The organism is Polaribacter marinaquae (assembly GCF_038019025.1).
GTDB classification, from domain to species: Bacteria; Bacteroidota; Bacteroidia; order Flavobacteriales; family Flavobacteriaceae; genus Polaribacter; species Polaribacter marinaquae.
On sequence record NZ_CP150496.1, the window covers coordinates 3,110,014 to 3,165,535 of the forward strand.

Sequence of the window (55,522 nt, forward strand, 5' to 3'; positions counted from 1 at the left end):
TTTCTGGAGCAGCTGGTGCTGTAGCCGTTATTTTTGTAAATATGATACAAGAAGGGCACGCCAAAGGATTGCTTTTTGACACACCTGTAGAAAATATGGGGTATTTCTACCTGTTAGCAGCAGTGGTTTTAATGGGAGTTATACAGGTAATTGCCGGTTTGTTTAAACTAGGTAAGTTTGTAAGGCTAATTCCGCACCCTGTAATGATGGGATTTGTAAACGGTTTGGCTATTGTTATTTTTATGGCACAGTTGGGTATGTTTACAGAAAACAAGAAAGATGTTTATGGACAAAATATGCGTAAAACAACAGCCAAAGAATTGGTATATAAAGTAGAGAATAATCAAGTAAAAGATCTTGCTTCTGGCACAGTGTTGTTTACAATAGAAGGTAGTACCATTAAAAACGCAAATACCAACCAAGACGCATTTTTAGTTTCAGAAGGTCAGGTTTTTGATATCAACACAAAAAAGGTAATCTATAATGCAGATAAAGAAGGTTTTTACACTGTAAAAGATAGTGGTGTGGTAAAAACAACCATGCAAGGTAAAACACTGTATGTTATGATTGGTTTGGTGTTGTTAACCATGTTTATTGTTTGGGGCTTGCCTAAATTAACAACAAAAATACCGGCAGCTTTAACAGCTATTTTAATCGTAACATTGGTGTCTATATTTAGTGGTTTAGGTTCTATAAATGTAGGAGACTTTATTAGAGATGGAGGAGGAGCTGGCTTAAACGGAATAGCAGAACTTTCTAAAAACTTAAATGTATTAGAATTATGGAGTAACCTGCCTTTTAATTTAGACACTTTAAAATTCATTGCGCCGTATGCCTTTTTAGCTGCTTCTGTTGGTTTGATAGAAACGCTAATGACAATGAACTTGGTAGACGAGTTAACAGAATCTAGAGGTAATGGTAATAAAGAATGTGTAGCGCAAGGTGCTGGTAACATCTTAAGTGGTATGTTTGGTGGTACAGGTGGTTGTGGTATGATTGGGCAAACTGTAATTAATATCAACGCAGGTGGTAGAGGCCGTTTGTCTGGTGTTATGATGGCATTAACTTTATTAACCTTTATTTTATTTGCAGATAAATATATAGAACAAGTACCAATTGCAGCTTTGGTTGGGGTTATGTTTATGATGGTTATAGAAACCTTTGCCTGGTCTAGTTTTAGAATTTTAAAGAAAATACCAATATCGGATGCCGCAGTATTAATTATTGTATCTGCAGTAACCGTGTTTTTTGATTTAGCCATTGCAGTATTTGTGGGGGTTATTATTTCTGCTTTATCTTTTGCATGGACAAGTGCTAAGAAAATTAGAGCAAGAAAACGTTTTAAAGCAGATGGTACAAAGATTTACGAAATTTGGGGGCCTTTGTTCTTTGGAAGCATTACTGCTTTTAATGATAAGTTTGATATTAAAACAGATCCAGAACATATAGAAATAGATTTTGTAGAGTCTAGAGTTTCAGACCACTCTGCCATCGAGGCAATATTTGCTTTGGTAGAAAAATACCAGGCAGCGGGTAAAAAAGTTACGTTAAAGCATTTAAGTGAAGATTGTAAAGTGCTTTTATACAAAGCATCTCCTATTTTTGACGGAGTTATCGAAGAAGGTATCGACGATCCTCGTTATCACTTAGCTGCAAACCCAGAGAAGTTCCCGAAACCTCTTGGTGAGTATAAGTTTTAAGAGGGGCATTTCTATAAAAAGTGGATACCTTTAATTGCTTTTTTACCTGAATACGAAGAAACGAATTCTTTATCATTTAAAGATTTCTTAAATAATGCTGCAATAAGATATTTTTTTATTGCAGCTTTTAAATTGTTTCCCTTCTCATTTCCTAAATGAATGTCGTTTTTATAGATAGCAAATAATGTTTGCTTTTCTTTTTTCATGTTGAATTATACTATTTTTTGTTAATAATTTATCCAATTGATAATTTTGCAGCATCTTTCCATAAATAAAGAGGCATTGGCTCTTTTAATTCCCAATTAATATTCATTGGTTTTGAACCATAATGGTCTTTTATTTCTCCTTCTCCAATAAATACGTAACCGGTACTTTTACCAAATTCATTTTTTGCTTTTTCTCGAACAAAAAGAAGAATTCTTTTTTCTTGTTCTTTATGCTTGATATATGATAGACCTTTTCCCAAATCTGGTCTAGCAGAATTTTGAGTTTGCCAATGAAATAATAATTCATTTACAGCATAATCATCATACATTGTTGTTGGTGAAAAGTTTTCTTCGGATTTTATAAGATTGATAAATAATATTTCAGTATTTAAGTCTTTATTTAATGCTGTTCCTTCTCTATTAGATGATTTTTTGTTAAAACTACTAAGTTGAAATGCTGATAAAATTTGGTCTCTTGTATAACGACTATGCAATTTCAATGGTTGGTGATACGGTAGTTGAATTGGTAATTCTTTAAAGTCGATGTTTTCGATTAATAATTCGAGAACTTCTTTAATTTCTTCAATTAAAATTTTATTTAAACCAATTGTTTTAATACTTTCTTCTAATGAATCAAAACCACCTTCTTTTTGCCAAACATCATAATGTAACATCAAAAGCATGATTTTTTCGTTTTGATTGAATTCTGAAATATTTATATTAAAATTTTGTTTGGCAATTTTTAAAATGAATGTAAAATAGCTTAACGAATTTGTTGAAAGCCATTTATTCGATATGGTAGAGACTATTTCTTTCTCATTTTTCGGATCAAAATCATTAATTTTTCCGGCTAAATGACATAATCGTTTCCAGCTACCTCTTTTGTATATTGATTGTAATGGTATATTATAAAACTTACTAAAGTTACCGATTGTTAAAGGTAGATTAGTGTCATTTTGAAATTGCTGTATTCTTTGAATTAACTTATTCTTATTTAATGAGGTTGCAGCTGAAATATTTTTAAGTATTGTTTCTTTTGTTTTTTTCTCTAAAATGATAGAGCAACCTAAAGGTAGATGAGGAAAATCGTCCTCAATTTCTTTTAAAACAGTTGTATTTGTTTTACCTATTAAAGCTCTAAACTTACTTTCAAAGTTGTATTCAGGTTTTGAGTTTCCAACAAAATCTAAAACTGTCAAGCAATCTTTCTCTTCATGAAGTCTTAATCCTCTTCCTAATTGTTGTAAAAAGACTGTTAAGCTTTCCGTTGGTCTTAAAAATAAAACCGTATCGATTTCTGGAATATCGATTCCTTCGTTAAACATGTCGACAACAAATAGATAATTGATTTCTTTTTTTTCTAATTTCTGACGAATATAAACTCTGTCTTTACTGTTTTCGCTAGTTAAATAGTCAGCTTTTAATCCAGCTAAAGTAAATTTTTCAGCCATGAATTTTGCATGTTCCATTGTAGCACAATAACCTAAAGACCTAACCTCATTTATGTCTTTTGTGTATTTGTCTAATGCATCTATGATTTCCCTAGCTCTTCTGTCATTCCCTGTATACAAATCTGTTAATTCACTTGGTGCATATTTTCCTCTTGACCAACTTACGTTTGTTAAATCAACACTATCGGTAATTCCAAAATATTGAAAAGGACAAAGCAATTTTCGATTCATTGCTTCAGGTAATCTAATTTCTGCAGCAATCTTATTCTCAAAATCTTCTAAAATGTCTCCACCATCCATTCGTTCTGGAGTAGCAGTTAAGCCAAGTAAAACCTTTGGTTTAAAATGATTTATTATTTCTCTATAACTATTAGCTGTTTGATGATGACATTCATCTATTATGATGTAATCATAATAATCAGGAGTTAAATTGTATTCTTTAAATTTGTTTTTAACAGATTGTACCGAAGCAAATACAAATTCAAAATTATCAGGAACCATTCCGTCAACCCATAATTCACCAATATTGTTATTTCTTAAAACACCCTGAAAAGTAGACAATGATTTTTGTATGATTTCTTTTCTATGTGCAAGGAATAGAAGTTTTGCAGATTTGTTATTTTGTTTAAAACGTTTGTAATCAAACGCAGAAATAACTGTTTTTCCAGTTCCAGTTGCTGCAACTACAAGGTTTCTAAATCTTTTGTGAACCGTTCTTTCTACTTCTAGTTTTTCTAATACTTCTTTTTGATAAGGAAAAGGTTTAATATCAAACAAAGCTGTTGCGTTTTCATAAGGTTTACTAAATTTACTTTGTTTTAAGGCATTTTGAAGTTTCTCCTTGTGTTTAGAATCATCAAATAATTCAAAATCATCACTATTCCAATAAGAATCAAATGTCTTATTGAATTTATCAATTATGTGACTTACTTCTTTGGTTGTAACTTTTAAATTCCATTCTAAACCATCTGTTAAAGCTGACCTCGAAAAGTTAGAAGAGCCAATATATGCTGTATGAAATCCAGTATTTCTATAAAAAAGATATGCTTTTGCATGTAACCTTTCATTACTTGTATTGTACGATATTTTAACTTCAGTATTTGGTAGTTTTGAAAGTAGTTGAATAGCTTTATAATCAGTTGCACCAATATAAGTAGTTGTAATAACTTTTAGTTTTCCACCACGTTCAGTAAATTCTCTTAACTCTTTTTCAAGAATAATGATACCTTTAAATTTTATAAAAGAGACAAGAAGATATATTTCGTTAGACGAAAGAATCTCCTTTTTAAGCTCACTTTCTAGTGATAGACCACCGTTTCCACCTGTAAATAATTCACTTTGTGTTAATCTTGTATAAGGAGTGATTTCTTTTAATCTTAAATCTAAATTTGAAAAGTGCGCATCAGTTTTTGAAAATACTGCCTTTAAAATTTCACCTTCGACACTAACTAAATCATCATTGAATTCTTGTTTATTTAATTCATCTTTAAGTAATTTAATTATTTTGTTAGCAATTTCAATTTGTAATTCGGCTTTGCCTTTTATAAGTTGAAATGCATGTTTTAAAGTTTTAGCTAGATGTTTAGATAAAACACTTGAGGCTTCCTCTTTGTCAATTGAAGTTTTCTTTAGAAAGAATTTATCTTTATCAATTTTATTTAAATTTTCAGATACTAATTGGGTTATTAATTCTTCGTAAATTCCTTGATTCATAGTGATAAATATTCTTGTAAAATTGGCAAATCTGCTTCAGCCCAATCTAAATTAATCAATTTTTTTTTATTAACTAAAACAGAGTTAGCATGTTCTTTAAGTATTAATTCACCTGAAACATATTCAGCAGTAAAAGGAATCAATTTAATTTTAAAATCAGGATATTCATGAGTCACAGGAGTTAACTGATTTTTGATTTCAATTTTGATATTTAATTCCTCAAAAATTTCTCTTTTTATACATTCAACTTCTGTTTCTCCTTCTTCAATTTTTCCTCCTGGAAATTCCCACTTAAGTGGAAGTTTCATTGTTTCACTTCTTTGAACTGCTAAAACTTCATTGTCATATAAAATGATAGCACAGGTAACTTTGATAGTTTTATTCATTATTAAACCATATAAGAAAAATTATAAGCACTAATTTATAAAAAATAAAGGAGTAATCGATACCCCTCAGGTACTAATCACAACACAACACAGCAGCAAATACTGCAAAGCTGCTGAGCAATTGCAACATTGCACAGGAGTAAGTTTGTAAAAGTTCTAGAATATATTTGAAAATATACTAGTATATTTTTGAATTTATACTAGTATAAATTTTAAGAAGTTGTAGTGTTTTTATTAGTGTTGGTTGTAAACGCTTGTTTTGCAGGTAAGTATGCGCCTTGTACAATATACAATATTTAAACTTAAAAAAAGGTTTTATGTTGCATATTTATTCAAAGAGATACTAAGGGTTTTTAACAATTACACAAAACCAGCATCTGTTAAAGGCAAACTTCTTACACGTTGCCCTGTAGCTTTAAAAATAGCATTGCAAATAGCAGGTGCCATTACAGGTACACCAGGTTCACCTACGCCTGTTGGTGGTTCGTGCATTTTATCCATTATGTGTATGTGTATATTTGGGGAGTCTTGCATGCGTGCCATTTGGTAATCGAAAAAATTATGCTGCTTAACAGCACCATTTTCTGTAGAGATTTTACCGTACATGGCTAAAGACATTCCAAAAATGGCTGCACCTTCTAATTGGTTTTTAATATTATCTTTATTCAAAGCCAAACCACAATCTATCGTGGTAAATACATTTTCTATTTTTACTTTTTTATCAATAACAGAAACTTCTACAATGGTGGCTACATAGCTATAAAAACTATAATGTATGGCAACACCCATACCGTGGTTTTTAGGAAGCTTTTTACCCCAATTGGCCATTTTAGCGGTTTGTTTTAACACTGCAACCATTCTGTTAGTACGATATTGCAATGCTGTTTTTTCTAAACTTATGGTTTCTTTGCTTAGTAAATCTAAATGCATTTGCACAGGATCTATATTCCCTGCAAAGGCCAATTCGTCTACAAAAGAGTTGTTACCAAAACCACTGTGAATATGAACTACAGAACGCAGCCAGCCAATTCTAAGGTTGGCTTCTGCCTTTACGTTTTCTAATCTAAAATTTGGAATTTGATATGGATTTTTTGTAAAACCTTGGCCAAGTTCAAAACCAGAGGCATAATCAGACAAAGGTTTGAAAGAAGAAACAATAGAAGGAAACCCAACTCTTTGCAACCAACCGGTTACTTTACCGTTTAACAAACTTCCTTTTAAATATTGTGTACTTGTTGCATGGTAAAAACTATGTTGTATATCGTCTTCTCGCGTCCAAACTACTTGTACAGGCGCGTTTATTTTTTTTGAAATAGTTACGGCTTCAACTACAAAATCCGACTTTGATTTTCTACCAAAACCACCACCTAAAAATGTAACGTTAATGGTGATGTTTTCAATCGGAATTTCAAAAAAGTGCGCTAATTCACTTCTAGCAGTTTGTGGATCTTGCACAGGTGCCCAAACCTCTATTTTATCTTTTTGAAACCAAGCAGTAGCATTGGGCACCTCCATAGGCGCGTGTACTAAAAAAGGCACATGGTAGGTAGCTTCTACTACTTGATCTGCATGTTTAAAAGCAGTGTGTACGTTTCCGTTACCACCAGGAACTAATTTACCTCTTTTGTGTACGCGTTCTGTAAGTGTTTGTTTAAATTCTTCTGTATTAAAAGCAGCATTGTCACCATAATTCCATTCGATATCTAAAGCTAGTTTACCTTGAAAAGCTGCCCAAGTATTGTTGGCAACAACGGCAACCCCACCAAACATACCAAAGAATTTTCCGGTAGGTGGCGTACGTCTTTCTAATGCTATAATTTGTGAAACACCCGCAACTTTTTCTGCCTTATTTTTTTTAAAACTCTTTACAGAGCCAAATGCTACCGGACATCTGGCAACGGCTGCAAATTGCATGTTTGGTATTCTTACATCGATACCATAAGTAGCGGTTCCGGTTGTAAAATCTTTTAAATCTACACTTTTTAAGGTTTTACCAATATATTTAAAGTCTGCTACTTTTTTTAATTGAATTGTAGTTTCTTCTGGCACTTCTAATTGAGATGCCAATGCCACCAAATCACCATAAAATAACTTGTCGTTAGTTAAGGTGTTTATAATAAAATGATTTTCTGCTTTGCAATCTTTTTCAGCAATGTTCCATTTTGTGGCTGCCGCAGAAATCAACATCATTTTAGCTGCTGCACCCATTTTACGCATGGGTTCTAACCTTGTTCTTACACTTCTAGAACCGTCTGTGTTTTGGTTTCCGTATTTTTCATGCCCTGTTGCTTGTTTTACTTTTACGTATTGCCAATCTGCTTCTAATTCATCTGCAATTGCAGAAGCTAAAGAGGTTCTTATGCCTTGTCCCATTTCAGATCTAGAAGCAATTAAAGTAATTGTACCAGCGATATCTATTTGTACAAATAGATTAGGCTCAAAAAAATCTGGATTTATTGTGGGTTTAAATTTCTTTTCTATCGTGGTTGATGTGCATCCTAAAATTATTCCACCAGAAGCCAAACCAAATAGTTTTACAAAATTTCTTCTGTCTATTTTTTGTATGTTACTCATCTGTTTTGTTTTTTAGAGCTACTGCTTCATGAATTGCTTTTCTAATACGAGTAAAAGTACCACACCTGCAAATATTATTACTCATGGCTTTGTCTATATCTTGGTCTGTTGGGTTGGCCACAGTGTCTAGTAGTGCAGTGGCTGCAATTAATTGCCCAGACTGACAATAACCACATTGTGGTACATTAATTTCTGACCAAGTTTGTCTTAAGATTTCTAAATTTTTAGAACTCCCTTCGATTGTAAACACTTGCTTGTCTAGAGCGTAAGAAACCGGTACACTGCAAGATTTGGTTAATTTACCATCTAATAATACAGAACAAGCACCGCATTGGCTAACACCGCAACCAAACTTAGTACCTGTTAAGCCAACAATGTCTCGAATTGCCCAAAGAAGCGGCATGTCTTCTTGTGCATTTATGGTATATGTTTTTCCGTTGATAGATAAATTTGTATTCACTTATAGACGTTTTAAAGTCTACAAGTTACAAATAAAAAAGAGTTTGTTGCTTATTTTAAGTGATGGGTTTTTATGTAATGTAAAGCAAGAGTTTATGGGCTAATTAAAAGCAAAACCATTGTTTGTCTATTACAAAAATAGATTTGTAATCGCTGTTTAAAGCTTTTACAAATCTATTGATGTTGTTTATTTTAATAGGGTAGTATCTTTTAAAGCGTATAAATATAGCTTTGTAAAAAGTTTAATACAATTTATAAACTGGCAGTAATAAATGTGCAGGCTCGTAATGTGGCGTTTGTTTATAGACAAAATCTAATTGAGCTCTTGGGTTTTTCGCAAAATTGGCATCATTTTTAATCTTTTCTGCTAAAGCGATTTTTAATTCAGGGTTTTCTGAAAGGTATTGTTCGGCAATATCCTCAAAAACATATGCAGAATAGCCTTCTTTTTTCTGTAAAATAGTATCAAAGAAATTCCAATTAAAAAATGAATCTGTAGCTTCTGCTTCTAAGGTTTCTATAAGATATCTAAGTCCGTTTTGATTTGTAGGAATCAACAAATCACCTGCCTTAAAAGCAACTTCTTTTGTTGATTTTACAGTTTCTGTGCCATAATGTAAATAGTGGCCTTCGTATGCAGCACTTCTAGTTTTAAAATCTTTAATATGAGAAACCTCTACAGTAATTGTAGTGTCGTTTTTAAAGCGAGTATATGCAATGGCATTATTATCTAATCGATCTACAACTTTATGCCAACCTTGTTTTAAAATATAAGCATCCGGAATCTCTATTTCTTTTGTAATTTTAAAATTGTTGTAGTAGTTGGTTTCTTTTTCAAATGGTTTTGTAGTATCGTAAAACAACCTTTTGCCAGTTGTAACTTTACTGTCTATATAACTAGCTTCATATCCTTTAAAATTAAGTGTTGTGGGTTTGGTATTATCAACGGCAAATGCAATTGGGTACTTTTTCTTAGCAAGAATTTCTTCGAGTGCCTTTGCTCTTAATTCTTTAATTTTTTCTGAATTTTTATCTGTAAAATCAAAAGCAGAAAGCATTAGTTCATAAGTTTGTTCTACTCTAATTTTATAAGGTTTTAACATGTGTGTTTCTACCATTAACCCCAAAGTGTTAAACAGAGTAGTGTACCCTGTAGAATATCTTGGCGAATCGAAAAATTGCGAAAAACCTGCCTCTGGCGTATTGCCCCAAACATTTACATACGGTGTAATAATAATGTTTTTATCTTCTAAAGATTGTTCTATTTCTGGCCTCATGGTCGTTTCTAAAAAACTACCTAATTTGCCACCCAATTTATTGTGCTGTGTAAATAAATGAGTAATTGCATATTGATAGTCTGCACCGTTGCTAACATGATTGTCTATAAAAACATCTGGCTGTACTGCATGAAAAATTTCTGCAAAAGCTGCCGCATTTTTAGTGTCTTGTTTAATAAAGTCTCTATTTAAATCGAAGTTTCTTGCATTGCCTCTAAAACCATATTCTAACGGACCGTTTTGATTGGCTCTTGTATGCGAATTTCTATTTAAAGAACCACCAACATTATACACAGGTATCACTGCAATTAAAGTGTTTTTGTATTTTTCTTGTAAAGAATCATTTTGAACGATGTCTCTTAAAAGCATCATCGATGCATCAATTCCGTCTGATTCTCCCGGATGAATTCCGTTATTTATCAGAATTCTATTTTTAGAAGAATTGGTAATTTCATCAATATTATAAACACCTTCTCTATTGTAAGTAATTAGATGTAAAGGCTCGCCAGCATCCGTTTGTCCGAAGGTAAATACAGAGATTTCTGAATAAGCTTCTGCTAAATTTTCATAATACGTAATAATATCTTTGTATTCTGGTGTTTCTTTACCTTTGGATTTTTCGAATTGAGTTGTAAAATCGATGGTATCTTTTGCATCTTTATTACAAGAAATTATAAAAAGAGTTAAGACAAATAGTAGTAGTTTTTTCATGGTAGTTTATTGTTTTACTCTAACAGGTTTCGGAACTAATTTGGTGTAATCACCATTATTTCTAATTACATCTCTTACAATAGAAGAAGAAATATAAGAAGTGCTAGCCGCAGTTAATAAAAACACTGTTTCTATAGCTGCTAAATCTCTATTGGTGTGTGCAATGGCTTTTTCGAATTCGAAATCTGCCGGATTTCTTAAACCTCTTAATATAAAATCAACATCATTTTGCTCGCAAAAATCGACTGTTAAACCTTTGTAGGTCACTACTTTTATTTTTGGATTGTCTTTAAAACATTCTTCAATAAAGTTTTTGCGTTCTTCTAACGAAAACATATATTTTTTATCTGCATTTACACCAATGGCAATAATCAATTCATCAAAAAGGGTAACACCTCTTTCGATAATATCGAAATGGCCTAGTGTTATTGGGTCAAAAGATCCCGGAAAAATTGCTCTTTTCATGTTTAATATTTTAAATTAGCTACAGTATAACTGCGGCATTTCTTAGTTTTTTAAAGCAGTAGTTATGGCATTTTCAAATAATGCAGCTAAAGTAATGCCTGCAGCTTGTGCTTGTTGTGGTAATATGCTTTCTTCTGTTAATCCTGGTACAGTATTCATTTCTAAAAAGTAAGGTTCGTCGTTTACAAAAATGTATTCAGATCTAGAAAAACCACGCATGTTTAAAATGGTATATACTTTTTTGGCAACTGCTATTACTTTTGCTTCTTGTATAGAAGAAATTCTTGCCGGCGTAATCTCTTGCGATTTGCCTTGGTACTTTGCTTCGTAATCGAAAAAATCGTTTTCAGAAACAATCTCTGTAATTGGTAACACTTTAACTTTACCTTGGTATTGAATAACACCAACAGAAACTTCTGTACCATCTAAAAAAGACTCGATTAAAATTTCTGAATCTTCTTTAAAAGCAGTTTCTATGGCAGGTAAAATGGCCTCTTTTGTATGCGCTTTAGAAATACCGTAGCTAGAACCGGCGTTGTTTGGTTTGATAAAACAAGGCAAACCTACTTTTTTTACAATAGCATCGATATCTATAAAATCGCCTTTATTGATGTAAATAGATGTTGCTGTTTGAATACCATAAGCTTTTACCGCACTTAACGTATCTCTTTTATTAAAAGTTAAAGCCATTTGATAAAATGGGGCAGAGGTGTGCTTTATATTGATAAGGTTGAAATACGCTAACAGTTGTCCGTTTTCTCCGGGAGCACCATGTATGGCATTAAAAACACAATCAAAAGTAACTTTAGCATTTTTATAAATAAAAGAAAAATCGTTTTTATCTATTGGGTATTCTTTCTCATTATGATCTAATACAACCCATTTTTCTTTTAAAATAAGGACTCTATAGACATTGTACTTGTCTTTGTTTAGATGGTTATAAACTACATTTCCGCTTTTTAAAGAAATGTGAACTTCAGATGAATAACCACCCATTACTATGGCAATATTTTGCTTCATTTTATAAAAAATAATAAAACAAATTTATCAAAATATAAATAGAAATAGCAACGTTTAGTTTTTATATCTTTGCGTGATTAAAAAAATGATTATGAGTTTAATTCAGTTTTTAAAAAGTAAAACTTTTTTTGTACAAATAGCTATTGTAGTTATCGGTTTATTGGTGTTTGTTTTTGCACTAAAATTTTGGTTAGGTGTTACCACCAATCATAACCAAAAAATACAGGTTCCAGATTTACAAAAACTTTCTTTAGATGAGGTAGAAAGAAAGTTAACCGAATTAGATTTAACTTATAAAATTATAGATAGTGCTAGCTTTAATCCAGATTATCCAAAAAAATCTGTAATCGAACAAACACCTTTAGCAGGTGATTTTGTAAAAGAAAAACGTAAAATCTATTTAACCTTAAATCCGTCTAAATACAGAGATGTTACTATTCAGAATTTAAACGGTAGAACCAAAAGACAAGCATCTTCTCAATTAAGAGCAATGGGCTTAATTGTTGGTACAAACTATACGTATGTAAATGATATTGGTAAAGATGTTGTTAGAGGTTTGCGCTACAAAGGAAAAGTTTTAAATGAAGGCGATAAACTGCCTTTAAACTCTATTGTAGATTTAGTGCTAGGAGACGGTAACGGTAATTAATTTACTTTTTATTGTTGTATTGCGAGTAGTAAGTAATTAATTAGAAATAAAGAAAATCGGTTTGCAAGAAAATCAAAATCAAGATTTAGAAAAGGAAGAGTTGTACGAGCACCATAGGTTTACTGCTAGTGAAGGGCAAGTGCCTTTAAGAGTAGATAAGTTTTTAATGAATTTTATTGAAAATGCTACACGTAACAAAGTACAACAAGCGGCAAAAGCAGGTAATGTTTTGGTAAATGATGTTGCTGTAAAATCGAATCATAAAGTAAAACCACACGATGTAGTTCGTGTTGTGTTGGCGTATCCGCCAGCAGAAAATCTTTTGGTAGCAGAAGATATTCCTATCGATATTGTGTATGAAGATGATGCTGTTATTGTAGTAAATAAACCCGCAGGTATGGTTGTGCATCCTGGGCATGGTAATTATTCTGGTACTTTGGTAAACGGTCTAATTCATCATATAGAAAATTTACCAACCAACTCTAACGAAAGACCAGGTTTGGTGCATCGAATAGATAAAGATACTAGTGGTTTGTTGGTTGTTGCAAAGACAGAATTTGCAATGGCGCATTTATCTAAACAATTTTATGACAGAACAACAGAACGTTTATATTATGCCTTAGTTTGGGGTAATATAGATGAAGATGAAGGAAGAATTGAAGGCAATATTGGTAGAAGTTTAAAAAACCGATTGCAAATGGCTGTTTTTCCTGATGGGGAATTTGGTAAACACGCTGTTACTCATTTTAAAGTTTTAGAAAGACTTACCTACGTAACCTTAGTACAATGTAAATTAGAAACAGGTAGAACGCACCAAATTAGAGCACATTTTAAGCATATTGGGCATACACTTTTTAACGACGAACGTTACGGTGGTAATGCTATTTTAAAAGGAACCACTTTTACAAAATACAAACAATTTGTAAATAACTGTTTTCAAGTATTACCAAGACAAGCATTGCACGCAAAAACCTTAGGTTTTACACACCCAACTACGGGCGAGTTTATGCAGTTTAATTCTGAAATACCTTCGGATATTACAGAGTGTTTAGAAAAATGGAGGACTTATTCTGAAAACTCGAAAGACGTAGATTCAGACGATTTGTTATAGTCGATATTATGAAATAAAAAAAACTGTTATCTATGTTAGATAACAGTTTTTTTGCTTTTTAAAGGTATTGATTAACAACAACCAGAGTTAGGACTGCAACTTGTTGCACCGCTATTTAATTCTGAAAATTGCAATTTTGGTTTCGAAGGTGTTATCCCGCAAGCATCTGGGGCTAAACAAGCGGTAACTTTAGATGTTAACAAAAAGTTTGTTCCGTCAAAATCCAATCCGTATTTACCAATAGTTTCTTTACCTTGATATTCAACTTCGATTTCTAAATCATCAAACTGAAACTTTTTTTCTGATAACTCAATAATATTTATCAATTTCTCTGGATGCAATCTATGGTCGTAATCATTCTCTTCCCACAATTGAAAATTGATAACTGTTTCATTTCTAACCTTGCCACCACAATCAATAAAATCTTTGGTGATTTTACCAACTTCTGTAACGTGAAAATGACTTGCTACCAACTCTCCGTTAGGTAGTATAAAACCTATGGTTTCTAAACCTTTTAAGTGATTTTTAATTTCTGATAATTTCATAAGGTTACTTTTTTATGTTAGAAAATATATAGAACATTTCTGTTGCTATTTGTAAACTTCTTTCTTGGTATTTTTCTGCTTGTTGTTGTGTATTGTCAAACATTTTTGGGTCATCGTAAGTAATTGGTATTCTTTTTTCTGCACCAGCAATAAAAGGACAACCACCATCTGCTTGAGAACACGTCATGATTGCTGCAAAACCAGAAGCAGGATTAAATTTTGCATCGTATTTTTTAGAAAAACCAATTATAGGATTTGTGTTGTCGTTAAACTTTATTGCATATACAGGGTTTTTACTTTCAGACAATTCTAAAATTTCGAAACCTGTATTTTTTAAAGTTTCTGCAACCATAGGAAACATTGCTGTAGCCTCTGTACCACCAGAATAAGTGGTAACATTTTTAAAATTAAAATAGTTGGCAAGTGTTTGTGCCCATATTTGCGTTAAATGGCTTCTTCTAGAATTGTGTGTACATATAAAGTTAATATTCGCATCTTTATTAGCAGTAACTTTACTTTGTACAAAATCTATAAGCGGTTGTAAAACATTTTTTCTATCCGTAGAAATGGTTTCTACATTTAAGTTTAAAATAGTATTTTCTATTTTATCGTACACTTTTTTTTCCATTAGACTTAAGATTAACAACAGTTGTTGGTTGGCGTTTTATTTAAAAATTGATTTAATATAGATGTAATTCTATTCCAGTTATCTTCGTTTATGCAATAGCAAACACTTGTACCTTCTATAGTACCTTTTATAATACCTACTTTTTTCAATTCTTTTAAATGTTGTGAAATTGTAGGTTGTGCGAGTCCTATTTCTTTTACCAAGTCTCCGCAAACACAAGTATTTAGTTTTATAATATGTTCTAGAATGGCAATTCTTGCCGGATGCCCTAATACTTTGGCAATGGCAGCAATTTCATTTTGTTGTTCTGTAAATATTTCTGACTTCGTTAATCCCATTCGTATTTGTTTATTGCAATATTACGATTAATGTTTTAAATAAAAAACAACTACTTCATTTTTTTACAAAAAATAGTGTAGTTGCTTTTTGATATATTAGTCTCTAATTGTTTTTTATGAATTAGGATCTTGCATTTTCTTCACTTGTTTTAACAACACTTTTTTGGGTGTTATAGGTATTGCTTTTAGCATTAGTTTCTGCGCTAAACTTACGCCAGATATTACATCTAAATCTCCATTAAGCATTGCATTATAACCATCTTTAGCAACAGAATTTGCATCTGCAGTATTTTTAAATAGAGAAGTTTTGTCCATACCAGAAGTTTTACCAAAATAGGTTTCTGTAGCACCTGGCATTAATGTGGTAACGGTTACGTTTGTTTCTGATAATTCTTCTGCAATAGCATTGCTAAAAGAAGTTACATAAGCCTTTGTTGCAAAATACACAGCTTGCATAGGACCTGCCATTAAACTAGCAGTAGAAGATACATTTAATATTTTACCGCTATTTTTTTCTACAAAAGTTGGTAAAAACAATCTTGTTAATGCCGTAAGTGCAACAACGTTTAATTGAATCATGTTTAGGTCTTCTTCTAACTTTCTTTCATGAAATTTACCAATTCCACCAAAACCCGCATTGTTAATTAAATAGTCGATTTCTATTTTGCTATACTTTACAAAATTGAAAACCTCTTTTGCAGCATCCTTTTCTGTTAAATCTTTCTCTATAACAGATACGTGTATTTTATATTCTTTTTCTAACGCTTCTTTTAAAGCTAATAGTTTATCTTTACTTCTAGCAACAATAACTAAATTGCCACCAGTTTTTGCATGAATTTTTGCAAATTCTTTTCCGATTCCGCTACTTGCTCCTGTAATTAATGCTGTTTTTTTCATAACGTTTAGATTTATATATCAAAGATATTGTAAATTAAAAGTATAATTGAACGCAAATAACTGTAAGATTAACGTTTTTAAAATTCTAGAAATAATAAATAGTTAGGTCTAGTTTCTGTGGCTGATATTGGAAAATCATAAGAAGCAATTTTTTTAAATCCTACTTTTTTATAAAAATCGATGGCTCTAAAGTTTTTAATCCAAACGTAAAGCCAAATTCCTTTCTGATTTTCTTTTTGAATAAAATCTAGATTGTATTTAAAGAGTTCTTTTCCTAAACCTTTGCCAAAAAAATCTTCTACTAAATACAAACGTTCCATTTTGGTGACGTTTTCTAGATTGATATTTTCATTTTTCTGATTCAAAATAATTTTAGAAAATCCGGCTAAAGTATCATCAACATATAACAAACGATACTCGAAATTTTTATTATTAATTTCAGCGATGATGTTTTCTTCATTAAAATTCTCTTTAAGATACACATCCATTATATGCTTAGGTATTGCATCTTTATGCGGTAAGTAAAATGCTTTTTTACCAACTTCGGTTAATTTTTTAACGTCTTTGTTGGTCGCTTTTCTAATAGTAAACATATTGTAATTATAAAGAACGAGCGTTAAAAGTATCACCTTGGTTTACATCGCCAGTTTCAAAACCTTTTTTAAACCAACGCATTCTTTGTGCAGAAGTACCATGTGTAAAAGAATCTGGTACAACTCTACCTGTAGATTGTTTTTGTAAACGATCGTCGCCAATTGCATGAGCAGCGTTTAAGGCTTCTTTTAAATCTCCGGAGTCTAAAATCAATTCCATGTTTTTAGCATGATGTGCCCAAACGCCAGCATAAAAGTCTGCTTGTAATTCTAGCATTACAGAAAGTTTATTGTATTCTGTTTGGCTAATTTTACCTCGCATCGATTGTACTTTTCTATTCATACCAGTTAAGTTCTGAATATGATGCCCAACTTCATGCGCAATTACATAAGCTTGTGCAAAATCTCCAGGCGCATTTAGTTTTCTTGCCATTTCTTCAAAAAAACTTAAATCGATGTATAATTTATCATCACCAGGGCAATAGAAAGGACCAGTTGCGCTAGATGCACCACCACAAGCAGAAGTTACCGAACCTGTAAAAAGCACTAGTGTAGGCTCTTTGTAATTCGGAATAATTTTATTCCAAACGTCTTCTGTACTTCTTAAAACACGATTACTAAATGCTGCTAATTCATTTTCTTTAGCAGAACCTTTATAAGTAGTATTTTGTATTTGATTATTGGTATTTCCGGTTAAAAAGTTTAGAGGATTATTGCCTGTAAAATACATTACACCTGCAACTATTGCCACAATAATTAACCCTTTTTTAGAAGTAACTAATTTTAATAGCAAACCAATTAGCATTGGGTTTAATCCGCCACCAGAACTTCTACCAGAAGAAGCACCTCTTCTATCATCTACATTTGTACTTCTTCTATTACTTCTCCACTTCATATCTATTATGTTTAAAAATATAAAATTACTGTTTATTTTTAAAGTGTTAAAATAGATTGATGTTCAAAATGTAAATTTATTCTAAAACGTTAAAAGTTGAACTTGTAATTATTTCATTATTATAATATAGATGTATGTCAAATTTGCCTGTTTTTTTAAATTGATGTTTAATTGCAATTTGACTTGAGTTTTGTATATCTAACTTTAAGTTGAGAACCTCGTTACCTTCATTAACTTTTAATTTTAATTTCTTTGGATTTATGGTTTTCGAAGTGTGAAAGTTTATAAAGCAAGAATAATTTTTAGATACATCGTTATTTAGTTTTAAAGATTTGGTTGGGTAAATTCCGTATTTAAAAGCGCCACCATAAACAATTGGATTTTCTGTAAAATTATTTTTTGATTTACTGTTGTTATCTATTAAAAACCATTTCTTTTTAAACGGATAATGTGTTTTAGAATATATTAACGGATTTTGTAAAAAGTATCCATCATTATAATCGAAAACAAATGCATTGTTATTTAAATCTAAATAGCCACTTGACAATGTAGCATCTGCTAAATACCATTTATTATTAATTTTTACAGCATTCCAAGAATGGTTTGGGTTTTCTAACGTTAGTACGTTGCTACTTGAGTTTCTAACATAACCGTTAACTATCTTGCACTCTATATTTATTAAGTTTGTCATCACTTTTAATAAGTACGCATAACCAGTACACATTGTTTTTTTGTTGTTCAATAACCTCTTAAAAACTTTTTTAGAATAATTTTTGTTCCAAATTGCATAAGCAATACTATCTTTTTTATGTCTTTTTCTAGCGCTATTAATTCGCTTATACATATAATAATCAGCTTTTATATTCATACAAATCCATGAGTATATAGCTCTAAATTTTTCTACATCTGTTTCTAAGTTTATTGTTAAATTATAAGTTAACATTGGTAAGTTTTTTAAGTTTTCACCATTGTATAATTTAGCAATACTATCTGCTTTTGTAAAATTTATGTTTTTAAAATCATTAAGCTGCGCATGAATCTCGATAGAAATTAAAAAGAATACAAAAAGTATAAAATACTTCATAAGAAACTAAGATTTCTTTTGAGATTTATAAACATTTCTCACGTCTACAGCTCCCATTAATACATAATTATCTTCTTCAAATTTAATATTCATAAAAACTTTAGAACTATTATTGTTAGAGGTTACTTTTACTTTTTTTGTAACATACCCCAAATAAGAAAATACAATTACATCTCCTTTTTGTAATTTTTTAGGAAATGTAAATTCTCCATCAAAATTAGTTTCTGTACCAATGTTACTTCCTTCTAACATAACACTAACTCCAGGTAAAAAATCGTTGTTATCAGACACTGTACCTTTTAAAGTTATATTATTTAGTTTTTTTATTTGTTTCTGCTGATTATTCTTTTGGGCATGAATATTTCCTATTGATAGAAAAGAAATCATTGAAAACGCAATTCCTGTTAAAACGTTTATTCTTTTTCTAGGTTTAAAAAGGTGAATTTGTTTTTGAGTGAATTTTCCACAAGTATTTTTAGTAGATTTCATTTTAAAATAGTTTATTATTTCTGTAGATGTCATTTTAGAAAAATCAATAACTTCTTTTTGACAAGAATTACAAAACCCACCTTTTTCGGTTTGTTTAAATAAATTAAAATTTTCTTTGCAAGGACTTTTAATTTCTAACTGTAATTGTGTTTTCATAGTATGTATTTTAAAGTTATGTATCAAAACTACCTATTAACTTTAGGTTTTAAAATACAGTTTTAGGCAAATGGCTAATTTGAAAGGTAAAGTGTAGTTTTGGGTTAGTAAGCTTAAAATTTTTGCATAAAAAAACCTCTCTGAAAAACAGAGAGGTTTGTATTTGTGGTTTTCGGTTATACGAAAAACATCGTTGTTTTACTTGATTAACTCGTAAGAACGTTTGATAAAGTTTGTTAATTCTTCACCATGTAATAGGTTTTGAGATAATTTTGCTAAATCAAAAGCCTGAGAAATCAATCCTTTTTGAGCTTCTTCATCTTTATTATTTAAAATCTCTGAAACTAATGGGCTGTTTGTGTTGACTACTAAATTGTACATGTCTGGAAAATTACCCATTCCCATCATTCCGCCACCACCAGTTGCTTGCATTTCTTTCATTCTTCGCATAAATTCTGGAACAGTAATTATAAACGGAGAAGAATTAGAATCCATTGCCTCTAATTGAACAGTGTAAGATTTAGAGTTTACAGCACTTTCTATAATAGGCTTTAATTTTTCTTTTTCTTCTTCTGTTAATTTAGAAATAACGTTATCGTCTTTCTTAATTAAGTTATCTACATGATCTGCATCTACTCTTGTAAATTTAATTTTACCATCTCCACCTTCTAATTTTTGCATTAAGTGAGATATAATTGGCGAGTCTAAGATTAAAACTTCGTAACCTTTAGCTGTAGCTTCTTGTATGTAACTGTGTTGTGCATCTTTGTTAGCTGCATATAAAATTACATGGTTACCATCTTTATCTGTTTGAGTATCTTTTGTTTTTTCGATCAATTCATCAAAAGTGAAAAAAGTATCTGCAACCGTTGGGTATAAAGCAAACTTTTTAGCTTTGTCAAAGAATTTATCTTCAGACAACATTCCGTATTCGATAATTACTTTAATATCGTTCCATTTTGTTTCAAAATCTGCTCTATCTTTTTTGAATAAAGAAGATAATTTATCAGCAACTTTTTTAGTAATGTAGCCAGAGATTTTTTTAACAGCACCGTCTGCTTGTAAATAAGAACGAGAAACGTTTAATGGAATATCTGGTGAGTCGATAACACCTTTTAACATCTGTAAAAAGTCTGGTACAATTCCTTCTACATTATCTGTTACAAAAACTTGATTTTGATACAATTGGATTTTATCCTTTTGCATATCCATGTTTTGAGATAACTTAGGAAAGAATAAAATACCTGTTAAATTAAAAGGATAATCTACATTTAAGTGAATGTGAAATAAAGACTCTTCGAACTGCATTGGATACAATTCTCTGTAAAAATTATCATAATCTTCTTTTTCTAAATCTGCTGGTTTCTTAGTCCAAGCAGGTTCTGTATTATTAATAATTTTGTCTACAGTTATTTGTTTGTGCGGTTCTGTAGTTTCTTTACCGTCTTTATCTTTTGTAGTTTTAGGTGTAAACTCTGGATCGTTAATTTCTTTTGTTCCAAATTTAATTGGCACTTGATTAAAACGATTGTATTTCGTTAATAAACCTTCAATTTTACTTTCTTCTAAAAACTCTAAAGAATCTTCTGCAACATGTAAAACAATTTCTGTTCCTCTGTCAGACTTATCATGTTCTACCAATGTATACTCTGGCGATCCATCACAAGTCCAATGCGCTGCAGGTGCATCTTTAAACGATTTTGTAATAATTTCTACTTTGTCTGCAACCATAAAAGCAGAGTAAAAACCTAAACCAAAATGCCCAATAATACCAGCTTCGTTGTCTTTGTATTTATCTAAAAACTCTTCTGCACCAGAAAAAGCAATTTGATTGATGTATTTCTCAACCTCATCGGCAGTCATACCAAGACCTTGATCTTTAATAGTAATTGTTTTAGCATCTTTGTTAATGCTAACCTCAATTTTTGCGTCTCCTAATTCAGTATCTGCTTCACCAATAGCAATTAAATGCTTTAATTTAGAAGTAGCATCTGTTCCGTTAGAAATTAATTCACGTAAAAAAATTTCGTGATCTGAGTATAAGAACTTTTTAATTAACGGAAAGATATTCTCTACCGATACATTAATATTTCCTTTTGCCATTTTGTATATAGTTTAAAATTTGACTTTATTATTTTGATATATCAATAGTCAAAAAAAATACCAAAAAGAAGATTCTGACAAGATGACAGAAAGAAGTTTTTTAATGTCAATAAAAACTATTTCTGATATAAAAACAAAAATCACTATTTTTGCTAATTACAAACAAACGAATAATTAAAATATTGACCATTAAATTATGTATAATTCAAAAATAACAGGTCTTGGATATTATGTTCCTGATAATGTCGTAAAAAATGATGATTTAAAGGAGTTTATGGAAACTTCTGATGAGTGGATTCAGGAAAGAACGGGTATAAAAGAAAGAAGATGGATAGACCCGAAATCTGGAGATACAACAGCGGTTATGGGGGCAAAAGCTTCTAGAATTGCCATTGAAAGAGCGGGTCTAACTAAAGATGATATTGATTTTATAGTATTTGCAACTTTAAGCCCAGATATGTATTTTCCTGGTGGCGGAGTTCAAATTCAAGAAATGCTAGAGATGCCAACAATTGGTGCTTTAGATGTACGTAACCAATGTTCTGGTTTTATTTATGCAATGTCTGTAGCAGATCAGTTTATTAAAACTGGTATGTACAAAAACATTTTAGTTATTGGTGCAGAAAATCATTCTGGTGGTTTAGAAAAATCTACAAGAGGTAGAAATGTATCTGTAATTTTTGGTGATGGTGCAGGAGCAGCTGTACTTTCTAGAAGCGAAGAAGCTGGTAAAGGTATTTTATCATCTCATTTACACTCAGAAGGAAAACATGCGAAAGAATTGGCGTTAATTGGTCCATCCACTAAAAGATGGGTTCCAGAAATTATCGAAGCTAATGATCCTGATGATGTTTCTTATTATCCTTACATGAACGGACAATTTGTTTTTAAACATGCAATAGGACGTTTTTCTGAAGCAATTGTAGAAGGTTTAGAAGCAAATAAATTGCAAAAAGAAGATATTGATATGCTTATTCCGCATCAAGCAAATCTGCGTATTGCTCAATTTATTCAAAAGAAATTTCAACTTTCTGATGATAAAGTGTACAACAATATCATGAAATATGGTAATACAACTGCAGCATCTGTAATTATTGCGTTAACAGAAGCTTGGGAAAAAGGAAAAATAAAAGATAATGATCTTGTGGTTTTAGCTGCTTTTGGTAGTGGATTTACATGGGGTTCTGTAATTATACGTTGGTAAATATTACATTTTACTTATAATTTAAAAAGACTTGTTGTAACAAGTCTTTTTTTTTGTTTAACATCTTTTTAAAACAGGCAAATATCATTTAAAGTTCTTGTTGTTTAATATTTTAGTATATTTGTTAAACAATAAATAAGTATTATTATGAAAGTCAGTTATATAAAGTATGTTGTTTTTGTTTTTTTGTTCTTTATTTCTTCGACCTCTTTTTCTCAAAGTTTTAGTGGTAAAGTAACCTATGTTTCAAAATCTAAAATGGAATTAGGAAAATGGGGAGCAAAAATGAGTGAAGCTCAGAAAAAACAAATTGCCAGTAGACTTAAAAACAGGTTAGAAAAAACATATGTTTTAAAATTTAACAAACAAGAATCTTTTTTTAAAGAAGATGAAAAAATAGATGCTATATCTGGTGCAACAGATTCTTGGGGAGCTTATTTTTCTAGAGGAGATCAATACAAAAGTATTTCAGATAACAAGTTGATTCAGTCTCAAGAGTTTTATGGTAAAAGGTTCTTAGTGAAAGACGATTTGTATAAAATTAATTGGACTTTAGGTTCGGAAACTAAGCAAATTGGTAACTATACTTGCTTTAAAGCAAAAGCATTTGTTCCTTATCAAGAGTTAAAATGGTTCGAATTTTCTTGGAGTGATTTAAACGCATCTAATAAAGAAGGGCAAGAAGAAAAAATGATTGTAGTAGAAGCGTGGTATACACCCACAATACCAATTGCCCAAGGACCTGCAGAATATTGGGGTTTACCAGGATTAATTTTAGAAGTAAGTGCCCAAAATACAACGCTTTTATGCACAGAAATAGTAATAGATAAGCAAAATAATTTAGAGGTTTCTCCGCCAGAAAAAGGGAAACAAATAACTAAAAAGGAATATGCGAAAACTGTTAAAAATAAAATGTTAGAAATGAGAAATAATAGAATGGGTAGAGGTAGAAGAGGTTAATTTTTTTTTATAGTTTTGATCTATACTTTTAGAAATTATTTATGAGAAAAAATTTAAAAATACTTTTATTATTATCAAACATCTTTCTATTTATTTTTGTTTTAAATGCATTTGTTAAATTTATAATTTTCGAGGGTACAAAGACCAATTCGATACTTATTTTTATCTTTTGTATTGTAAATATTATAATAGCTGTTAAAGGCTCGATAGAGGCCACAGAAAATAACAAATAAAAAATCCGTAGTATTAATTACTTCGGATTTTTGTTATTAAATCAAATAAATTACTTTAGTGAAGACAAAGTAATTATCTTATAGACGAATGTAAAATCTATTTGTTTCAATTTTTATTTAAAAAATATGAGTAAGAAAACGTTAGTAATAGGAGCTTCTTTAAAAGAAGAAAGGTACTCTAACCGTGCAATACAAAAATTAAGAGCTCACCAAATTGATACTGTTGCTATAGGCTTAAGAAAAGGTATAGTTGCAGATGTTAATATAGATGTAGAGAAAAAAGAGTATCAGAATATAGATACGGTTACTTTATATTTAAATCCGAAAAGACAAGAAGAGTATTACAACTATATTATAGATTTAAAACCCAATAGAGTTATTTTTAATCCGGGTACAGAGAATTTTGAATTTCTTAAGATGTTAAAGAATAATAATATAGAAAGTGAAATTGCCTGTACCTTAGTTTTGTTAGGAACAAACCAATACTAATTATTTTAAAGTAAATTTAGCTCCAGGTTTTGCTAAAGAAACATTATCAAAAACTGTTTTTGCCTCTTTTTGAAACACAGTTGTATCTGGATATCTACCAGAAAAATGACCTAGAATTAATTCTTTAGCACTTGCATCTTTGGCAATTTTAGCAGCTTCTATAGAAGTAGAGTGCTTTGTTTTTTTAGCCAAATCTTGTCTGTCTGCTAAAAAGGTAGACTCATGATACAATAAATCTACATCTTTTATAATTGGTACAATATCTGGTTTATAACTAGTATCGCTACAAAAAGCATAGCTTAATGGTTTTGGTGGATCTAATGTTAAACTTTTATTTGGTACAACTTCACCAGAGGTTAATGTAATATCTCTACCAGCTTTAATGTTTAAATAATCTGCTTTGTCAATTTCTGGATAACCGCTAATATTTAGCATGTTTAATTTTCTTGGTTTTTCTTTCTCTTTAAAAAGATAACCATTTGTGTACACTCTGTGGTTTAAAGGAATTGTAGTAACGGTAACTTTATCATCTTCATAAATTAATTCACTTTCTTTTGAAGTTAGTTCATGAAATACCATATTAAATTTGGCATGAGATTCAGATATTTTTAGCATCTGCATGGTTGCTTTTTGAATACCTTTTGGCCCGTAAATATGCATTTCTTTTTCTCTACTTAACATACCATAAGTAGATAGTAAACCAACCAAACCATAATAGTGGTCGCCGTGTAAATGAGAAATAAATATGTGATTTATTTTAGAAAAACCAACTTTGTATTTACGCATTTGGCGTTGCGTGCCTTCGCCACAATCTATAAGAAAATGCTTGTTGTTAATTTCTAAGTATTGTGCAGTAGGAAATGCGTTTGCACGAGGTGTTGCAGAATGACAACCTAGAATAGTAAGGTTTATCATTTAATTACAAAACGTTTAGAAATTACCTTCTTATTATTCTGTATACTGTAAATGTACATACCTGTAGCTAAATCGTTTTTATAAAATGGTATTTTATTTTTACCCGATGTAGTATTATACGTTTTCTTAAAAACAGTTTTACCCAAAACATTTCTTACAGTTAAAATAACCGAAGAATTGGACACAGAATTGAAAGTTATATTTGTAACACTTGTAAAAGGATTAGGAGCAGTAGATAAGTTATCTACAGTTTTTTTTTGCGAAAAAGCTGTAAATGAAACCGATAAAAATAAAATGAAAAGTATTTTTTTTACCATAAATTATCTTTTAAAATCCTAATTCTCTTTCTATTGCTTCCATTTCTAAAATATCTTCTGCTTCTTGCAAAGTAGGTACAATATTTAAGTTTTCTGGAAAGTTATCAATATCAATAACCGAATTAACTATCACAAATGACGTGCCATTTTGCTGTTTTTCTTCGGCTATATCCAAAAATAGTAAAAAATCTTTATTTTCTAAGCTTATTTTTTTAGAAATATGAATAATTAAATGTCCGTCTTTAATGTATCCGTAGTTATCTTTAAATTTTTTATAAAATTCTGTAAAGTTTTCTTCTTCGGAAGTTACAAGAATATAATTCTCTTTTTTTGTAATTAGCATCTTATCTTTTTATTTGTTGCGCCAATAAATAAATTACTGCCATTCTTACAGCAACACCATTTTCTACTTGATTAAGTATAATAGAATCATTAGAATCTGCTACATCACTTGTTATTTCTACACCTCTATTTATTGGTCCTGGATGCATGATTACAATTTTCTTGCCAAGGTTGTCTAATATTTGTTGATTTATACCAAATAATTGTGTGTATTCTCTTGTAGACGGAAAATATTTGATATCCATTCTTTCATGCTGTACACGTAAAACATTGGCAACGTCACACCACTCTAAGGCTTTTTTTAAGTTTGTTTCTACCTCTACACCCAAACTTGTAATATGTTTAGGTATAAGTGTTGTTGGACCACATACTTTTACTTTTGCACCTTGAAGTTGTAAAGCGAAAATGTTAGACAAAGCAACTCTAGAATGTAAAATATCACCAACAATAACTATTTTTTTACCTTTTACGCTTCCTAATTTTTCTCTAATAGAATAAGAATCTAAAAGTGCTTGTGTTGGGTGCTCGTGAGTACCATCTCCGGCATTTATAATTTTTGCATTTACATGTTTAGATAAAAATACGCCCGCCCCAACATTACCATGTCTCATTACAACAATATCTACCTTCATGGCTAAAATATTGTTAACCGTATCTATTAAAGTTTCTCCTTTTTTTACAGAAGATTGTCCTGCAGAAAAGTTAATTACATCTGCAGAAAGTCTTTTTTCTGCAAGTTCGAAACTTAGTTTTGTTCTTGTGCTGTTTTCAAAAAATAAATTTGCAATGGTAATATCTCTTAAAGATGGTACTTTTTTAATAGGTCTATTAATTACCTCTTTAAAATGATCTGCAGTTTTAAAAATAACATCAATATCATTGGGCTTTAAATATTTTATTCCCAATAAATGTTCTACGCTTAATTCTGACACATCAACATATTTAAGTTAGATATTTGTTTTTTATTCTTCATGGTAGCTTGTAAACTTGGTTACTTTAATTCTATAAAAACAGCGTCTTTGCTATGGGTTTCTTTCCAGGTAACCAAAACACGCTCTTCATTTATAGCATCTACTTGTCGGCCTCTATAATTTGGCTGAATAGGTAAATGCCTGCTAAATCTTCTGTCAATTAAAACCAAAAGTTCTATATTTTCGGGTCTTCCGTAAGACTGAATTGCTGTTAAAGCAGCTCTAATACTTCTTCCAGAAAATAAAACATCATCAATAATTACAACTTTTTTACCTTCTATTAAAAAATCCATTTCTGTAGTTTCTGCAGCCAACGGTTTTTCTTTTCGTCTAAAATCGTCTCTGTAAAAAGTAATATCTAAAAGTCCTAACTCTAAGTTTTTAATATTATAATCTGTTTTTAGCAAATTGGCTAATCTATTTGCCAAATAAGAACCTCTTGGTTGTAAACCAATAAGTACTGTATTAGAAAAATCATTATGGTTTTCAATTAACTGACAAGCTAATCGATGAAGAATAATTTCAATATCTTTTGAGTTAAGTAAGGTTTTTTTGCTCATAAGAAGGCTATCAATTTAAGTTGATAGTTATTGAAAATCAAAATTAATGTAAATTTATGTATGCACAAAATTATTAAGGCTTAAATAAAGTTGGCTTTTTGTTAATTAAATTGTTGAAAAGAAAAACTTCGCAGCCAATTGTTTTCCTAGAGTTATACTACCTTTATTATCATAATTCAAATCTCTTAGTTATGTCTCTATTAAAATTTGAATCGATGCTCAAAACCAACAATATTTATTTTTTTGATTTGGTAGAGTTTGAAGAAATCATCATACATTATTTAGATTCTGGTAAAGTATCATTAGCAAAAAAAGCAATAAAATTGGGGTTAGAACAACACCCAGAATCTATTGATTTAAAATTGTTGATGGTAGAAATGCACTTAACAGAGCATGAGGTAGATAAAGCCGAAAAACTTTTAAAAAAAGTAGCAATTATTGCACCAGATAATGAAGAAGTTTTTATACAAAAAGCTACAATAAACTCTAAAAGAGGATTGCATAAAGTAGCCATTAAAGATTTAGAAAAAGCTTTAGATTTAACTGAAGATAAAGTAGATGTTTGGTCTTTATTGGGTATGGAATATTTATACTTAGATGATTTTACAAATGCTAGAAAAAACTTTGCAAACTGTATCGAAGTAGATTATGAAGACTATTCTGCACTTTATAATATTGTGTATTGTTTCGATATGCAAGAAGAGCATGAAGAGGCTGCAACATACTTAAAATCTTACATAGAAATAAACCCTTATTGCGAAGTTGCATGGCATCAATTGGGGAGACAATATTTTGTTTTAAATAATTTTGAAGAAGCTTTAAAAGCTTTTGAATATGCTGTTTTAATTGACGAATCTTTTTTAGGCGGATATCTAGAAAAGGCAAAAACATTAGAACAATTAGGAAATTATCAAGATGCTATAGACAATTATTTAATTACTTTAGAGTTAGATGATCCTACTGCATACGCATACATTAGAGTAGGTGAGTGCTACCAAAAATTAGAAAATTTAGAAGCTGCAATTTCCTATTATAAGAAGGCTGTACACGAAGATCCATTACTAGATAAAGGTTGGGGTTTATTAGCTAACATTTATTTTGATCTAGAAAATTACCAAAAAGCATCTTATTATTTATCTAAAGCATTAAAAATAGACGAAGACAATGCGGTGTATTGGAGAAGGTATTCAGAAATAAAACTAAAACTTAGCTTTTTGGAAGAAGCCGTTTCTGGTTATAATAATTGTTTGCGTTTGGGCGATAATTCCCCGGAAATTTATTTAGGTTTAATTGATGTTTTATCATTTTTAGGCGAATATAATTACGCTTTAAAAGTAATTTTTGAAGCTCAGAAAATACATAAAGGCTTTGCAGAAATAGAATACCGATTTGCAGGCTTATTTTTTATTATGAATAAAAATAAATATGCTTTTTCTCATTTGATCAAAGGAATGCAGATTGATTATGATTATCACATCATTTTAAAAGAGCTTTATCCTACGGTTTATGATAATTTAGAAGTTAAAAAGCTTTTAAGTAACTACAAAAAAGCAACAGAATAGTTATAAAAAGTAAGCGCTGTTTTTTTAAAAACAGCGACTTACCAAGTAAACTAATAAAACCAAGTATTAGTAACCATATTAGAAGTTAGCTTTCTAATTTTTTTATTTTTTCGCATAAAACTGTTTGCTGTTTTTCGACAAAATTTCATTTATATTTTTCGGTTGTTCTAATTTAGATGAGTTTTCTGTAAAAACATTCTTATCGCCTTTTATTGACTTATAAAATTCAGAATTTTTTTCTATTTGAGTATTCGAAATCCAAGTAAAAAAGAACATGATTATTGCAATTAATACTTTTACAATCATAGAATCTTTAATTGAATCTAATAATGTTTTCATAGCTGTTTTTTTAGAATTCTTCAGGTTTATTACAACCTGAAGAAATCATTTTTTGGTTGATTGATTTATTTTATTTTCTAGAAATACTTCCTCCAGAAGAAGACTTTTTATTTACAATTTTCGGATTACCTTTATAATCGATATCTCCGCCACTAGTTGCTTTCGCTTCAATTTTTTCTGAAGCATAAATATCAATATCTGCACCACTTGTTACTTTGGCAATAACGTTTTTACTTTCTAAGTCGTAAGCATCTATAGAACTTCCGCTTGTAGCGCTTGATGCATGATTGGTTGTGTTACCAGCTATATTAATATCTGATCCACTTGTAGATTTTGTAGCTACACTTTCTGCATCAACTTTAATGTTTATGTCTGCGCCACTTGTTGCAGAAATAGATATCTCTTTTGTATTTATAACATCTTCTGTATACACATCTGCACCACTTGTAGCTTTTAAATTAGATAGTTCTTGTAGTGTTACATAAACTTTTCTTGATTTTGATTGCCAAATGTTTTTATCTGTATAAATTCTTAAAACACCATCATTAACTTCGGTTTTTATAATTTCTTGTAGGTTTTCATCAGCTTCGACAACAACTTCTGTATTGCTACTTTGGCTGATATATAAATCGATACCGTTGCTTACATGTATACTATTAAAAGTATCGTTAACGTTTCTTGTCTCTGTAGTAACATTTCTATTACCATTTACTTTATTTAAATAATCGACACCACAAGATGTTAAAATAGTCGATAAAAATAAAATTGTTAAAAGTTGGTTGATTGATTTTTTCATGATGTTGTTTTTAAGTTTATATGGTAAATATCACAGTTAAGACGCTTATTGCCAATATAAAGTTGCCCAGTTGTATTTTAATTGTACTGAATTGTAATTAAAATGTGTCTTCAACTTTTTTATCTTCATCATCTTCTTTTTCAGTTGCACAATCTGTACATACTAAAGCGCTGTTTGTCATTTTAAAATAATGATTAGTCATTTCGTCTTCGTCTAAATTATTTTCATTTGTAACATTATATAAAAATGATTTCACCGAATTATCAAAATAGATAGTAGAAGTAGTTGGTAAAAACAACGTAATTACAATTTCTTCATCTTTAAAAATATTTTTTATATTCGAAAGAAAGTAAGCATCTAATAAAAGCTCATTATTAGAAAATGTAAAATTATATGCTATTTTTTCAGCATTTTTAGTCGCTCTAATACTACTTCTACCATAAGATTCTTTTTGAATAATTACATAACCTTCGTTTGTATTGCTTTTATTAACATCAATTCTTATGTCATTTGTATAAACCATACGCTTACTATCAACTTCAACTTCGTGTCTTCTAGAAGATCTTCTTAAGTTGTGTTTATAATAGATCTCGTCATTGTTAATCATCTTTACAGTTAACGTGTCTTGTTTCGAAATTGTAAGATTCTTTTTTACCACATTTTTACCATAATTAGCATGTGTTGTACCAAATTCTATTGCCGTAAAAATGATCATTAACAAAGCAATTATCCATAGACCTAAAAGAGATAAAGAGGTTGCTCTACTAACTTGTTTTACATTACTAGATAACATTCTTAAACCTAAAATTAATAATGCTAAAAAAGGAATACCAACTAAAACAAATAAAGAAACTGTTAGCAACCATCTTGGTAGCGTTGCGTCATAAAAGAATTCTGGGTAACTAATATAATTTCCATCAATATTTAAGAATTCTAAACTTCCTACAGAAAACCCTCCAATAATTAGAGATAAAATAATGGCGGCACCTAAGAATACAAATAGTACACCTAAAAACTTTCCTATAATTTTAAAAAAGCCAAGTATAATTTTACCAATTGTATCTAAAAAATCTTGTAAACCATTATTTTTTTTTGTCTTTGCTGAAAAAGTTTGACTCATTTTTTCTGAGAACTCATTAGCACCATCTTTAAATTTTTCTGATGCTTGATTCGCAACATTTCTAACATTTTCTGATACGTTAGAAAATTCTTCTCTAATTTTCTTTTCAATGTTATCAATATTTACAGGTTCACCTTCCATCTGTAATTTTTCTGCTGTAGTTTTTGCCTCTGGCAATAGAATCCATAAAATAATGTAAATTAAAATTCCGAATCCTGCTCCAAAGAAAAGTGCTAACAAACCTAAACGAATCCAAATTGCGTCAATATCAAAATAATGCGCAATACCAGATGCAACACCACCTAAAAATTTATCATCGCCATCTCTAAATAATTTTTTCCCAGAAGTATTATTTCTCTTATAAGAATAACTTGCATCAGAATATGCTTCTTCTGCCTCTGCGTAATCTTCTGGTTGCCCCATTATTACAATAATATCTTCGATATCACCTTCGTTAACAACTTGTCTAGCATCAGTAATTTTTTCTGATAAAAGTTCACTTATACGTGCTTCTATATCTGCTATTATTTCATTTTTTCCTTGCGGATCTTCACTTAAAGATTTAGAGATAGACTCTAGATATCTTCTTAGTTTTTGATAGGCAATCTCGTCTATATGGAAGAAAAATCCGCCTAAATTTATATTTATTGTCTTATTCATCTGAAGTTGGTTTTGTGCTAATTACTTGGTTAACTGCGTTTACTAAATTACTCCATGTTTTGTCTAATTCTTTTAAAAACATGCCTCCGTTTTCTGTTAAAACGTAGTATTTTCTTGGTGGTCCAGAGGTTGATTCTTCCCATCTATACGATAATAAACCAGCATTTTTTAAGCGAGTTAGTAACGGGTAAATGGTTCCTTCAACCACAATCATTTCTGCACCTTTAAGCGTAGAAAGTATTTCTGATGTATATGCATCTCCATTTTTTAGAATGGATAAAATACAATACTCTAAAACACCTTTTCTCATTTGTGCTTTTGTGTTTTCTATCTTCATATAATGTGGTTTATTTAATAAATTTTATAGTAAAAGGGTACTTGTAATTTTCTCCTTCTTTTGCTTTTAAAGAAGCTATTATAACTAATGCAATGCCAATTAAATAAATAATACTTGCTACCGTACCAAAACCAATTATTCCTAAAAAGTTATGAGAATTTAAATCTAAATTGATGCTAAAATTGTCGAAATGATTGAATTCTCTGATAAAAGAACCAAAGGCAAATGGAATAAATGTTAAGGTCAACAAGAAAGAATATAAAGTGTAGCTAATATTAAAATTTACTGCCTCTTTACCTTGTTCATCTAAAAATTCACTTCGTTCTTTTAATGTTTGCCACGCTATTAACGGTGTAATTATATGGCCAAAAGGAAATATAAAACCAGCAAAAGCAGATAAGTGAATTAAAAAGGCGTTTGTATTTTGTTTATTATTTTTCATGATTATAGTATATAATACTTTCTTATGCAAATATATATCTTAAAAAAGGTATTATGCAATACATAGTACTATAATTAACATTTTTTTAACATTTTTAAAATGCTAAATATGATTAATAAAAGTGGTACTTTGCCTGTCTTAATAAGCAATATGAAGATTACACCTAAAAAAGTAAACCTGTTTATGTTACTTAAATTACCATTGGGTTATTTAAGCGGAATGAGAGTTTTATCTATATCTAAAGATGAGACAGTTGTAAAAATTAAACATAAATGGATGAATCAAAATCCTTTTAAAAGTATGTTTTGGGCAGCACAAGGTATGGCTGCAGAAATGAGTACTGGTGTTTTGGTGATGAAAGCTATCGAAGATTCTAATAGAAAAGTTTCTATGTTAGTTACCAAGCAAGATGCAGCGTTCTATAAAAAGGCAACGGGTAAAATTATATTTACTTGCAATGGTGGTGTAGAAGTTACCAAAGCTATTCAGAAATCTATTAAGACAAATGAAGGGCAAGTTGTGGTTTTGTCTTCCGAAGGCGTAAATGAAGACGGTATAATAGTTTCAAAATTTAATTTTGAATGGAGTCTAAAAGTAAAGACTTAAACTAATTCGCTAGTTTTTTTTCTAAGATATAATTTTGGTCTTTCTTCGTTGTAGTCACAATCTTGAAAGATACCACAAGAAACACTAGTTCTAGCTAAAGATTTTGTCTCTTCGTGTTTTTTAGATAAGGCTTCAATTTCTGGAGATAAATATTTCATAATTGATTATAATTTAAAATTATGATGCAAAACTAGATTTTTTTTGAAGCAAATATGTTAAATAAAAGATAATTTTAGATTATTGATACTTTATCGAAATAAATTTTAAGCATAAAAAAACCGAGTATAAACTCGGTTTTTTTAATTTATTCTTTTGCTTTTATTTCGCTTATATATTTATCTAAACGTTTACCGTATGCAGATTTTTTAACATCTATTGATAATGAATTATTAATTGTGTCTAATAATTTAATGTTTGCATCGTACAATTGTGTTAATGCAATATATGGTGCTACTTCTAAGTCTTTATTGTTTAACGCAAAATTTGTGGTGTAAAGATATTTTCTACGGATCATTCTATCAAAGTCAGTTTTAACTTTAGTCATTAAATCTTGATCCTGTGCCTTTGTTGCTTCAAATTCTTTTTTAATAAATTCTAATCGTTGGTTTTTAAATTTGTTATTAACCTTTATAAAATTATTTAAAACTTCTTGATTTTTAGAACCTGTAATCTCTGGGTTGAATCCGAAAATATCAATATTATCATTAATTGTAATAGTTCCTTTATCACCAAAAAATAAAATTCTTTTATCTGTTGTTTTACTATCAAACGCTAAATAGTACATCACAGGCGATTCTACATTGTCTGTTAATTTAAAATTTCCGTCTCCAAAAACATTTACAGAATCTACAGAAACCAATAGTGTATCATTCATTTTCTGAAGATATAAGGTTCCTTTTTTAAGTCCTTTTATGTTTCCTTGAACAATCATGTTTCCATCTTTTTTAGACGAACATGCAAAAATTAACATCGATGCTAGTAAAACTGTTACTATTTTCTTCATTGTTTATAAAAATTTAGTCTGCAAATATGCTTTATTTTTTTAAATAGTTGAAGCTAATTCCATTAAAATTGTACACAAAATTGCACCAACTGTACCAATAGCGTATCCAAAAACAGCTAATAATACACCAACAGTTGCTAAAGAAGGATGAAAAGCTTGAGCTACAATGGGTGCAGAAGCGGCACCACCAACATTAGCTTGACTACCAACTGCTAAAAAGAAATAAGGTGCTTTAATTACTTTAGCAACAATTATTAATAAAACAGCATGTATTGTCATCCAAACAAAACCAATTGCAATTAATCCTGGATTTTCAAATGCCTGATTTAAATCCATTTTCATGCCAATTGTTGCAACTAAAATGTATATAAAAATACTACCAAGTTTACTTGCACCAGCGCCTTCATAGTTTTTAGCTTTAGTATAAGATAATAAAATGGCTACAATTGTAGAAATACTAATTAACCAGAAAAAACCAGATCCTAAGAAAGAAAACATATTTCGCCAAGTTTGAGATTCTATAGAAGCAACAAACTCAGAAAAAAATTGACTTAAGTATTTTGCTGAAAAATGACCAAAACCAACAGTACCAAATGCTATAGCAAGCATAATCATAAAGTCTGTTAATGTTGGATTTTTCTTTACTTTTTTAGTAAATAAAATTACCTTTTCTTTTAAGTCTTCGATAGCAGAAGTATCTGCTTTTAGCCATTTGTCTATTTTTTCTTTCTTACCAATACCAATTAGTAAAACTGCCATCCAAACATTTGCAATTACAATATCAACAATTACCATTCCGCCATATTTTGCAGGATTGTATTTGTAAATTTCTAGCATTGCAGTTTGGTTTGCACCACCACCAATCCAGCTACCAGCTAATGTAGATAAACCTCTCCAAACAGCATCAAAATCTGCACCACCAACTGTTTCGGGTGAAAATGCAGAAATTAATAATATAGCTAAAGGTCCGCCAATTATAACACCAACAGTACCAGTAAAAAACATGATTAATGCTTTAGAACCTAAATTAAAGATAGCTTTTAAATCGATACTTAGTGTCATTAAAACCAAAGCAGCAGGTAATAAGAATCTACTAGCAACGTAATAAAGTTGAGAAGAGTTTTTACTAACAGCGCCTGTAGCATCTGTAGTTTGCCATTCTGGAGAAATAATACCAACAGTGGTAAAAATTGCAGGAATAAAATATGCCATAAATAAACCTGGCACTATTTTATAGAATTTTGGCCAGAAGCCAGTTTTTAATCCTTCAGTATAAAAAACAAAGCCTAAAGAAATCATTAGGATACCAAAAACAATGGCATCATTTGTAAAAATTGGTTGCATAATTAAATTGTTTTCTTAGAAAAATCTGTATTTACAATGATACCTAATTGTAATCTTTTAAGTACTTCATTTGGCGTTTTAATTTGAAAATATCCGGCTTTTAATTTTATTGTATTGTTTAATTTATGCATAAAACCAACACCTGTCCAGTTTTGAGCAAATCTCTTACCTCTATCAAGGTTTAAGAAAAGTTCATTAAGAGCGTAAACACTCCAAGTTTTCGAAAGAGGATAACTTACATTCAAATCGTATCGTAACCAATTTTGAAATGCATCAACATTAAAATCTTGATGAATAAAGCGTTGCTCTAATCTAAAACGATGTTTTGCAGTAAATTCTCCCCAAAAAGACTTTAAATTTAAATCTTGGTAGTAACGATATTCGTATAAGTAATTTGATGGTGATTCGTAAGTTCTATCTGCTGTAGCGTAACTTAGACCAAGTGTAACATTTACCTTTGGATTAAATGTATAATTTAAACCTAACCTGTATATTTCTTGTTGAAAGTTTTCTGTAAGCTCATAATATCTAAAATGAGCCATCGTTTTTAAACCAAATTTATCAGATAATTTATGTGAACCGTTATACATAAACCAGGTACCTAATTTATCTTCTGCGGTAGATTGAGCCTTTGCTTTATTAATTATAAAGCAAAGGCAAATGAATAATAATAGTTTACGCATATTAATTTATAGAGTAAATTTTAGTGTCTTTAAATAAAGAAATTTTAATAGACTCTGTTTCTTTTTTGTAGTCTAACCAATCTTTATTAAAGAATGCGTTTGTTTCTGTAAGAGCTTTTTTAAATTCTTCTTTAAATTGATTCATTAAAACAGTCTCTGTTGATGTTTGTTCTCCAAAACGAGAACGGATGTATCTACTTGCTTGTCCAAAACGTTGGTTAACTGTAATTTCTGGATTTCTAGTAATACCTTGTCTTTTGTCTATAGAACCTAAATATTTAGCAAGTAAACCATCTATCTTTTTAATAACATCTTTAGAAGACTTAATTTGATCTTTATATTTTTTCTTGTCTTCTTTTGTTAACTGAGATTTAATTGTAGTTGCAGTATTTTTGCTTTCAACTAGTTGTTTTACAACATTTGCAATTTTCTCTTGATACCTCTCTAGCTCTTTACTTGCATTGTATTTTTGATTAATTGCTTTGTCAGAAATTTTTAATCTAGGATCAAATTCTACTTTGATGTTTTGTTCTTCTATGACATCTCCAAATGTCATTTTTAAACGATAAGTACCTGGTTTTACTGTAACACCACCAGGTTCTCTACTAGATTTTCTAATTCTTCTAGAAGCCCTAGCAACACCTTTTTCTCTTAAATACCATGTAGTTTTATGTACACCGTTTTCTTTAGGAGCTTTAAATTTTAAAGTTCTAATTTGTCTATTACCATCAAAAATTTCTAATTTAATAGAATCGAACTTTACTTTATTTTCTTTTGATGATTTAGTTTTAGTTCTAGGAACATTAACATAATAAGAAATTAATGCACCACTTCTTCTGTTTTCTCCTTGATAAAGTCCGTCTGCACCAAATCTACTACCTGTAGGTTGTTGTCTTGCTGCTTGATAAGCAACAGGAGGTTCAAATAAATGTAGTTTTTTAGAAGTTGCGTTTTTAGCAGCTAAAGCTCTTAATGGTTTAATGTCATCTAACACCCATGCAGCTCTACCAAAAGTACCAATAACTAAATCGTCTTCTCTTGGATGAATTACTAAATCTTTAACAGGTACAGTTGGGAAACCGTTTGTCCATTTTGTCCATTTTTTACCAGCATCTACAGAAATGTATAAACCATCATCTGTACCTAGAAATAATAAATTTTCATTTTTTGGATCTTCAATTATCGATAATGTATAACTCTGTACATCATTTTCATCTACAATTCTTTCCCACGTTTTACCGTAATTTTTAGTTCTATAAGCATACGGAGTGTAATTAAAACGTCTATAATCATTTGCGATTAAAAGAGCTTCGCCTTTATTTTTGTTTGAAGCTTTAATTTGAGTAATCCAGCTATTTTCTGGTAAACCTTTTAAGTTTTTAGCTACGTTGGTCCAAGAGTTTCCTCCGTTCATTGTAATATGAACTTGACCATCATCTGTTGCTGCCCAAATTACATCTTTTTGTAATAAAGAAGGTTCTATAACAAGCACAGTACAGTGATTTTCTGCACCGGTTGCATCCATAGTTAAACCACCGCTTTCAGATTGTCTTAATTTTTCTGGATCATTTGTAGATAAATCCGGAGAAATAACCGTCCATGTTAATCCTTTATCAGTAGATTTATGTACAAATTGACTACCAAAATAAAGTGTAGAATTATCGAATGGATCTATGTTTATTGCAGAATTCCAATTAAAACGCAATTCTACATTAGGATCTTTGTGTGTTGGTTTTACAGAATAATTATTACCTGTTAAGTAATCAAATCTAGATACAGAACCTTGTTGGCTCATTGTCCAACCATATCTAGAATCGTCTTTGTCTGGTACAACATCAAAACCATCACCAAAACTAATCTCTTGCCAATAAGAATTTCTAATTCCTTGAGATTTCCAAACATAAGCAGGACCTCTCCAAGAACCATTATCTTGCATACCACCGTAAACATTATAAGGAAATTCGTTATCAACATTTATATGGTAAAACTGTGCAACAGGTATGTTACCTATAAAACGCCAAGATTTACCACCATCTTTGGTAATATTTAAACCACCGTCATTTCCATCAATCATAAATTTACCATTATTTGGATGGATGTACCAAGCATGATGATCTGGATGCACACCATTATCTACACCATAAGCAGGCATTAATTCTTTAAAGCTTTTTCCGCCATCTTGAGATACGTTCACATACGTAAAAACTGTATATAATCTGTTTTCATTTTGAGGATCTACGTAAATTTCTGAATAATAGAACGGACGATTCCCGATACCAGGTTTATCGTTTATTTTTTTCCACTTAAAACCACCATCTTCACTTTTGTAAAGTGCATTTTTTTTAGATTCTACCAAGGCATACACAATGTCTGGATTACTTGGTGCAATAGCAACACCAATTCTACCTAATTCGCCTTTAGGAAAACCTTCTTTTTCTGTGATTTTTTTCCAATTATCACCTCCATCATAAGTAATATATAATCCAGAGCCTTCTCCTCCAGATTTAAAAAACCAAGGATCACGCTTGTGTTCCCACATTGCAGCGATTATTTTATTAGGATTGTTTGGATCCATAATTAAATCTGCAGCACCAGATTTTTCATTTGTAAATAAAATTTGTTTCCAAGTTTTACCACCGTCAGTTGTTTTATAAACACCACGTTCTTTATGTTCTCCCCAAGGAGAACCAATTGCAGCAGCGTAAACAACATCCGGATTTGTAGGATCTATAACAACTCTGTGAATATGTCTTGTTTTTTCTAAACCCATAGATTTCCACGTTTTACCGGCATCCAAAGTTTTATAAATACCAAAACCACCATTTAAACTGTTTCTTGGATTACCTTCACCAGTACCTGCCCAAACAACACTTGGGTTAGATTGTTGTATTGCAACAGCACCAATAGAGGCTGTAAGTTCTTTCTCGAAAATAGGTTCCCATTTAACGCCACCAGATGTAGATTTCCAGATACCGCCAGAAGCAGTACCAGCATAAATAATTTCTGGGTTAGCTGTAACAACATCTATAGAAGTTACTCTACCAGACATACCGCCCGGACCAATATTTCTAGGTTTCATGTTTTTTACTAAATCCATAGAAAACTCTTGAGAGAAGAGTAGGGAAGTAGCGCACAAAAAGACAAGTGTAAATAGTTTTTTCATTAGTTTAAGTTTGTTGAATTTGAATATTAGCGAACAAGATACAAAATAGAAAACGCTCAATAAAAATTGAGCGTTTTTTTAACATAAATTAGCATTTTAAGAACCTTACAAATAGATTTAGTCTTCTTTCTTTTTAGGTTCTCTGTTGTTTTCTTTTAAGGCTTGCATTAACATCCATTCTATTTGACCATTTGTAGAACGAAACTCATCTGCAGCCCATTTTTCTATAGCTTTTAGCATATCTTCATTAACTCGCAACGCGAAAGCTTTCTTTTTTGCCATATTATTTGTTTACAAATTGAACAACAGTTTCAATTAATTCTTTTGATAAAGGGAAATCACTAGAATAATAAGATTTTAAATTATCTTCTTCTTTTTCTATAGTTTTTAAAACATGATTCATGTTTTTGATAAAAACTAATTTTGCATTTGCATTCGCTTCTTTAAGCTTTTTTGCATCTTCAATTGTAACTTGCGTATCTTTTTCTCCTTGAATAATTAAAGTAGGAATTGTCAATTTCTTAATTTCTTCTAAAGGATCAATTTGCAACCAAGAATATAAAAAAGGTTGATTTTTTTTTGAAAAAATAGTTACTAAAAACGGATTTATCTTTTCTATTTTCCCTTTAAATCTAAGTGTATCGAATTGTTTTTTTACAATAACACCTAGCATAGGATTATTCTTTTTTATTTGCTGAGTCATTATTTTATCTATTGTTTCTCCTGCGCCAGCAATAGAAATATATTTATCGATATTTTTTGATGCTAACATTGCAATTAAAGAACCTTGACTATGACCTGCTAAAATAATTTTAGAAAATTGTTTCTCTTTTTTTAAATGAGAAATTACTGTTTCCACATCAATCACAAAATCTCTAATTTTTGTGTCTTTTAAATATGGATAGTTTTTTTTATAAGCGGTTCTTTTGTCATAACTAAAAAAAGCAATATTCTTTTTATTTACAGAATCTCTAAACTCTTTAATGTAATTTGCTTTTACTGGTGTACCTGCTTGATTACCATTTCTGTCTACATTACCAGAACCATGTACCCAAATTATTAACGGAGATTTTTCTTTTGTAAACGTTAACGTTCCGGGTAATTCTATTTCTCCGTTTTTAATTACAATTTCTTCGGATTCTATTTGTGCAAAAGCAGTTTTAATTCCGAATAAAATAATAACTATGGATGTAATAATTTTGATCATTTTAAATTTATTTCATAGGTTTTTAAAACCTGAATTACACTTTCTTTTTGTTGAGTTCCTATAAGAAGCTTTTTGCCATCTTTAAGCTCTAATTGAATACCAATATCGCCAGAAACATTTATACATTTTCCTTTTTCTTTATTCCAAAATGAACCACCTTTAAAACCCCAACCACCATATTCTCCTATAGGATCATAGGTTCTAACATATGCTTTATTTATTTCTGTCCATTTTATCAATTTTAATTTTAAATGAAACGGAAAAAATTGATAATAAATTCCTTTTTCGTCTATTCTGGTTTTAAGTTTAAAAAGAAAAATTAGTAAGGCAGAACCTATTATAGCTAAAATGCTTAAAATAAGTTCATTTGTACTAATAGAAGAGTTGGCTTTATTATAATCTTGTAGTATAAGAGTAATAGGTACAATTAAACTAACAGACATTAATAAAATTAACCAAGTTTGCGTAAAGCGCTGCTCTTCTTTAAAAACTTTCATATTAACGGTTTTTATCTCTTTCGAAAACAATTTTAAGGCTTGGTAAAATTTGGCAAACTTCCCAACCTTCCCTTGCATGTTGATTTAAAAGTTCTTCATATCGTTCGTAAAATTTTCTAAATCCTGTTTTAGGTTGTACTACTTTGTATTCTTTCATTTTTTTACTTTTTTATTTTTATTAGCATCATAAATAATTCCGAATGCAATTCCTAAACTTACACCAATTGCAATGTTATTCATAACAACGCCAATAGCTGTTCCTATTGCAATGCCAATTGCAAGACCTGTTCCTTTTTTGTGTTCCATATCTTAATGACTTAATGTACCAGCGTTCACAACCGGAGAAGCTTCTTTATCTCCGCAAAGTATAACTAGAAGATTACTTACCATTGCCGCTTTACGTTCTTCGTCTAGCTCAACAATTTCTTTTTTATTTAACTCTTCTAATGCCATTTCAACCATTTCTACAGCACCTTGCACAATTTTGTGTCTAGCAGCAACAATAGCTGTTGCTTGTTGTCTTTTTAACATTGCCGATGCAATTTCTTGTGCATAAGCTAAATAACCTATTCTTGCTTCTAAAACCTCAATACCGGCAATAGATAAACGTTCGTCTATTTCTTTTTCAAGTGCTTCCGAAACTTCATTAACGCTAGAGCGTAAAGTAATGTCTTCATCATGGCCTTCATCAGCAAAATTATCATAAGGATACATGCTTGCCAGTTTTCTAACAGCTGCATCTGTTTGCACTCTTACAAAATTTTCGTAGTTATCAACATCAAAAGCTGCTTTATATGTATTTGTAACACGCCAAACTAAAATGGTAGAAATCATTATTGGGTTTCCTAATTTATCGTTTACTTTTAATCTTTCAGAATCGAAATTACTAGCTCTTAAAGAGATTGTTTTTTTTCTAAAAAAAGGATTTGCCCAATACAAACCATTTGCTTTTATAGTTCCAACATATTTTCCGAAAAGTAAAATTACTTTAGATGTGTTTGGGTTTACTAGAATAAAACCAAAGAAACCAATAAAACTTAAAAAAGTAATAATTAAATAGATTGGCGTTTTATGATAAAAAGCCATTACAATACTACCTATAAATAGCGTAAAAACTATAAAAAGCATTAAATAGCCATTTGCAAGTTTTATTATTTTTTCTGATTTCATGATGTTTGTTTTAGATTGATATTAAATTGATATCACTAATATATCAATTATTTTGTAGTTACCAAAATTAATTTGAATTATATTTTTTATAACTTCGCAAAAAATATATAAAATTTTAAAAATGAAACTTAAATTATTTTTATTGATTTCTTTCTTCTTTATGTCGAAACCAGCAGCAGAAGATACTCTGTTTTGGGGTCAAAATGGTCATAGGGCAACAGGTAAAATTGCAGAAGGGCATCTTACTAAAAGAGCAAAAAGAAAAATAGATAAATTATTACAAGGGCAAAGTTTGGCTTTTGTGTCTACTTATGCAGATGAAATTAAAGCAGATAGAGCTTTTCGTAAATATTCTTCTTGGCATTATGTAAATATGGGGCTTAATGAAAGTTATGCTGATGCTGCAAAAAATCCTAACGGAGATATTGTAACCGGAATTAATAAATGTATATCAGTTTTAAAAGATGATAATAGTTTAGAGGCAGACAAAGCTTTTCATTTAAAAATGCTTGTGCATTTTATAGGAGACTTACATCAACCAATGCATATTGGGCAAAGAGAAGATAAAGGTGGTAATACCATACAGGTGCAGTGGTTTGGTAAAGGAACAAACTTACATTCAGTTTGGGATACTAAAATGATAGAAAACTGGAATATGAGTTATTTAGAATTGGCAGACAATGCAAGAGATTTATCTAAAAAACAAATTGCAGCAATAAAAGAAGGTACAATTGTAGATTGGGTTAACGAAGTACATCAATTAACTAAAAAAGTTTACGGTTCTGTAAAAAAAGGAGAGAACTTACGTTACAGATATTCTTACGATCATTTTAGTATTGTAAGAGATCAATTACAAATAGGAGGAATACGATTAGCTAAAATTTTAAATGATATTTTTAGTTAATTTTATTGCTAACAAATACTAAGCCTCATTAAAATTAATGAGGCTTTTTTTATGTTAGGAATTTAATAAATGATAAAAAATAATTCTAAAAAAGCGTATTTTTATAAAATGAAAACAAAATTATTAATTGGTTGTTTCCTTTTAGCATTTATTGTTTCATGTAAAAAAGAGACAGCGAATTCCGAAGTTAAAAAAACAGAAGAAATTTCTAACATTTCTGTAAAGTCTTATTCTTATGATGAGTTAAAGCCTTTACTAGAAAAGAAAGATGATAAAATTTATGTTGTAAATTTTTGGGCAACTTGGTGTGCACCGTGTGTAAAAGAATTGCCTTATTTCGAAAAAATTAATAAGGAATATGCTTCTAAAAATGTAGAGGTTTTATTGGTGAGTTTAGATTTTCCGAGGCAAGTAGAAAAAAAGTTAATTCCTTTTATTAAGAAAAGAAATTTACAATCTAAAGTAGTTTTATTAGATGATGTAAACGAAGATGTATGGATTAAAGATATAGATTCTACATGGTCTGGTGCGATACCAATTACCATCATTTATAATAAAGACAAAAGAAAGTTTTACGAGCAATCTTTTACCTACGAGTCTTTAGAAAGCGAATTAAATAAATTTATAAACTAGATAATTATGAAAATTTTAAAAACAACTTTAGTATTAGTTATGGTTGCTTTTTTATCAGCTTTTACTTTAAAAGTAGATAAAGAAAGTTATAAAATAGGAGATAAGATTGAAGACTTCACTTTAAAAAATATAGATAATAAAATGGTCTCGTTATCAGATTATAAAAACGCAAAGGGTTTTGTAATTATCTTTACCTGTAATACTTGTCCGTATTCGGTAGCAAATGAAGATCGAATTATTGCTTTGGATAAAAAGTATAAAGAAAAAGGATTTCCGGTAATTGCAATAAATCCTAATGACCCTGTTGCTGTGCCAGATGATAGTTTTGCTAAAATGAAAGATAGAGCTAACGAAAAAGGATTTACTTTTCCTTATTTATTGGATGTCGGTCAGAAAGTATATCCAAAATTCGGAGCAACAAAAACACCACATGTATACATTGTTACTAAAAATGATATGAAGGTAAAATATATTGGTGCAATAGATAATAGTTCTAGAAATCCAGATAAGGTTACAGAAAAATATGTAGAAAATGCGCTAGATGCTTTATTAAAAGGTGCTGAGATTCAAAAGAAAGAAACAAGAGCGATTGGTTGTACAATCAAAGTTCAATAAATAAAATAAAAAATCCCAAACAATTTAGTTTGGGATTTTTTTATTATTCTTCGATGCTAACATGAAACAAAGCATCTCCTTTATTTACAATTGGTGTTTTGTTAGTGCAAAAAACGTGACCGTTAAATGGTGCATAAACTTTCTTTTTAAATTCGCCAAAAGGATCTTGTATAACTCCTAAAACATCTTTTTTCTTTACATAGCTGCCGTTAGCAACTCTTACTTTAAACATTCCAGAATGCGAAGCTCTAAGCCATTTTGCTTTTTTAACATAAATCGGAGTTTCTCTAACTGTTATTTCTCCTTCAATTAAGCCTAAATGAATTAAAACATTTTTTGTTCCATTTACACCTTCGTTAATAATTGTAGGGTTTAATTCTTTTGATTTTCCACCTTCAAACAACAAAACAGTTTTTCCCATTTTATGAAGAGTTTCTCTAAGCGATTTAATTATGTTGTTAGAGTAAACTATAATTGGCGGATTAAAAACTTTAGCAAGTTCTAAACCTTTATCATCATCTTTATTACATCTTATTTGTGCAATATTATCTCTTTCTCCGCCGCCCGTATGAAAATCGATTACATAATCTATAAACGGAGCAATTTCTTTTGTAAACTGATATGCAAATTGACTTGCTAAAGAACCATTTGCTGTTCCTGGAAACATTCTGTTTAAATCTCTACCATCAGGAAACTCTCTGGTTTGTATTAAGTAACCAAAAATATTAAAAACAGGAATACAGATTATGGTTCCGTTTTTAGGTTTATTAATTCCTAAACTAATAATTTCTCTAATAATTCCTACGCCGTTTGTTTCATCACCATGTATTCCGGCTAAAAGTAAAACTACCGGTCCCGGGTTATGAGATCTTTCAATAATAACAGGAACCTTTACTGTAGTACGTGTATGTAATTTTGCAACTTCTAAATCTAGAACTGTGCGTTTTCCTTTAGGAATTTCTTTTCCTAATAGTACAAAAGGTTTATTCGACATGTATTTCTAAATAACGTATAATTTCTTTGGCAATATTTTTACCAGTAGCAATTTCTATACCTTCTAATCCCGGAGAAGAGTTTACTTCTAAAACTAAAGGTCCTTTAGAAGATTGTAACATATCTACACCAGCAACTCCTAAACCTAAAGCTTTGGTTGCTTTTAGTGCAGTTTTTTCTTCTTCGTCTGTCAATTCTATAACAGTTGCGTTACCACCTCTGTGTAAATTAGATCTAAACTCACCTTCTTTTCCTTGACGTTTCATAGCGCCAATAACTTTACCATCTACAACAAAAGCTCTAATATCTGCGCCGCCAGCTTCTTTAATAAATTGTTGCGCAATAACTCTTGCGCCCAAACCATTAAAAGCTTCTAATACAGATGTAGCAGCATTTTTTGTTTCCGCTAAAACAACACCTAAACCTTGTGTACCTTCTAACAATTTTAAAACCAATGGCGCACCACCAACAGATTCTACCACATGTTCTACATCTTTTGTGTAATTTGTAAAAACAGTTTTTGGTAAACCAACACCAGCTCTAGCTAAAATTTGTAAACTGCTTAATTTATCTCTAGATCTAGTAAGTGCTTGAGAAGAAACAGATGTAAATACCTTCATCATTTCAAATTGACGAATTACTGCTGTACCATAAAATGTAACCGATGCACCAATTCTAGGAATAATGGCATCGATGTTAGTTATGTATTCTCCTTTATAATGAATTTTAGGAGATTTCTTTTCTATCTCGATATTGCATTTTAAATGATCTACCACCTGAACTTCATGACCTCTTTTTTCTGCGGATTCAACCAATCTTCTAGTAGAGTATAATTTCGGATTTCTAGATAAAATTACAATTTTCATTTATTTTTATTTTTTAATTTGTGTGATAAGTCTTTTTTTATGGTGTCTATCACAAACTTTTTATTTAAAAATTTTCTTCCAAGTAATATAGGAAATTTCATGTCTTTTCTTTCACTTAAAGTCAAATAAATAGGAAATTTCTTTTGAAACATAATTATTTCTGTATGTATCATAAATCGAGTTTCAGAAATTCCATTAGAACTTTTAACAATTTTAGAAGCATAGTTTTTAAAAGTAAACTCTTTATTATTGTAAAGATCGTGTTCTGGATCTAATAATTTAAACCGAATATAAGTTGAATCATCAACAGTTATTTCTTTAATATTAGAACAGTGTATAGAAGAGGTATATGCACCAGAATCTATTTTAACATCTATATCTGTTAAAGATAATTCTGGAAAATCAGCTTTGTCAACTCTTCCAATTGTAATTTTCATCCGATTGTTTTAAGTACTGTAAAATTAACAATACTAATTCATTTTAAATAAGAAAATTATTACAATTTTGCAATTGCAGCTTCTGCACATCTTTCACCGTCCATGGCAGCAGAAATTATTCCACCGGCATAACCACCACCTTCACCACAAGGAAATAATCCTTCTATTTCTGTATGCTCTAGATTTTCTTTTCTAGGTATATTTACAGGAGATGAGGTTCTAGATTCTACACCAATAATATTTGCTTCATTGGTATGATAACCATGCATTTTTTGTCCGAAAGCAGCAAAACCTTTTCGTAATCTACTTCCAATAATTTTAGGTAATAAAGAGTGTAAAGGTGCAGATTTTAAACCTGGTTGATAACTACAATCATTTAAATCTGTAGATAATTTTCCATCTATAAAATCTCCTAGTCTTTGTGCAGGTGCAGTTTGAGTTCTTCCGCCAGCGTAAAAAGCAATTTTTTCTAAATCTTTCTGAAATTCTAAACCTTTTAAAGCACCAAATTTCTCATATTTTTTAAAATCTCTATCAATATCTAATTCTACAACAATACCAGAATTAGCAAATTTGTTATTTCTTTTACTTGGCGACATTCCGTTGACTACAACTTCTCCGTTTGCAGTTGCTGCAGGAACTATAAATCCACCAGGGCACATGCAAAAAGAATACACTCCGCGATTATTAACTTGGTGCACTAAACTGTAGGCAGCTGCAGGTAAAAGCTCGTCTCTTTCACCAGAACAGTGGTATTGAATCTGATCTATAATTTCTTGCGGATGTTCTACACGAACTCCCATTGCAAAAGACTTTGCTTTTAAAGCAATTTCTTTTTTATGTAATAATTCGTAAACATCTCTAGCAGAATGACCAGTTGCTAATATTACAGAATTTACAGGCATTTCTTGTCCGTTTTGTAATTGAATTGCTTGTAATTTATTGTTCTTTACAATAAAATCTGTTACTCTAGTTTCAAAGTGAACTTCGCCACCAAATTTTAAAATGTTCTCGCGAATATTTTGAATTATTTTAGGTAATTTATTGGTTCCAATATGCGGATGTGCATCAATTAAAATTTGTTCTGTAGCGCCATGAAATACTAAGTTTTCGAAAATCCTTCTAACATCGCCACGTTTTAAACTTCTTGTGTATAATTTTCCATCAGAATATGTACCAGCGCCACCTTCACCAAAACAATAATTAGAATCTTCGTTTACAAAATGATCTTGGTTAATTGCTTTTAAATCGCGTCTTCTTTTTTGTACATCTTTACCTCTTTCTAAAACAATTGGTTTGTAACCTAACTCGATGCATCGCAAAGCAGCATACATACCAGCAGGACCAAAACCTACAATATGCACTTCTTTTGCGTTAGAAACATCTTTGTATTTAAATATATAATCAGATTTTTCTGGAATCGGTTCATTTAAATATACAGCAACTTTATAATTAAAAATTATATCTTTTTTACGTGCGTCTATCGATTTACGCAAAACTTTTACCGCATTAATTTCCTTTTTATCAACTTCTAACTTTTTAGAAGCTTTGTATAAAAGTATATTTTCTTTGCGTTCTTCTATTAAATTTACACGAAGCTGAATTTCTTTAACCATTTTGCAAAAGTAATTAAATTAGGCGTGATTATACTGATGAAAATAACACAGTTTTTAAAACTAATATTAGAAGTTTTAATTAAATAACTAATTAGTTAAAGGTGCATTTAATCATTCTATCGTTACCAAAGTAATCTTTTTTTAGAATGATGTTTGTAAAGCCTTTTTCTTTTAGCATTAAAACAGTTTCTTGGCCTAAATATTGATTGATTTCAAAAAATAAAACTCCGTTTTTTAACAAATGATTTTTAGCTAAATCTGCGATTTTCTTATAAAATAATAACGGATTATCATCTTCTACAAAAAGTGCAAGATGAGGTTCATTGTTTAAAACATTTTGTTTTATTTCTGCTTTTTCTAGCTCTCTAACATATGGCGGATTTGAAACAATAATATCAAATTTTTGTGGCAAACTATTAGTTTCTAAAATATTCTGTTCTATAAAACTAATTTCTACATTGTTTAGAATTGCATTTTTTTTAGCCACTTTTAAGGCTTTATTAGAAACATCAATGGCAAAAATATTTGAGCTTTTTTGCTCTTTAGCCAAAGATATAGGAATACAACCAGAACCAGTACCAATGTCTAATATTGATGCTTTTTCGTTTGATATTTCTTCTGTTTTGTTTATTTCTTCTAAAATCCAACTAACTAATTCTTCTGTTTCTGGTCTCGGAATTAATGTGTTTTTATCAACTAAAAAAGGATATCCATAAAACTCTGTATTTCCAATAATGTATTGAATAGGTTCTTGTTTTTGAAGTCTTGTGATAATGTTTTTTAATTCGATTTCAATAGAATCTTCAATTAAAAAATTTGGATTAATAACAGTATCAATCCTTTTTAAATTTAGTTTTTCTTCTATCAAAATGAAAAAAAACGAGTCAATTTCTGTTTGTGGATATGTATTAGAAAGAGCTTCTGTAAATAGAGTTTTAAATTCTTTTAATGTCATAAGATAATTATAATAAAGGACTAAAAAACCTACACAAACGCTCTAAAGTTTTCTGTTTGTTAGATCTATTTAAAAATTCTTCTAAGTTAATTTTGGTAGCTTTACTTTTTCTTTTGTCAAACTCTTCTCTAATTGTAGAAGTGGCTTTTTTATCAAAAATAATGGCATTTAATTCGTAGTTGTGTTCAAAACTTCTACAATCAAAATTTGTAGAACCAATCGATGCAATTTCATCATCAATAAAAATTACTTTAGAATGAGCAAAATCGTCTCTAACATAAATTTCTACACCCGCTTTTAATAAGTCTTCAAAATAAGAATACATACTGTAAGTTGCTACTCTAGAATCTCCTTTTTTTGGTAAAACAAGCATTACTTTAATGCCGCTTAAAGCCGCGATTTTAAAAGCTTCTAAAATAGAAAAAGTAGGTATAAAATAAGGATTCATCACACAAATACTTTCTTCTGCTAAGTTTATAAAACTAAGGTATTGTTGCATTACAACAGATTGATCATAATCTGGCCCGCTAGAAACAATATGAATTTTAGAGTTTGCATTAGTTTTGTGTTTCTTGGTATATTTTTCGTTTTTACTTAAATCTTTTTCTGTTGCATAATAGTAATCTCTTAAAAAAGTTTTGTGTAAATTATTTACTGCATCACCTTCTAATTTTATGTGTGCATCTTGCCAAATACCTAAAAAATCGTCATCATTAATATACTCATCAGTAATATTAACACCACCGGTAAATCCTATTTTATTATCAATTACACATATTTTTCTATGATTTCTAAAATTTAAAGTGAAAATAAAATTACCATATCTTAAAGGCATTTCCGGATGAATTTCTACGCCAATGTCTTTCAGCTCTTTTTTAATTTTACTTTTTAAATCGAAACTTCCAATAGCGTCGTATAAAATTTTTACTTCAACGTTTTCTTTTCTCTTTTCTTTTAAAAGTTCTATTAATTCTGATAAAATCTTACCTTCTTCAATAATATAGTATTGAAGGTGAATAAATTCTTTTGCGTTTTTAATTGCTTCGAAAATAGATTCGAACGTTTCTTTACCGTTTTTTAAAATGGTTAAATTGTTATTAACATCTAAAGGAATCCCAGTATTATTGTAAATTAAATTAGATATTTTTTTTGATTTGTTATCCTTAAGTTCTTCTGTGTTTTTATTCTCTTTATTGTCAAAAGTACTTTTAATGTAGTTTTTTCTTTTTTTAGTTTCTTTTAGTTCAAAAAATTTGATTTTTCTTCTATTAATACCAAATAATAAAAACGCAAAAACGCCTAAAAAAGGAAAGAAAAAACAAATAAGAATCCAGCTTAAAGACTTTGAAGGTTTTACGCCAAAATATAAGATATTGTAAAAAGCCCAACTAAAAAGTAGAATATGAACGCCAGAAAGTATGTAGTAAATCAAAATTAGTTAATTTTTTTAAGCATCCAAACATTACAAGAATAATGGCCGGTGTTACCCATTGGTTTGTCTAAATTTACAAAACCATTTTTTGCGTACAGTTTTCTGGCAGCTTCCATGTATGGCATTGTTTCTAAATAACAATTATCAAAACCAAATTCTTTTGCTTTTTCTAAGCATTTGGTAATTAATTTGGTTCCAATTCCTTTACCTCTAACAATTGGTAAGAAATACATTTTTTGCAGTTCGCAAATGTTATCTTCGCAATTATCTAGTTTAGCAATTCCAGCGCCACCAACTACAATATTGTTATGTTCTACCACAAAGTATGCAACTTTTTCTTTTTGATAATTTTCGAACATGCTATCAGTAGCTTTATCTTCGTACGCAGTTCCAATTTTTGGCGCGCCCATTTCTAGAATTACACTTCTAATTACTTCAGAAAGTTGTTTATTGTCTTTAGGTTGAATTTCTCTTATTATAAAATCTGCACTTGTCATTTAATACTGTATTTTTGCAAGAGCAAGTTACCTAAAAAAATAATCTTATTTGATGAAAAACATACTATATTTTTCGCTACTGTTTTTGTTGATATTTGGCTGTTCTGTTCAAAAAGAACCAGTTTTTGTTAAGGTTGATAATGTAAAAGTAGTCAGTTTTGCTGCAGATACCATAAAGTTAAAAGCAATTGCTTTTTTTGAAAACCCAAATGATGTTGGCGGAAAAATTTCTACTGATGATTTGGCTGTTTTTGTAAACGATACAGAAGTTGCTCAGATATTTTCTGAAGATTTTAAAGTGCCTGCAAGAGATAATTTTTCGATACCCTTAATTGCACATATTCCTACCAAAAACTTTTTAAATTCTAATAAAAACGGAATGTTAGAGGGTTTGATTAATTCGTTTATATCAAAAAAAATAAGTGTAAGAATTAAAGGAAATTTAGAATATGTAGTTTTCGGTTTCAAAAGAGATTTTTTGGTAGACAAAACAGAAGAAATTAAAATTAAATTTTAGGTTATTAACAAAGAAGTTTACATAAAGCGTTGCTTACAAATTGCAGAAAACGGAGTAGGAACAACAAGACCAAATCCTTCTGTAGGTGCAGTAATTGTTTACAATAATAAAATTATTGCAGAAGGATTTACTTCTCCGTTTGGCGGTAATCATGCAGAAGTAAATGCAATTAATGCGGTAAAAGATAAGTCGGTTTTAAAAGATGCTACAATCTATGTAACATTAGAACCTTGTAGTCATTTTGGTAAAACACCACCGTGCGCAGATTTAATAGTAAAACATCAATTTAAACAAGTTGTAATTGGTTGTTTAGATTCTAATACGTTGGTTGCAGGTAAAGGTGTTAATCGTTTAAAAGATGCAAATATTAATGTGGTTGTTGGTGTTTTAGAAAATGAGTGTAGAGCGCAACATAAACGATTTTTAAGTGTTCAAGAAAATTTAAGACCGTATATTATTTTAAAATGGGCAGAAACCAAAGATGGTTTTATTGCGCCAGAAACCAAAAAAGAAAAAAAGCCTGTTTTTATTTCTAACTCGTATTCACAACAATTAGTACATAAATTAAGAAGCAAAGAACACGCAATTATAGTTGGTACAAATACAGCTTTGGTAGATAATCCGAAGTTAAATTTAAGAACTTGGTCTGGTTTAAACCCTGTAAGAGTAGTTTTAGACAGAACACTTAAAATAGAGCAAAGTGCTAATCTTTTTGATAAAACTATCAAAACAATTGTCTTAACAGGAAAAAAATCAGAAAAGCTTAATTCAGAAAATTTAATATTTGAAAAAATTAATTTCGACGATAATTTAGCAGCTACTATTATTAATGTATTGTCTAAGCATAAAATACAATCTTTAATTGTAGAAGGTGGTACGCAAACCTTACAAACATTTATTGCCCAAAATTTATGGGATGAAGCGTTAGTCTTTGTTGGTAATTCTTCTTTTAAAAAGGGTGTTGTTGCACCAAAGATTGCTAAAAATTACAAAGAGCATTTTATTAAAGATGATGTTTTAAAAATTTTTAAAAATGATTAAAAATATAATTTTCGACTTTGGTGACATTTTTATCAACCTTGATAAAGAAGGAACCTATAAAGCGATGGCAAAACTTGGTGTCACAGAAATTTCTAACGAAATGGTAGAAATTTATCATCAATATGAAAAAGGTTTCATTTCTTCGGATGAATTTATAGACTTTTACAAGCAGAAGTTTCCTGCTATTGATAGCAAAGATTTGGTGGATGCGTGGAATGCAGTTTTATTAGATTTTCCTGAAAGAAGACTAAAGTTTTTAAAAGAATTGAGCAATTCTAAAAAATACAACCTTTTCTTGTTAAGTAATACCAATGACTTGCATATTTCTTGGATTCAAGAAAACTGGGGAATGGATTTGTACTCAGAATTTAAAAATTGCTTTTCTAAATTTTATTTATCTCATGAAATTAATTTTAGAAAACCAGATTTAGATATTTATCAATTTGTGCTTACAGAAAACAATTTGGTCGCTAAAGAAACGCTATTTGTAGATGATTTAAAAGTAAATACAGATGCCGCTAAAACTTTAGGTATTAATGTTTGGAATTTAATTCCGGGAGAAGAAGATGTAGTAGAATTGTTCACTAAAAAACATATTTAATTTGATTTTTTTATTGTTAAGTATCCTGTTTTCTACAGGATTGTTTGTGATTTTTAAATATTTTGGTATTTATAAAATAGATGTTTTAAAAGCCATATTTGTAAATTATATTGTTGCATTTTCAATGGGTTTTTTACTTGCAGAAAGGCAAATACCTATTTCAGAAATTTATTTACAACCTTGGTTTCCTGGTGCTTTGGTTTTGGGGGCTTTGTTTATTTCTATCTTTTTTGTGATGGCCATGACAGCTCAGAAAAACGGAGTTTCGGTAACTTCTATCGCAGGTAAAATGTCTGTGGTTGTTCCGGTTTTATTTGGTATATTTTTATACAACGAATCTGTAACTATATTAAAAGTTCTAGGAATCGTGATAGCATTAATTGCGGTCTACTTATCGTCTGTTAAAGAAGAAAAAACGCAGAATTCTGGTACTTTACTATTCCCAATTTTATTATTTATAGGTTCTGGTGCTATCGATACTTTAATAAAATACGTACAAGTAAATCATGTTGCAGATCAAGACGTTTCTATATTTTCTGGAAGTTTATTTGGTATTGCAGCGATATTTGGTGGTCTAATTTTAACAATTAAGGCAATTAGAAAAAGAAGTTCTTTTGGACTTAAAAATATTGTTGCAGGTGTTGTTTTAGGAGTTCCAAATTATTTTTCTATCGTATTTTTAATAAAAGCTTTGCAAAATAAAAACTTTGAAAGTTCTACGTTGTTTACAGTAAATAATGTAGCTATTGTAATTGTATCTACACTAGTTGGTTTATTGCTTTTTAAAGAGAAATTTAGTTTAAAGAATAAGATTGGTGTGGTCTTAGCAATTCTAGGTATTGTTTTAGTAACCATTGCATAAATGAAAGAAGACGTATATAAAACAATAGAAAAACCATCAGTAGAAACTCTTTTTAAAGAAAAAGGGAGTAAATTTTTTGGATACACATTTCCTGTTACTTCAGAAGATGATGTAAAGGAAAGATTAGAAGAGCTTCGAAAAAAACATCATACGGCGCGTCATTTTTGTTATGCTTACCAATTAGGAATTGAGAAAATTAAATTTAGAGCAAATGATGATGGTGAACCAAATAATTCGGCAGGAATGCCAATTTATGGTCAAATTCAGTCTTTTGAAGTTACTAACATTTTGGTAGTTTCTGTTCGTTATTTTGGCGGTACAAAATTAGGCGTAGGTGGTTTAATTTCTGCTTATAAAACATCAGCACAAATGGCGCTTGAGGCTTCTGATATTTTAGAAAAAACCATTAATATTTTCTATAAACTTACTTTTAATTACGATTTAATGAATGCTGTTCAAAGAGTGGTTAAAGAAAAAAATATAGAAATTGTACATCAAAAATTAGAAATGAATTGCGAATACACCATTTCTGTTCGTAAAAATGATTCAGAAATGATTTTTACTATTTTTGATAATTTGTACAAAGTTAAAATTAAAGAGCTAGAGTAATATCTAAAATCCTAAGCTTTCTAATAAGTATTTTGGGCATCGTGTTGGCTTCATGTTAGCAGCGTTTATAAATGCTAAGACAGTGTTTCCTGTACAAATTAATTCATCATTTTGATTTTTAATTTCATAATCAAATTCTATTTTAACCAAAGGCTCTTTTTTTAAAAAAGTGTGTATTGTTAAAACATCATCATAAAGAGCAGATTTAATAAAATTACAGCTTAAAGAAATAACAGGTAGTATAATTCCGTTAGTTTCCATATCTTTGTAAGTAACCCCTAAAGAGCGTAGCCATTCTGTTCTACCAAGTTCAAAAAATTGCGCATAATTACCGTGATATACTACACCCATTTGGTCTGTTTCAGAATATCTAATTCTTGTTTTCGTTGATGATTTTTTCAATTGTTATAGATAGAATTTATTTTAGCATTTTACGTAAAAAAAAGTTAATAATCAATAGCAAATTGATTTTTTTATACTGAATTTTATTCACACTTTTGTACAACCTAAGAAAGCAGGCAAGTTCCCTTTTTTCGCCCAAAAAATAATAATCTAAATAGTATCAAAATTAATA

62 protein-coding genes (1 of these 62 cut by a window edge) are annotated in these 55,522 nt (G+C 30.0%); 16 read left to right on the top strand and 46 right to left on the bottom strand.

Going from position 1 to position 55,522, the window contains the following annotated elements:
* Positions 1 to 1,700 carry the 3' portion of a SulP family inorganic anion transporter gene (locus WG950_RS13810; protein ID WP_340933149.1) on the top strand. It extends 193 nt beyond the left edge of the window, so the window shows 1,700 of its 1,893 coding nt (coding positions 194-1,893); its start codon lies beyond the left edge, outside the window; its stop codon occupies positions 1,698 to 1,700.
* Positions 1,701 to 1,711: 11 nt separating this feature from the next.
* Here the strand turns inward: WG950_RS13810 and WG950_RS13815 are convergent, their stop codons facing one another.
* From WG950_RS13815 to WG950_RS13850, 8 genes are all read right to left on the bottom strand, one after another.
* Entirely contained in the window at positions 1,712 to 1,906 is a 195-nt protein-coding gene (locus WG950_RS13815) for a hypothetical protein (protein WP_340933150.1), read from the bottom strand.
* A 29-nt stretch (positions 1,907 to 1,935) separates the two neighbouring features.
* Entirely contained in the window at positions 1,936 to 5,070 is a 3,135-nt protein-coding gene (locus WG950_RS13820; protein WP_340933151.1) for a DEAD/DEAH box helicase, read from the bottom strand.
* Positions 5,067 to 5,456: a (deoxy)nucleoside triphosphate pyrophosphohydrolase gene (locus WG950_RS13825; protein ID WP_340933152.1), complete on the bottom strand. Its 390-nt coding sequence runs from the start codon at positions 5,454 to 5,456 to the stop codon at positions 5,067 to 5,069. Before WG950_RS13825 ends, WG950_RS13820 begins: the two co-directional genes overlap by 4 nt.
* A 360-nt stretch (positions 5,457 to 5,816) precedes the next feature.
* Complete coding sequence (locus WG950_RS13830; RefSeq protein ID WP_340933153.1) at positions 5,817 to 8,030, bottom strand: xanthine dehydrogenase family protein molybdopterin-binding subunit; 2,214 nt, start codon at positions 8,028 to 8,030, stop codon at positions 5,817 to 5,819.
* Positions 8,023 to 8,490 (bottom strand): (2Fe-2S)-binding protein, encoded by a 468-nt coding sequence (locus WG950_RS13835; protein WP_340933156.1) that lies wholly within the window; start codon positions 8,488 to 8,490, stop codon positions 8,023 to 8,025. Before WG950_RS13835 ends, WG950_RS13830 begins: the two co-directional genes overlap by 8 nt.
* Positions 8,491 to 8,731: 241 nt before the next feature.
* Positions 8,732 to 10,477 (bottom strand): M14 family metallopeptidase, encoded by a 1,746-nt coding sequence (locus WG950_RS13840; protein ID WP_340933159.1) that lies wholly within the window; start codon positions 10,475 to 10,477, stop codon positions 8,732 to 8,734.
* Between the two features lie 6 nt (positions 10,478 to 10,483).
* A complete protein-coding gene (coaD, locus tag WG950_RS13845) occupies positions 10,484 to 10,942 on the bottom strand; it encodes a pantetheine-phosphate adenylyltransferase (RefSeq protein WP_079736968.1) in 459 nt (152 codons plus the stop codon).
* 42 nt (positions 10,943 to 10,984) lie between these two features.
* Complete coding sequence (locus WG950_RS13850) at positions 10,985 to 11,962, bottom strand: D-alanine--D-alanine ligase (protein WP_340933162.1); 978 nt, start codon at positions 11,960 to 11,962, stop codon at positions 10,985 to 10,987.
* Positions 11,963 to 12,053: 91 nt separating this feature from the next.
* Here WG950_RS13850 and WG950_RS13855 point away from each other — a divergent pair, with 91 nt between their 5' ends.
* Entirely contained in the window at positions 12,054 to 12,611 is a 558-nt protein-coding gene (locus WG950_RS13855) for a PASTA domain-containing protein (protein ID WP_340933163.1), read from the top strand.
* Between the two features lie 61 nt (positions 12,612 to 12,672).
* Positions 12,673 to 13,722 (top strand): RluA family pseudouridine synthase, encoded by a 1,050-nt coding sequence (locus WG950_RS13860; RefSeq protein WP_079736965.1) that lies wholly within the window; start codon positions 12,673 to 12,675, stop codon positions 13,720 to 13,722.
* 71 nt (positions 13,723 to 13,793) lie between these two features.
* Here WG950_RS13860 and WG950_RS13865 read toward each other — a convergent pair whose 3' ends face one another.
* From WG950_RS13865 to htpG, 9 genes are all read right to left on the bottom strand, one after another.
* Positions 13,794 to 14,267, bottom strand: a complete 474-nt coding sequence (locus WG950_RS13865) for a DUF6428 family protein (protein WP_340933166.1) — start codon at positions 14,265 to 14,267, stop codon at positions 13,794 to 13,796.
* A gap of 4 nt (positions 14,268 to 14,271) precedes the next feature.
* On the bottom strand, positions 14,272 to 14,895 hold the full coding sequence (locus WG950_RS13870; protein WP_340933168.1) for a protein-tyrosine-phosphatase: 624 nt from the start codon (positions 14,893 to 14,895) through the stop codon (positions 14,272 to 14,274).
* 11 nt (positions 14,896 to 14,906) lie between these two features.
* Positions 14,907 to 15,233 (bottom strand): ArsR/SmtB family transcription factor, encoded by a 327-nt coding sequence (locus tag WG950_RS13875; RefSeq protein ID WP_079736963.1) that lies wholly within the window; start codon positions 15,231 to 15,233, stop codon positions 14,907 to 14,909.
* 114 nt (positions 15,234 to 15,347) lie between these two features.
* The gene (locus WG950_RS13880; protein WP_340933170.1) at positions 15,348 to 16,130 is read right to left on the bottom strand and encodes an SDR family oxidoreductase; all 783 of its coding nucleotides are present in this window, start codon (positions 16,128 to 16,130) and stop codon (positions 15,348 to 15,350) included.
* A gap of 77 nt (positions 16,131 to 16,207) precedes the next feature.
* A complete protein-coding gene (locus WG950_RS13885; RefSeq protein WP_340933172.1) occupies positions 16,208 to 16,723 on the bottom strand; it encodes a GNAT family N-acetyltransferase in 516 nt (171 codons plus the stop codon).
* A 7-nt stretch (positions 16,724 to 16,730) separates the two neighbouring features.
* On the bottom strand, positions 16,731 to 17,618 hold the full coding sequence (gene ypfJ, locus WG950_RS13890; RefSeq protein WP_340933173.1) for a KPN_02809 family neutral zinc metallopeptidase: 888 nt from the start codon (positions 17,616 to 17,618) through the stop codon (positions 16,731 to 16,733).
* 76 nt (positions 17,619 to 17,694) lie between these two features.
* Positions 17,695 to 18,702: a transglutaminase domain-containing protein gene (locus WG950_RS13895; protein WP_340933174.1), complete on the bottom strand. Its 1,008-nt coding sequence runs from the start codon at positions 18,700 to 18,702 to the stop codon at positions 17,695 to 17,697.
* 6 nt (positions 18,703 to 18,708) lie between these two features.
* Positions 18,709 to 19,347, bottom strand: coding sequence for a carboxypeptidase-like regulatory domain-containing protein (locus tag WG950_RS13900; RefSeq protein WP_340933176.1), 639 nt, complete (start codon positions 19,345 to 19,347; stop codon positions 18,709 to 18,711).
* Positions 19,348 to 19,545: 198 nt separating this feature from the next.
* Complete coding sequence (gene htpG, locus WG950_RS13905) at positions 19,546 to 21,450, bottom strand: molecular chaperone HtpG (protein WP_340933180.1); 1,905 nt, start codon at positions 21,448 to 21,450, stop codon at positions 19,546 to 19,548.
* Between the two features lie 196 nt (positions 21,451 to 21,646).
* Between htpG and WG950_RS13910 the strand changes: the two genes are divergently transcribed.
* The 3 genes from WG950_RS13910 (at position 21,647) to WG950_RS13920 (ending at position 24,336) form a co-directional block, all read left to right on the top strand.
* Positions 21,647 to 22,654 (top strand): 3-oxoacyl-ACP synthase III family protein, encoded by a 1,008-nt coding sequence (locus tag WG950_RS13910; RefSeq protein ID WP_077809732.1) that lies wholly within the window; start codon positions 21,647 to 21,649, stop codon positions 22,652 to 22,654.
* Between the two features lie 147 nt (positions 22,655 to 22,801).
* Positions 22,802 to 23,614 (top strand): GLPGLI family protein, encoded by an 813-nt coding sequence (locus WG950_RS13915; RefSeq protein WP_340933182.1) that lies wholly within the window; start codon positions 22,802 to 22,804, stop codon positions 23,612 to 23,614.
* Between the two features lie 359 nt (positions 23,615 to 23,973).
* A complete protein-coding gene (locus tag WG950_RS13920) occupies positions 23,974 to 24,336 on the top strand; it encodes a CoA-binding protein (RefSeq protein ID WP_340933184.1) in 363 nt (120 codons plus the stop codon).
* Here the strand turns inward: WG950_RS13920 and WG950_RS13925 are convergent, their stop codons facing one another.
* From WG950_RS13925 to pyrR, 5 genes are read right to left on the bottom strand one after another with little or no spacing between them, the layout of a single operon-like run.
* The gene (locus tag WG950_RS13925; RefSeq protein ID WP_340933185.1) at positions 24,337 to 25,251 is read right to left on the bottom strand and encodes a ribonuclease Z; all 915 of its coding nucleotides are present in this window, start codon (positions 25,249 to 25,251) and stop codon (positions 24,337 to 24,339) included.
* A complete protein-coding gene (locus WG950_RS13930) occupies positions 25,248 to 25,568 on the bottom strand; it encodes a T9SS type A sorting domain-containing protein (RefSeq protein WP_340933187.1) in 321 nt (106 codons plus the stop codon). Before WG950_RS13930 ends, WG950_RS13925 begins: the two co-directional genes overlap by 4 nt.
* A gap of 10 nt (positions 25,569 to 25,578) precedes the next feature.
* Positions 25,579 to 25,911 (bottom strand): hypothetical protein, encoded by a 333-nt coding sequence (locus WG950_RS13935; protein ID WP_340933188.1) that lies wholly within the window; start codon positions 25,909 to 25,911, stop codon positions 25,579 to 25,581.
* Position 25,912: 1 nt separating this feature from the next.
* Positions 25,913 to 26,842 (bottom strand): aspartate carbamoyltransferase catalytic subunit, encoded by a 930-nt coding sequence (locus WG950_RS13940; protein ID WP_077809725.1) that lies wholly within the window; start codon positions 26,840 to 26,842, stop codon positions 25,913 to 25,915.
* A gap of 59 nt (positions 26,843 to 26,901) precedes the next feature.
* Complete coding sequence (gene pyrR / locus WG950_RS13945; RefSeq protein WP_079736950.1) at positions 26,902 to 27,441, bottom strand: bifunctional pyr operon transcriptional regulator/uracil phosphoribosyltransferase PyrR; 540 nt, start codon at positions 27,439 to 27,441, stop codon at positions 26,902 to 26,904.
* A 191-nt stretch (positions 27,442 to 27,632) separates the two neighbouring features.
* On the opposite strand from pyrR, the gene WG950_RS13950 reads away from it, so the two are divergent.
* On the top strand, positions 27,633 to 29,003 hold the full coding sequence (locus WG950_RS13950; protein ID WP_340933189.1) for a tetratricopeptide repeat protein: 1,371 nt from the start codon (positions 27,633 to 27,635) through the stop codon (positions 29,001 to 29,003).
* Positions 29,004 to 29,105: 102 nt separating this feature from the next.
* Here WG950_RS13950 and WG950_RS13955 read toward each other — a convergent pair whose 3' ends face one another.
* The 5 genes from WG950_RS13955 to WG950_RS13975 all read right to left on the bottom strand — a co-directional run bounded on the left by WG950_RS13955 (position 29,106) and on the right by WG950_RS13975 (position 32,697).
* Positions 29,106 to 29,342: a hypothetical protein gene (locus WG950_RS13955; RefSeq protein ID WP_340933190.1), complete on the bottom strand. Its 237-nt coding sequence runs from the start codon at positions 29,340 to 29,342 to the stop codon at positions 29,106 to 29,108.
* A gap of 70 nt (positions 29,343 to 29,412) precedes the next feature.
* Positions 29,413 to 30,138 (bottom strand): head GIN domain-containing protein, encoded by a 726-nt coding sequence (locus tag WG950_RS13960; protein ID WP_340933192.1) that lies wholly within the window; start codon positions 30,136 to 30,138, stop codon positions 29,413 to 29,415.
* Positions 30,139 to 30,235: 97 nt separating this feature from the next.
* Entirely contained in the window at positions 30,236 to 31,918 is a 1,683-nt protein-coding gene (locus tag WG950_RS13965) for a PspC domain-containing protein (protein WP_340933193.1), read from the bottom strand.
* Positions 31,911 to 32,255, bottom strand: coding sequence for a PadR family transcriptional regulator (locus WG950_RS13970; protein WP_077809719.1), 345 nt, complete (start codon positions 32,253 to 32,255; stop codon positions 31,911 to 31,913). Before WG950_RS13970 ends, WG950_RS13965 begins: the two co-directional genes overlap by 8 nt.
* A 10-nt stretch (positions 32,256 to 32,265) precedes the next feature.
* Positions 32,266 to 32,697 carry a DUF4870 domain-containing protein gene (locus WG950_RS13975; protein ID WP_077809718.1) on the bottom strand — a complete coding sequence of 144 codons (432 nt, stop codon included), beginning with the start codon at positions 32,695 to 32,697 and terminating at the stop codon, positions 32,266 to 32,268.
* 150 nt (positions 32,698 to 32,847) lie between these two features.
* Here WG950_RS13975 and WG950_RS13980 point away from each other — a divergent pair, with 150 nt between their 5' ends.
* Positions 32,848 to 33,303, top strand: a complete 456-nt coding sequence (locus tag WG950_RS13980) for a DUF4442 domain-containing protein (RefSeq protein WP_340935268.1) — start codon at positions 32,848 to 32,850, stop codon at positions 33,301 to 33,303.
* Here the strand turns inward: WG950_RS13980 and WG950_RS13985 are convergent.
* The 11 genes from WG950_RS13985 to WG950_RS14035 all read right to left on the bottom strand — a co-directional run bounded on the left by WG950_RS13985 (position 33,300) and on the right by WG950_RS14035 (position 42,370).
* Positions 33,300 to 33,461, bottom strand: coding sequence for a hypothetical protein (locus tag WG950_RS13985; protein ID WP_340933199.1), 162 nt, complete (start codon positions 33,459 to 33,461; stop codon positions 33,300 to 33,302). The two genes, WG950_RS13980 and WG950_RS13985, sit on opposite strands and share 4 nt — an antisense overlap.
* A 146-nt stretch (positions 33,462 to 33,607) precedes the next feature.
* A complete protein-coding gene (locus WG950_RS13990) occupies positions 33,608 to 34,306 on the bottom strand; it encodes a DUF4369 domain-containing protein (protein ID WP_077809717.1) in 699 nt (232 codons plus the stop codon).
* A gap of 39 nt (positions 34,307 to 34,345) precedes the next feature.
* Positions 34,346 to 35,650 carry a DUF819 domain-containing protein gene (locus WG950_RS13995; protein WP_340933201.1) on the bottom strand — a complete coding sequence of 435 codons (1,305 nt, stop codon included), beginning with the start codon at positions 35,648 to 35,650 and terminating at the stop codon, positions 34,346 to 34,348.
* Positions 35,651 to 35,652: 2 nt separating this feature from the next.
* A complete protein-coding gene (locus tag WG950_RS14000; RefSeq protein ID WP_340933204.1) occupies positions 35,653 to 36,333 on the bottom strand; it encodes a DUF2490 domain-containing protein in 681 nt (226 codons plus the stop codon).
* Position 36,334: 1 nt separating this feature from the next.
* Positions 36,335 to 39,496, bottom strand: coding sequence for a VPS10 domain-containing protein (locus WG950_RS14005; protein WP_340933205.1), 3,162 nt, complete (start codon positions 39,494 to 39,496; stop codon positions 36,335 to 36,337).
* A gap of 117 nt (positions 39,497 to 39,613) precedes the next feature.
* A complete protein-coding gene (locus tag WG950_RS14010) occupies positions 39,614 to 39,778 on the bottom strand; it encodes an Arc family DNA-binding protein (protein WP_077809713.1) in 165 nt (54 codons plus the stop codon).
* A gap of 1 nt (position 39,779) precedes the next feature.
* A complete protein-coding gene (locus WG950_RS14015; RefSeq protein WP_340933208.1) occupies positions 39,780 to 40,703 on the bottom strand; it encodes an alpha/beta hydrolase in 924 nt (307 codons plus the stop codon).
* Positions 40,700 to 41,200, bottom strand: a complete 501-nt coding sequence (locus WG950_RS14020) for a hypothetical protein (protein WP_340933210.1) — start codon at positions 41,198 to 41,200, stop codon at positions 40,700 to 40,702. Before WG950_RS14020 ends, WG950_RS14015 begins: the two co-directional genes overlap by 4 nt.
* 1 nt (position 41,201) lies before the next feature.
* A complete protein-coding gene (locus WG950_RS14025) occupies positions 41,202 to 41,357 on the bottom strand; it encodes a DUF4177 domain-containing protein (RefSeq protein WP_340933213.1) in 156 nt (51 codons plus the stop codon).
* A complete protein-coding gene (locus tag WG950_RS14030; protein WP_172830843.1) occupies positions 41,354 to 41,506 on the bottom strand; it encodes a hypothetical protein in 153 nt (50 codons plus the stop codon). The genes WG950_RS14025 and WG950_RS14030 overlap by 4 nt, the downstream gene beginning before the upstream one ends.
* A gap of 3 nt (positions 41,507 to 41,509) precedes the next feature.
* On the bottom strand, positions 41,510 to 42,370 hold the full coding sequence (locus WG950_RS14035) for an SPFH domain-containing protein (protein ID WP_077809710.1): 861 nt from the start codon (positions 42,368 to 42,370) through the stop codon (positions 41,510 to 41,512).
* 121 nt (positions 42,371 to 42,491) lie between these two features.
* Here WG950_RS14035 and WG950_RS14040 point away from each other — a divergent pair, with 121 nt between their 5' ends.
* The 3 genes from WG950_RS14040 to WG950_RS14050 all read left to right on the top strand — a co-directional run bounded on the left by WG950_RS14040 (position 42,492) and on the right by WG950_RS14050 (position 44,522).
* The gene (locus WG950_RS14040; RefSeq protein WP_340933215.1) at positions 42,492 to 43,274 is read left to right on the top strand and encodes a S1/P1 nuclease; all 783 of its coding nucleotides are present in this window, start codon (positions 42,492 to 42,494) and stop codon (positions 43,272 to 43,274) included.
* Positions 43,275 to 43,382: 108 nt separating this feature from the next.
* Positions 43,383 to 43,907 (top strand): TlpA disulfide reductase family protein, encoded by a 525-nt coding sequence (locus WG950_RS14045; RefSeq protein WP_340933216.1) that lies wholly within the window; start codon positions 43,383 to 43,385, stop codon positions 43,905 to 43,907.
* 6 nt (positions 43,908 to 43,913) lie between these two features.
* Positions 43,914 to 44,522 (top strand): thioredoxin family protein, encoded by a 609-nt coding sequence (locus WG950_RS14050; protein WP_079736938.1) that lies wholly within the window; start codon positions 43,914 to 43,916, stop codon positions 44,520 to 44,522.
* Positions 44,523 to 44,565: 43 nt separating this feature from the next.
* On the opposite strand, the gene WG950_RS14055 is transcribed toward WG950_RS14050, so the two are convergent.
* From WG950_RS14055 to WG950_RS14085, 7 genes are all read right to left on the bottom strand, one after another.
* A complete protein-coding gene (locus tag WG950_RS14055) occupies positions 44,566 to 45,516 on the bottom strand; it encodes a succinylglutamate desuccinylase/aspartoacylase family protein (RefSeq protein ID WP_077809707.1) in 951 nt (316 codons plus the stop codon).
* Entirely contained in the window at positions 45,506 to 46,381 is an 876-nt protein-coding gene (rimK, locus tag WG950_RS14060; RefSeq protein ID WP_079736937.1) for a 30S ribosomal protein S6--L-glutamate ligase, read from the bottom strand. The genes WG950_RS14055 and rimK overlap by 11 nt, the downstream gene beginning before the upstream one ends.
* A complete protein-coding gene (locus tag WG950_RS14065) occupies positions 46,378 to 46,818 on the bottom strand; it encodes an ATP-dependent zinc protease (protein ID WP_340933220.1) in 441 nt (146 codons plus the stop codon). The genes rimK and WG950_RS14065 overlap by 4 nt, the downstream gene beginning before the upstream one ends.
* Before the next feature lie 59 nt (positions 46,819 to 46,877).
* The gene (locus tag WG950_RS14070; RefSeq protein WP_340933222.1) at positions 46,878 to 48,434 is read right to left on the bottom strand and encodes an NAD(P)/FAD-dependent oxidoreductase; all 1,557 of its coding nucleotides are present in this window, start codon (positions 48,432 to 48,434) and stop codon (positions 46,878 to 46,880) included.
* Positions 48,435 to 48,525: 91 nt separating this feature from the next.
* Entirely contained in the window at positions 48,526 to 49,389 is an 864-nt protein-coding gene (prmC, locus tag WG950_RS14075) for a peptide chain release factor N(5)-glutamine methyltransferase (RefSeq protein WP_340933223.1), read from the bottom strand.
* Positions 49,390 to 49,396: 7 nt separating this feature from the next.
* Positions 49,397 to 50,821: a cardiolipin synthase gene (gene cls, locus WG950_RS14080; protein ID WP_340933224.1), complete on the bottom strand. Its 1,425-nt coding sequence runs from the start codon at positions 50,819 to 50,821 to the stop codon at positions 49,397 to 49,399.
* Positions 50,822 to 50,823: 2 nt separating this feature from the next.
* Positions 50,824 to 51,318: a GNAT family N-acetyltransferase gene (locus tag WG950_RS14085; protein ID WP_077809700.1), complete on the bottom strand. Its 495-nt coding sequence runs from the start codon at positions 51,316 to 51,318 to the stop codon at positions 50,824 to 50,826.
* A gap of 52 nt (positions 51,319 to 51,370) precedes the next feature.
* On the opposite strand from WG950_RS14085, the gene WG950_RS14090 reads away from it, so the two are divergent.
* From WG950_RS14090 to WG950_RS14110, 5 genes are read left to right on the top strand one after another with little or no spacing between them, the layout of a single operon-like run.
* Complete coding sequence (locus WG950_RS14090; protein ID WP_340933228.1) at positions 51,371 to 51,835, top strand: hypothetical protein; 465 nt, start codon at positions 51,371 to 51,373, stop codon at positions 51,833 to 51,835.
* Between the two features lie 3 nt (positions 51,836 to 51,838).
* Positions 51,839 to 52,876: a bifunctional diaminohydroxyphosphoribosylaminopyrimidine deaminase/5-amino-6-(5-phosphoribosylamino)uracil reductase RibD gene (gene ribD / locus WG950_RS14095; RefSeq protein ID WP_375241151.1), complete on the top strand. Its 1,038-nt coding sequence runs from the start codon at positions 51,839 to 51,841 to the stop codon at positions 52,874 to 52,876.
* Positions 52,869 to 53,477: an HAD-IA family hydrolase gene (locus WG950_RS14100; protein WP_340933230.1), complete on the top strand. Its 609-nt coding sequence runs from the start codon at positions 52,869 to 52,871 to the stop codon at positions 53,475 to 53,477. Before ribD ends, WG950_RS14100 begins: the two co-directional genes overlap by 8 nt.
* A 1-nt stretch (position 53,478) precedes the next feature.
* On the top strand, positions 53,479 to 54,339 hold the full coding sequence (locus WG950_RS14105; protein ID WP_340933231.1) for an EamA family transporter: 861 nt from the start codon (positions 53,479 to 53,481) through the stop codon (positions 54,337 to 54,339).
* Positions 54,340 to 54,948, top strand: a complete 609-nt coding sequence (locus WG950_RS14110) for an IMPACT family protein (RefSeq protein WP_340933232.1) — start codon at positions 54,340 to 54,342, stop codon at positions 54,946 to 54,948.
* A 3-nt stretch (positions 54,949 to 54,951) separates the two neighbouring features.
* Here WG950_RS14110 and WG950_RS14115 read toward each other — a convergent pair whose 3' ends face one another.
* On the bottom strand, positions 54,952 to 55,350 hold the full coding sequence (locus tag WG950_RS14115; RefSeq protein WP_079736926.1) for an acyl-CoA thioesterase: 399 nt from the start codon (positions 55,348 to 55,350) through the stop codon (positions 54,952 to 54,954).
* Between the last annotated feature and the right edge of the window lie 172 nt (positions 55,351 to 55,522).

Bases quoted from the DNA above. Each gene is read 5' to 3' on its own strand.
- WG950_RS13815 (WP_340933150.1), bottom strand. From the start codon at position 1,906: ATGAAAAAAGAAAAGCAAACATTATTTGCTATCTATAAAAACGACATT.
- WG950_RS13820 (WP_340933151.1), bottom strand. From the start codon at position 5,070: ATGAATCAAGGAATTTACGAAGAATTAATAACCCAATTAGTATCTGAA.
- WG950_RS13825 (WP_340933152.1), bottom strand. From the start codon at position 5,456: ATGAATAAAACTATCAAAGTTACCTGTGCTATCATTTTATATGACAAT.
- WG950_RS13830 (WP_340933153.1), bottom strand. From the start codon at position 8,030: ATGAGTAACATACAAAAAATAGACAGAAGAAATTTTGTAAAACTATTT.
- WG950_RS13840 (WP_340933159.1), bottom strand. From the start codon at position 10,477: ATGAAAAAACTACTACTATTTGTCTTAACTCTTTTTATAATTTCTTGT.
- coaD (WP_079736968.1), bottom strand. From the start codon at position 10,942: ATGAAAAGAGCAATTTTTCCGGGATCTTTTGACCCAATAACACTAGGC.
- WG950_RS13850 (WP_340933162.1), bottom strand. From the start codon at position 11,962: ATGAAGCAAAATATTGCCATAGTAATGGGTGGTTATTCATCTGAAGTT.
- WG950_RS13855 (WP_340933163.1), top strand. From the start codon at position 12,054: ATGAGTTTAATTCAGTTTTTAAAAAGTAAAACTTTTTTTGTACAAATA.
- WG950_RS13865 (WP_340933166.1), bottom strand. From the start codon at position 14,267: ATGAAATTATCAGAAATTAAAAATCACTTAAAAGGTTTAGAAACCATA.
- WG950_RS13870 (WP_340933168.1), bottom strand. From the start codon at position 14,895: ATGGAAAAAAAAGTGTACGATAAAATAGAAAATACTATTTTAAACTTA.
- WG950_RS13875 (WP_079736963.1), bottom strand. From the start codon at position 15,233: ATGGGATTAACGAAGTCAGAAATATTTACAGAACAACAAAATGAAATT.
- WG950_RS13880 (WP_340933170.1), bottom strand. From the start codon at position 16,130: ATGAAAAAAACAGCATTAATTACAGGAGCAAGTAGCGGAATCGGAAAA.
- WG950_RS13885 (WP_340933172.1), bottom strand. From the start codon at position 16,723: ATGTTTACTATTAGAAAAGCGACCAACAAAGACGTTAAAAAATTAACC.
- ypfJ (WP_340933173.1), bottom strand. From the start codon at position 17,618: ATGAAGTGGAGAAGTAATAGAAGAAGTACAAATGTAGATGATAGAAGA.
- WG950_RS13895 (WP_340933174.1), bottom strand. From the start codon at position 18,702: ATGAAGTATTTTATACTTTTTGTATTCTTTTTAATTTCTATCGAGATT.
- WG950_RS13900 (WP_340933176.1), bottom strand. From the start codon at position 19,347: ATGAAAACACAATTACAGTTAGAAATTAAAAGTCCTTGCAAAGAAAAT.
- htpG (WP_340933180.1), bottom strand. From the start codon at position 21,450: ATGGCAAAAGGAAATATTAATGTATCGGTAGAGAATATCTTTCCGTTA.
- WG950_RS13910 (WP_077809732.1), top strand. From the start codon at position 21,647: ATGTATAATTCAAAAATAACAGGTCTTGGATATTATGTTCCTGATAAT.
- WG950_RS13915 (WP_340933182.1), top strand. From the start codon at position 22,802: ATGAAAGTCAGTTATATAAAGTATGTTGTTTTTGTTTTTTTGTTCTTT.
- WG950_RS13920 (WP_340933184.1), top strand. From the start codon at position 23,974: ATGAGTAAGAAAACGTTAGTAATAGGAGCTTCTTTAAAAGAAGAAAGG.
- WG950_RS13925 (WP_340933185.1), bottom strand. From the start codon at position 25,251: ATGATAAACCTTACTATTCTAGGTTGTCATTCTGCAACACCTCGTGCA.
- WG950_RS13930 (WP_340933187.1), bottom strand. From the start codon at position 25,568: ATGGTAAAAAAAATACTTTTCATTTTATTTTTATCGGTTTCATTTACA.
- WG950_RS13935 (WP_340933188.1), bottom strand. From the start codon at position 25,911: ATGCTAATTACAAAAAAAGAGAATTATATTCTTGTAACTTCCGAAGAA.
- pyrR (WP_079736950.1), bottom strand. From the start codon at position 27,441: ATGAGCAAAAAAACCTTACTTAACTCAAAAGATATTGAAATTATTCTT.
- WG950_RS13950 (WP_340933189.1), top strand. From the start codon at position 27,633: ATGTCTCTATTAAAATTTGAATCGATGCTCAAAACCAACAATATTTAT.
- WG950_RS13955 (WP_340933190.1), bottom strand. From the start codon at position 29,342: ATGAAAACATTATTAGATTCAATTAAAGATTCTATGATTGTAAAAGTA.
- WG950_RS13960 (WP_340933192.1), bottom strand. From the start codon at position 30,138: ATGAAAAAATCAATCAACCAACTTTTAACAATTTTATTTTTATCGACT.
- WG950_RS13965 (WP_340933193.1), bottom strand. From the start codon at position 31,918: ATGAATAAGACAATAAATATAAATTTAGGCGGATTTTTCTTCCATATA.
- WG950_RS13970 (WP_077809719.1), bottom strand. From the start codon at position 32,255: ATGAAGATAGAAAACACAAAAGCACAAATGAGAAAAGGTGTTTTAGAG.
- WG950_RS13975 (WP_077809718.1), bottom strand. From the start codon at position 32,697: ATGAAAAATAATAAACAAAATACAAACGCCTTTTTAATTCACTTATCT.
- WG950_RS13980 (WP_340935268.1), top strand. From the start codon at position 32,848: ATGAAGATTACACCTAAAAAAGTAAACCTGTTTATGTTACTTAAATTA.
- WG950_RS13985 (WP_340933199.1), bottom strand. From the start codon at position 33,461: ATGAAATATTTATCTCCAGAAATTGAAGCCTTATCTAAAAAACACGAA.
- WG950_RS13990 (WP_077809717.1), bottom strand. From the start codon at position 34,306: ATGAAGAAAATAGTAACAGTTTTACTAGCATCGATGTTAATTTTTGCA.
- WG950_RS13995 (WP_340933201.1), bottom strand. From the start codon at position 35,650: ATGCAACCAATTTTTACAAATGATGCCATTGTTTTTGGTATCCTAATG.
- WG950_RS14000 (WP_340933204.1), bottom strand. From the start codon at position 36,333: ATGCGTAAACTATTATTATTCATTTGCCTTTGCTTTATAATTAATAAA.
- WG950_RS14005 (WP_340933205.1), bottom strand. From the start codon at position 39,496: ATGAAAAAACTATTTACACTTGTCTTTTTGTGCGCTACTTCCCTACTC.
- WG950_RS14010 (WP_077809713.1), bottom strand. From the start codon at position 39,778: ATGGCAAAAAAGAAAGCTTTCGCGTTGCGAGTTAATGAAGATATGCTA.
- WG950_RS14015 (WP_340933208.1), bottom strand. From the start codon at position 40,703: ATGATCAAAATTATTACATCCATAGTTATTATTTTATTCGGAATTAAA.
- WG950_RS14020 (WP_340933210.1), bottom strand. From the start codon at position 41,200: ATGAAAGTTTTTAAAGAAGAGCAGCGCTTTACGCAAACTTGGTTAATT.
- WG950_RS14025 (WP_340933213.1), bottom strand. From the start codon at position 41,357: ATGAAAGAATACAAAGTAGTACAACCTAAAACAGGATTTAGAAAATTT.
- WG950_RS14030 (WP_172830843.1), bottom strand. From the start codon at position 41,506: ATGGAACACAAAAAAGGAACAGGTCTTGCAATTGGCATTGCAATAGGA.
- WG950_RS14035 (WP_077809710.1), bottom strand. From the start codon at position 42,370: ATGAAATCAGAAAAAATAATAAAACTTGCAAATGGCTATTTAATGCTT.
- WG950_RS14040 (WP_340933215.1), top strand. From the start codon at position 42,492: ATGAAACTTAAATTATTTTTATTGATTTCTTTCTTCTTTATGTCGAAA.
- WG950_RS14045 (WP_340933216.1), top strand. From the start codon at position 43,383: ATGAAAACAAAATTATTAATTGGTTGTTTCCTTTTAGCATTTATTGTT.
- WG950_RS14050 (WP_079736938.1), top strand. From the start codon at position 43,914: ATGAAAATTTTAAAAACAACTTTAGTATTAGTTATGGTTGCTTTTTTA.
- WG950_RS14055 (WP_077809707.1), bottom strand. From the start codon at position 45,516: ATGTCGAATAAACCTTTTGTACTATTAGGAAAAGAAATTCCTAAAGGA.
- rimK (WP_079736937.1), bottom strand. From the start codon at position 46,381: ATGAAAATTGTAATTTTATCTAGAAATCCGAAATTATACTCTACTAGA.
- WG950_RS14065 (WP_340933220.1), bottom strand. From the start codon at position 46,818: ATGAAAATTACAATTGGAAGAGTTGACAAAGCTGATTTTCCAGAATTA.
- WG950_RS14070 (WP_340933222.1), bottom strand. From the start codon at position 48,434: ATGGTTAAAGAAATTCAGCTTCGTGTAAATTTAATAGAAGAACGCAAA.
- prmC (WP_340933223.1), bottom strand. From the start codon at position 49,389: ATGACATTAAAAGAATTTAAAACTCTATTTACAGAAGCTCTTTCTAAT.
- WG950_RS14085 (WP_077809700.1), bottom strand. From the start codon at position 51,318: ATGACAAGTGCAGATTTTATAATAAGAGAAATTCAACCTAAAGACAAT.
- WG950_RS14090 (WP_340933228.1), top strand. From the start codon at position 51,371: ATGAAAAACATACTATATTTTTCGCTACTGTTTTTGTTGATATTTGGC.
- WG950_RS14100 (WP_340933230.1), top strand. From the start codon at position 52,869: ATGATTAAAAATATAATTTTCGACTTTGGTGACATTTTTATCAACCTT.
- WG950_RS14110 (WP_340933232.1), top strand. From the start codon at position 54,340: ATGAAAGAAGACGTATATAAAACAATAGAAAAACCATCAGTAGAAACT.